Below are 54,562 nucleotides of genomic sequence, written 5' to 3' on the forward strand. Positions count from 1 at the left end.
GGGCTGAACTTCTGGTGGGAAGCTTGCCGTACCAGTTATCTCAAAGAGGTTTCTCGCTGGCTCATGCGCTCAAGTTCCGCGCAGACGTCGGCCATGCGGCCGGATATCACCATGCGGCCAGCGCACGCTGGGCCGACATTGGAGTCAAACTCACGGACAACTCGCAGCCGGCTGGGTCGGGACGCCTTGACAGAGCGTTGGACGGCAAGAGTACCAGTGGCGCGGGCAGACGGGCCGCGCATTGCCGCGAAATCGCCGGAAGCAAAGGGTAGCGCAAGCTGGTGAGATCTGGGCTGCGCGCCGGCTGGCGCGGAAAAACGGCTTGCCCCAGCCATACCCTGCGCCGGCAAAAACAATGACACCAATGCCTGCACGGGTGCCAGCAGGACTGACGACATTGGTGTATGTGAAAAACTGATGATTCCCATGATGAACTCCTGTATGAGAGAGGTTTACACAGGCAGGATTGCAAACTGGCAAATTGCCAGGAAGGCCCCGGCACCAGGGTGTTGGCCATCACAACGGCCAAACGCCCGCCACCTGGTGCGTGGCCAGGTGAACTGCCTACATCAGCATCGTGTTGCGAATGAGGCCGACGGCCAGGCCTTCCAGTTCGAAAGGCTCGCCGGGCTCGACCACAATGGTTTTAAAGTCCGGGTTTTCGGGCAGAAGTTCGATCAGGTGCTTGTTGCGGCGAAAGCGCTTGACGGTCACTTCATCACCCAGCCGGGCCACGACAATTTGACCATTCTTGGCTTCCTTTGATTGCTTGACGGCCAGCAGGTCGCCATCCATGATGCCTGCGTCCCGCATGCTCATGCCGCGAACCTTGAGCAGGTAGTCGGGCTGGCGCTGAAACAGGCTGCTTTCAAAATAATAGGTTTGCTCGACATGTTCCTGCGCGAGAATCGGGCTGCCAGCAGCAACCCGCCCCACCAGAGGTAGGGCGAGTTGGGCCAGGCTTTGCAACGGCAGGGAAAACTGTTTGATTCTGGATTCGTTCAGGCTGCGAAGGGCGTCATTGCGCAAACGTATGCCGCGTGAAGTCCCGCTGACCAGCTCGATGACGCCTTTGCGGGCCAGTGCCTGCAAGTGCTCCTCGGCGGCGTTGGCAGAGCGAAAGCCAAGCTCAGCGGCGATTTCAGCACGGGTGGGCGGGGCGCCCGTGCGCGCGATGGCGCTCTGGATCAATTCCAGAATTTGCTGCTGGCGCGCAGTGAGCTTGGGAGCCTCAGAGGGAAAATGCGGAAAGTTATCGAGTGTGCTCATCACTGTTGCTCCTTGAATCACAACTTCAGCCCGCTTGCGTATTGCCTGTTGCCTGTTGCCTGTTGCCTGTTGCCTGTTGCCTGTTGCCTGTTGCCTGTTGCCTGTTGCCTGTTGGCTTTGGGTACGCACGTTGCTGTAGCTGTTTTAATATCCAGTAACTGTATTTTCATCCAGTTTTTAAAAGATTGCAAGTTTACGTTTTATGTATCCTCAAAATATTGTGATTCTGGGCACTGGCGGCACGATTGCCGGGCAGGCTGCGAGTGCGTCGGACAACATCGGCTATACCGCCGCCCAGGTGGGCGTTGAGCAGCTGGTCGTGGCGGTCCCGTCCTTGGCAAGGTACGGCCCCTTGATGACCGAGCAGGTCGCGCAGGTCGACAGTAAGGACATGAGCTTCGAGGTATGGATGCAGCTGGCCAGTCGGGTCAATTACTTTCTGGCCCAGCCGGACGTGCAGGGCATTGTTATCACGCACGGAACGGACACGCTGGAAGAGACGGCATATTTCCTTCATGCGGTGTGCCGCCCCGATAAACCTGTGGTGCTGACCTGCGCCATGCGGCCCGCGACGGCGCTGGTGCCTGACGGCCCCCAGAACATGCTGGATGCCATGGCGGCGGCGCGTCATGCGGGGGCGAGGGGTGTGGTTGCGGTGTGCGCCGGAACCATCCACAGCGCGCTGGACGTGCAGAAAGTGCATACCTACAAGGTTGACGCCTTTGACTCTGGTGATGCGGGGCCGATTGGCTATGTGGAGGAAGGATTCCTCAGGTTAATGCGAAATTGGCCTGAAACCCATGTAGAACGAGCGCAAGCAGCTATTAAAATAATAGCGAACTCCGTGGTTCCGGTCCAGTGGCCGCACGTTGAGATCGTCATGAACCATGCCGGCGCCAGTGGTGCGGTCGTGGACGCGTTGCTGGCGCAGGGTGTTCAGGGGCTTGTAGTTGCCGCCACGGGTAATGGCACCTTGCACCATGCGCTGGAGGCGGCCTTGCTTCGCGCGCGGTCTGCGGGGGTGCGGGTCGTCCGGTCGACAAGGTGCCTCAATGGTCGTGTCTTGCCCACACCCGGGGATCTGTTTTCTGATTCGCAGGGGCTGAGCCCCGTGAAGGCGAGAATAGCGATGATGCTCGAGCTGTTGGCGCAAAGCTGAACCCTGCCTTCCGATTTCAGTCTGCCGGGAACTGGAATGAAAAAAGCCGTCAGACTGACGGCTTTGGGGTGCAGATGGACTCGCTGGAGGCTCGATTCAGCCCGCCAGCGCTTTGAACGCGCGGGCGGTGATCTCGTCAACACCGCCCATGCCGCTGATGGCACGGTATTTTGGGGCCAGTTCAGGCTCTGACTTTGCCCAGCTGGAGTAGTACTCAACCAGCGGACGGGTCTGCGCGCTGTAAACCTCCAGGCGCTTGCGGACGGTTTCTTCCTTGTCGTCATCGCGCTGGATCAGCGGCTCGCCGGTCACATCGTCTTTGCCTTCGACCTTGGGCGGATTGAACTTGACGTGATAGGTGCGGCCTGAGGCGGGGTGCGAACGGCGTCCGCTCATGCGCTCGATGATGGCGTCGAATGGTACGTCGATTTCAAGAACGTAATCCAGCTTGACGCCGGCAGACTTCATGGCGTCGGCCTGCGGAATGGTGCGGGGAAAGCCGTCAAACAGAAAGCCCTTGGCGCAGTCGGGCTGGGCAATGCGCTCTTTGACTAAATTGATGATCAGGTCGTCGCTGACCAGTGCACCCGAGTCCATGATTTTTTTGGCTTCAATGCCCAGCTGCGTGCCGGCTTTGACGGCCGCACGAAGCATGTCGCCGGTGGAAATCTGGGGAATGCCGTACTTCTGGCAGATGAAGGTCGCTTGCGTCCCTTTGCCCGCGCCAGGCGCGCCCAACAAAATCAGTCTCATGGATGTCCTCGGATTTTATGAATTCTTGAAGTCAGCCCGAACCGCCGGCCGGTTTCCGCAGGGGCTGCTTGACAGGTATGGAGGGCTGCCGGCACGCCCTGCAGGCCTCACACTTGTGTTTTTCCCAAGGATAGCATGCACCCCTGACAGCAACTTACGAGCCCGCGTCATGCCGGGGAGGGCAGGTCAGGAAAACAGCTTGCGGGCGAGGTCCAGGTCTTCCGGCGTGTCAACGCCCGGCCCAGGCACGTCGCCGGTGATGTGCACGGCGATGCGATGGCCGTGCCACAGCGCCCGGAGTTGCTCAAGGCACTCCAGTTGCTCGAGTGGCGACTGGGGAAGGCGCGGGAACTCCCGCAGAAATCCCACCCGATAGCCGTAAATGCCTACGTGCCGGAGTGGCCGGGGCAGGCTGCTGCCGGCCTCCCACCACGCCTTGCCGGTAAAGTCGCGCGCGGCCGGAATGGGTGAGCGGCTGAAGTAAAGGGCCGTATGGCGCGCATCAAGCACAACCTTGACCACATTGGGGTTGTTCAGGTCGGCCAGCTGCTGGATGGCATGCGCCGCCGTGCTCATGGCGCAGTCCGGGCGCTCGATGAGCAGGCGTGCGACCGCGTCGATCAAGGCCGGGTCAATCAGCGGCTCGTCACCTTGCACGTTCACCACAATGTCGTCGTCCGCGAGTCCCAGCACGCTGCAGGCTTCCGCGAGCCGGTCGCTGCCGCTGGGATGGTCTTCCCGGGTGAGCACGGCGGCGATGCCGAAAGACGCGCATTTTTCGATGATTTCGTTGCTGTCGGTTGCGACGACGGTGCGCAGGGCAGTGCTCTGCATCGCGCGCTGCGCCACACGCACGACCATGGGTGCGCCGCCGATGTCGGCGAGCGGCTTGTTGGGCAGGCGTGTAGAGGCCAGCCTGGCCGGAATGAGGACGGTGAAGCTCATGCTTTCGGGGTCTTGCCTGTGTTTTTCAAGGACCCGTTCACAGGCCGAGCTCTTCGTCGGTCAAGGTCCGCGCTTCGCTTTCCAGCAGCACGGGAAGCCCGTCGCGCACCGGGTACGCGAGGCGGGCGCTGCGGGAAACAAGTTCCTGTTTTTCCCGGTCGTAGTCGAGCGGGCCTTTGGTCACAGGGCAGACCAGCAGTTCAAGCAGTTTGGTGTCCATGGCCTGATGGTAAGGGAGAAATCAAAGGGGCCAGCCGGGCATCGAGTGCGGCAAAGAACGCTGGTTCGGGCGTAAACACCAAAGGCACGGCCAGAACCTCCCTTTGTGACGTGCCCTGCAGGGCAAAAAGCTTGACAGCGTCTTTTTCAGTGCACAGCACCACACGCCCTTTGAGCGCCTCCGCCTCCAGGTCTTGATCGGTGAAGTCATGGTGGTCGGGCAGGGCCGTTGTGGCCTGCAGCGTCAGGCCGGTTTCCCTCAGCATTCCGAAAAATGCTTCAGGGTTGGCTATGCCCGCAAGTGCCGCCAGAGGCCGGCCCCGCAGGCTCGTTAGCGCGACCGGTTCGCCCCGGCCGGAGTAAGCTTCGTTGCCCAGTTTGCGACTGGAAACAAACCCTCCAAATGCCGGTTTTTGCCCGGTGTGCAGCACAAAATTCAAGCCAACCCGTTCGCGTGCGGGCCAGGGCTCACGCAACGGGCCTGCCGGTAGCAGCCAACCGTTCCCCACACCTCGGTCGTCGAACACGGCAATCTCGATATCGCGTTGCAGGGCGTAGTGTTGCAGCCCGTCGTCACACACGACTACAGCCGTGCCCGGATATGCGGCAAGCAATGCACGCACGGCGTCTACACGCTTGCCGGCAACAAAAACAGGCGCACCCGTTGCACGCTTGATAAGGGCCGGCTCGTCGCCTGTGAGACGAGGGGATGCGCCGGGGATCACCTCCAGGCAGTCGGTGCCGTGCCTTCCGTAACCCCGGGACACCACCCCTACCAGTACCTGTTGCGCCTGCAGATGTTTCACCAGGGCAATCACCAGCGGTGTTTTTCCGGCGCCGCCGGCGATGACGTTTCCGACCACGACCACCGGAACGCCAAAATGTTCGGACCGGAGAATGTGACGGCGATACAGCACCCACCGCAGCCGCACGACCAGGCCATAGACCTGGGCAAGCGGCCAGAGCAGGCATGCCAGCCAACCCCGTCTGTGCCAGGCATTCTGCAAAATCTGTTTCACGTGATGACTGCCATTTCGCCGCGAAGGCTGCATGGAATGGGCAACCGGCCCCGGCCTATCTGGCCCCGGCCGTTGCGGCGCTTTGCGTTGCAAATGTGATTTGCGTCAGCCCCTGGCGGCGTGCGGCCTCCATGACGGTGATGACGGCTTGATGTGTGGCGTTGGCATCGGCGCTGATGATGATGACGCTTTCCTTGCCGGCTTTCGCTGCTTCGGCAAGCGCGGCTCCCAGCACTTCGATGCCACGGCCTTCCACCAAAGTCTTGTTGACCATGTAGCGACCGTCGCTGCTCACGGCGACGATGACTTCCTTGGGATAGTCGCGCTGTTGTTCGGCGTTGGCGATCGGCAGCTTGACCTGAAGTTCGGTGAACTTGCTATAGGTGGTGGACAGCATCAGGAAGATCAGCACCACGAGCAGCACATCGATGAAGGGGATCAGGTTGATCTCCGGCTCGTCATGAGGATGGGGGCGAAAGTTCATTTTCTGAGGGTATTGAGGTGGCGTACAAAACGCTCGGCCGCCAGCTCCATCGTCAGCAGATATCCGTCCACTCGCGCCCGGAAATAGCGCCAGAAAATCAGCGAGGGAATGGCCACCATCAGGCCGAAAGCCGTGTTGTAGAGCGCAATCGAGATGCCTTGCGCCAACTGGGCAGGGTTGCCGCCGGCGGCATTGCTCACACCTCCGCCACCTGCCTGCGAGCCGAAAATCTCGATCATGCCGATGACGGTACCCAGCAGACCGAGTAAGGGCGCGGCAGAGGCGATGGTTGCCAGGGCTGCCAGGTAGCGCTCCAGCTTGTGGGCCGCCTTGCGTCCCGCGCCTTCCAGCGTGGAACGCAGGTCATCTTCGCTGATCCGTGGATTGGTGTTCAGCGCACGAAAACCGCTGGCAAGCACTTCGCCGAGCAGCGAATTCTGTTCAAGTTGCGCCACCACATCGGGGGAGGGGACGGAGGCGCGGGAGACGGTGATGGCTTCGTCAAGCAGCTTGGCGGGGGCGATTTTTCGGATTTTTAGGCTGGTAAAACGCTCGATAACCAGAGCAAGGGCCAAGACAGAGCAGGCAACCAGGGGCCAAATCGGCCAACCTGCGGCTTGTATGATCGAAAACAATGCACATCTCCAGGCAGTAAGTTGTGGTGGATTATGGCTTACAGAAACTGCCATCTCGTTGCAGCCGAGCCTGATCTGTTAAATGTTCGCAACGTCATCGCGTGTCGGACGTAGCCCACAGAAGCTGTGGATAACTTTGTTAGCAAGTGGAGGCACAGCGGCCTCCAAGCCGCGCCAAATCGTGCATGTGACAGAACGATGAAATTTTGAGCAGAATTAAGTTATTCAAAATCAATGAGTTACACGAATTTATCTCGATATCCGCGGGAAACCAGGGGGTTGAGCCTTGAAGGGCGGCTCTCTGTGGAGTATTACACCCGGATTGCCAAGGGGTTTAGGCGTGTTTGATGCATCGACTCCTTCGGGGAAGCCGCAAGCGGGAGCGCGCGACGCGGGCATTCGGGTATGGCCCGTCGGGTCTTTGCTGAGGGCTATTTCAGACAGCCTTGAAGCCCGGTTTAACCCCGTCGCGGTGCAGGGTGAGATCAGCGGTTTTTCGCGTGCGGCCAGCGGCCACTGCTATTTTTCACTCAAGGATGAACAGGGGCAGGTTCGCTGCGCCATGTTTCGCCGCGCTGCCACGATGCTCGATTTTTCCCCGCGCGACGGCCAATTGGTGGAGTTGCGGGGACGGCTGGGTGTTTATGAGCCGCGCGGTGAGTTGCAACTGGTGGTGGAGTCCATGCGCCAGGCGGGCCAGGGCAACCTTTTTGAACAGTTCCTGCTGCTCAAGGCCAGACTTGAAGCTGAGGGTCTTTTCGACCCAGGCCGTAAAAGGCCTTTGCCTTTGCTGCCCCGCGCCATTGGTGTGGTGACTTCGTTGGGTGCCGCCGCCTTGCACGATGTCATGAGTGCTTTGCAGCGCCGTGTGCCACATATTCCCGTGGTTATCTATCCTGGCAGCGTACAGGGCAGCCAGGCAGCCGGCGAATTGCGCGCCGCTTTGCTCAAAGCCTATCAGCGGCGATCCCAGGACCGCGTGGATGTCTTGCTGTTGGTACGCGGCGGCGGTGCCATGGAAGACCTGTGGGCTTTTAATGATGAGCAACTCGCCCGAACCCTGGTGGAATCGCCCATGCCAGTGATCAGCGGGGTGGGACATGAAACCGACTTCACGATCGCTGATTTTTGCGCTGACGTGCGTGCGCCCACGCCGACCGCCGCGGCAGAACTCTGCGCGCAGCCCCAGGCTGTCTGGCTGGGTGCGCTGGACCTGGCTCTGTCGCGGCTGCAAAACGGTGTAGACCGCCAGCTGGAGTCGCACAACCAGCGCCTGGACTGGGCGGCTTCGCGAATCACCCGGCCGTCGCATCTGGTTACCAGGCAGCATGCCCGTCTGGCCGGGCTCGGCCAGAGCCTGAGCCATGCGGCGCGTTCGGCACTGCAGCACGAACGGCGCAGGCTGCAGGTCTTGGGCAGCGATTTTCCGCACGAAGTGCAAGGCAGCCTGCAACGAGGTCGGCAGCGCGTCGAGCGCGCACAGTTGCGGCTTGAATTACTGGATCCCAAACTGGTCCTGAAGCGCGGTTATGCCTGGCTTGCCGACCTTCATGGGCAGCCCATTACCAGCCAGGAAAATACACACATAGGGCAACCCGTACGCGCTACCCTTGCCGACGGCGAGGTCGATTTGACGGTTTCTGCGCGCAGGCTGATTTAGTTTTTACAATGACATCGTTAAAAGCAGTTTATTCATCACCACGAGGAAAAAATCATGGAACACAAACTCCCCCCGCTACCGTACCCGATCGACGCCCTGGCGCCGCATTACAGCCAGGAAGCCTTTGAATACCACCATGGTAAGCACCACAATGCTTACGTGGTGAACCTCAACAACCTGCAAAAAGGCACTGAGTTTGAAGCCATGACGCTCGAAGAGATCGTCAAGAAATCCAGTGGCGGTGTGTACAACAATGCGGCCCAGATCTGGAACCACACCTTCTTCTGGAGCTGCATGAAACCGGCCGGCGGCGGCGAACCTGGCGGCGCGCTGGCTGCAGCCATCAACGCCAAGTTTGGCTCTTACGCTGCGTTCAAAGAGGCTTTCGTCAAGTCAGCCGTTGGCAATTTCGGTTCCGGCTGGACGTGGCTTGTCAAAAAAGCCGACGGTACGGTTGATATTGTCAACACCGGCCCGGCAGGTACCCCTCTCACCACCGCCGACAAGGCCCTGCTGACGGTGGATGTCTGGGAGCATGCCTACTACATCGACTACCGCAACCTGCGTCCGAAATTTGTCGAAACCTTCCTCTCCAATCTGGTGAACTGGAGTTTTGCCGAGGCCAACTTCGCCTGAGGCGAGAAGCCTTCGCCCACAAAAAAGCCGACAGGAGTCGGCTTTTTTTGTTTTAAAAGCGAGAAATCAGCGCTTCGCCTCGAAAATCGGGCCGCCCAGTTTGCTGCCGGCCTTGATGCGTTTTCGCGCAAACCAGCCCTTGTTCATTTCCAGGACAAAGCGCACGGGTTGGGCAGAGCAGTGTGGGTCTGTGGTTTGAGGTTTCATGTCGGCGAGGTTCACGATGGTGCCGTCATCCGCCACAAAGGCGGCGGTCAGTGGCAGCAAGGTGTTTTTCATCCAGAAGCACTGCTGGGCTGGCTGCTCGAAGATAAAAATCATGCCTTCCTGTTGCGGCATTTCCTTGCGGAACATCAGGCCGATTTGCCGCTGTTCCGGCGTGAGGGCCACCTGTGCCTCAATCAGGTGCATGCCGGCCGACAGCTTGACGCGCTGTAAATTCATCTGGGGGCCGTCCTGCGCCGAAGCACCCAGGGGCACGAACAAGGCGGCAACAGCCAGCATCTGGGTGAGGCCCTTGAACGCCCCACGAAAAAAGACAGTACCGGGTTCGAAAAACATAGAGTCACCACGCATGAAGTTGATCGGCCAGCATAAACGACGCGCATAAAAAATGCCCGCACGCGGCGGGCATTTTGACCGAAGTCACCAGGAATTACTTCTTGGCTTCAGCTTTTGCTTTTTTGGCGGCAGCAGCTTCGGCTTTCTTGGCTGCAGCGGCTTCAGCTTTTGCTTTCTTGTCAGCAGCAGCTTTTTCTTTCTTTGCGGCCTTGGCAGCAGCTTTTTCTTCTTTGGTCATTTTGGCTGGCTTTGCTTCAGCTTTGGCTTCTGCTTTTGCAGCAGGAGCGGCTGGCGTTGCGGCAACAGCTGGCTTGGCTGGGGTAGCCGCAGGAGCGGAAGCTTGTGCGAAAGCACCAGCAGCGAAGAGGCCAGCGATCAAAGCAGCGAGGATTTTGTTCATTTGGAATTTCCTTTGATAACGTTATTGGAAAAAATACCCCGAACTTCTCGGAGGCCCTACCGTAACGAGGCCGGTTCCAAAGCCGTTGACACGATGCCCCCAAATTCTTTTGCTGTACGGTTTTACGGCTAGAATTTAGGGGTTTTTACCTAACTGTTGCGTGGCGTGCCCTTGGACGCCTTGCGCTTACCGGAGACTTTTGTTCATGTATCAGCACATCAAGGTGCCTTCCCAAGGCCAAAAAATCACTGTCAATGCCGACAACTCGTTGAACGTACCTGACGAACCCATCATTCCGTTCATTGAAGGCGACGGCACCGGCGCAGACATTACGCCGGTGATGCTGAAAGTGGTTGATGCTGCTGTTGCCAAAGCCTACGGCGGCAAGAAAAAGATCCACTGGATGGAAGTGTTTGCCGGTGAAAAGTCCACCAAGGTCTATGGCCCGGACGTCTGGCTGCCAGAAGAAACCCTGCACGCTGTTCGTGACTACGTCGTGTCGATCAAGGGTCCGCTGACGACCCCTGTGGGCGGCGGCATCCGCAGCCTGAACGTGGCGTTGCGCCAGGAGCTGGATCTTTACGTCTGCCTGCGCCCCATCCAGTATTTCAAGGGCGTTCCTTCGCCCGTCAAAGAGCCTGAAAAGACCCACATGGTCATCTTCCGCGAAAACTCGGAAGACATCTACGCCGGTATCGAGTTCGAGTCCGGCAGCGACAAGGCCAAAAAACTCATCAAGTTCCTGCAGGACGAGATGGGCGTCAAGAAGATTCGCTTCCCGAACACCTCCGGCATCGGCATCAAGCCGGTTTCCAGCGAAGGCACCGAGCGCCTGGTGCGCAAGGCCATCCAGTACGCCATCGACAACGACAAGCCCAGCGTGACCATCGTGCACAAGGGCAACATCATGAAGTTCACCGAAGGCGGCTTCCGTGACTGGGCTTATGCCCTGGCCAAGAAGGAATTCGGCGCCGTGGAAATTGACGGCGGCCCATGGATGAAGTTCAAGAACCCCAAGACCGGCAAGGAAATCACCGTCAAGGACAGCATCGCCGATGCTTTCCTGCAGCAGATCCTGCTGCGTCCCGCTGAATACAGCGTGATCGCCACCCTGAACCTGAACGGCGACTACGTGTCCGACGCGCTGGCTGCCCAGGTCGGCGGCATCGGCATCGCCCCCGGCGCCAACCTGAGCGACACCGTCGCCATGTTTGAAGCCACCCACGGTACTGCGCCCAAGTATGCTGGCAAAGACTACGTGAACCCCGGCTCCGAGATCCTCTCGGCCGAAATGATGCTGCGCCACATGGGTTGGACCAAGGCTGCCGACCTGATCATCAGCTCGATGGAAAAATCCATCGACTCCAAGAAGGTCACTTATGACTTCGCCCGCCTCATGGAAGGCGCAACCCAGGTCAGCTGCTCCGGCTTTGGCCAGGTCATGATCGACCACATGTAAAGCTGGCTCAGCCGGTTTTTCCGAGAACCGCCCGGGAGCAATCCCGCGGCGGTTTTTTTCTTGGCCACGGAAAAGGAAAAAAATCACGCTTGAATGTCGCGTTCCCGCCACCAATTTCCCTATCAGGCGCACTGGACTACATCGGTGGCTAGAATGAATTCCATGGCAACCAAGTCTCCAAAATCCCCTAACTCTCCGGTGCAGCCCCCAGTCCCGGCTATCAAGCCCGATAACGGCAATGGGGGAGAGTCGGTCGTATTGGAGCGCCGGCCGCAAAAGACCAAGCCCCCGCAGATGTACCAGGTGGTCCTGCTCAACGACGACTACACCCCCATGGAGTTCGTGGTGGTGGTGATCCAGGAGTTTTTCAACAAGGACCATGACACCGCCACGCAGATCATGCTGAAGATCCATCTGGACGGCAAAGGTGTCTGTGGCGTGTTTTCCAGGGACGTAGCGGCGACCAAGGTGGACCAGGTCACCGAAGCTGCCCGGAAAAACGGCCATCCGCTGCAGTGTGTCAGTGAGCCCATTGAATAATCGTAAATCCGGCCAATATTCCCTTCATAAGTCAGTAGAGTTAACCCAAGCAAGCCGAAAGGAAGATCAATGATTGCCCAGGAACTAGAAGTCAGCTTGCACATGGCGTTTGTCGAGGCGCGTCAGCAGCGCCACGAGTTCATCACCGTTGAGCATCTCTTGCTTGCCTTGCTGGACAACCCCAGTGCAGCCGAGGTATTGCGCGCCTGCTCAGCCAATGTGGACGACTTGCGCAAGTCGTTGGCCAATTTCATCAAGGACAACACCCCGCAGGTCGCCGGCACCGACGATGTCGACACGCAGCCCACGCTGGGCTTCCAGCGCGTGATCCAGCGCGCCATCATGCACGTGCAGTCCACCGGCAATGGCAAGAAGGAAGTCACCGGCGCCAATGTGCTGGTCGCCATTTTTGGTGAAAAAGACTCCCACGCCGTGTATTACCTCCACCAGCAGGGCGTAACCCGCCTGGACGTGGTGAATTTCATCGCGCACGGCATCAAGAAGAGCGATCCACCCGAGCCAGCCAAGGCCGGCGAGAGCGCCGCCGAGAACGAAGAGGGCGGCGAGAAGAACGAAAAAGCCTCACCGCTTGAACAATTCACCGTCAACCTGAACCAGCTCGCCAAGGACGGCAAGATCGATCCGCTGATCGGCCGCCAGTATGAAGTCGAGCGCGTCATTCAGATTCTCTGCCGCCGCCGCAAGAACAACCCGCTGCTGGTCGGTGAGGCCGGTGTGGGTAAAACCGCGATTGCCGAGGGCCTGGCCTGGCGCATCACGCAAAAAGACGTACCCGAGATCCTGGCCGAAGCCAATGTGTACTCGCTCGATATGGGCGCATTGCTGGCCGGCACCAAGTACCGCGGTGACTTCGAACAACGCCTGAAGGGCGTGCTCAAGGCATTGAAGGACAAGCCCAACGGCATCCTGTTCATCGACGAAATCCACACCCTGATCGGTGCCGGTGCGGCCTCGGGCGGTACGCTGGATGCGTCCAACCTGCTCAAGCCGGCGCTGTCCAGCGGCCAGCTCAAGTGCATCGGCGCGACCACCTTCACCGAATACCGCGGTATCTTCGAAAAAGATGCGGCCCTGTCGCGCCGCTTCCAGAAGGTCGATGTGGTCGAGCCGACCGTGCAGGAAACGGTCGACATCCTCAAGGGCCTGAAGTCGCGCTTTGAAGAGCACCACAGCGTCAAGTACGCCGTGGCTGCCCTGCAGGCTGCCGCCGAGCTCAGCGCCAAGTACATCAACGATCGCCATCTGCCCGACAAAGCCATTGACGTGATCGATGAAGCCGGCGCTGCCCAGCGCATCCTGCCCGCGTCCAAACGCAAGAAGATCATCACCAAGGCCGAGGTCGAAGAGATCGTGGCCAAGATCGCCCGCATCCCGCCCGCCAATGTCTCCAACGACGACCGCGGCAAGCTGCAGACGCTCGAGCGGGACCTGAAAAGCGTGGTCTTCGGCCAGGACAAGGCCCTTGAAGTGCTGGCCTCTGCCGTCAAGATGGCGCGCTCCGGCCTGGGCAAGGACGACAAGCCGATCGGCTCCTTCCTGTTCTCCGGCCCCACTGGCGTCGGCAAGACGGAAGCTGCCAAGCAACTGGCCTACATCATGGGCATCGAGTTGATCCGCTTCGACATGTCCGAGTACATGGAACGCCATGCCGTGAGCCGCCTGATTGGCGCGCCTCCGGGTTACGTCGGTTTTGACCAGGGTGGCTTGCTGACTGAGGCCATCACGAAGAAGCCGCACGCCGTGCTGCTGCTTGACGAGATCGAAAAGGCGCACCCGGACATCTTCAACGTGTTGCTGCAGGTCATGGACCACGGCACGCTGACGGACAACAACGGGCGCAAGGCCGATTTCCGCAACGTCATCATCGTCATGACCACCAACGCCGGTGCCGAGACGATGAACAAGGCGACCATTGGCTTTACCAACCCGCGCGAGTCCGGCGACGAGATGGCCGACATCAAGCGCCTGTTTACGCCCGAGTTCCGCAACCGCCTGGACGCGACTGTCAGCTTCAAGGCGCTGGACGAAACCGTCATCCTGCGCGTGGTCGACAAATTCCTGCTGCAGCTCGAAACGCAACTGGCCGAGAAGAAGGTGGAAGTCACCTTCACCGATACGCTGCGCAAGTACCTCGGCAAGAAGGGCTTTGATCCGCTGATGGGCGCCCGCCCGATGCAGCGCCTGATCCAGGACACGATCCGCCGTGCGCTGGCCGACGAGCTGCTATTTGGCCGGCTGACCGACGGTGGCCGCCTGACGGTGGACATGAAGGTCACGACGGACGAGAAGGGAGTTGAGACCGGAGAAATCCAGCTCGACATCCAGCCGCTGCCGAAGAAGGAAGGTAAAGCCAAGCCGGAAGCCGAAGCGGCAGAAACCAACTGACCATTCGCTGATCGAGCCGATCCAGCGGCGCGGATAGTTTCCGCGCACCCAAAAAAGGCCGCTAGCATCACGCTATCGGCCTTTTTTCATTTCGCCCGCGCCCCAACCCCAGAGACACCCCGCTTTGACCCTTCCCGAACTCAGCTCAGAATGGAAAACCGGCCTCTCCCTGGTCTGGAGTGCCTACATTGCAGTGCTGTCGGTCTGGATCGTGATGCAAAAGCGCGCGCCGGTCTCCACCATGAGCTGGATCCTGTCGCTGGCCCTGCTGCCGTTTGCCGGCTTCGTGATTTACTACTTCCTCGGTCCCCAGCGCCTCAAAAAGCAGCGCCTCAAGCGGCTGCGCAGCCGCGCCGGTGCGCGTGGCGATGCCGATCTGGCCCAGTTGCAGGGCGTGGCCGAAAGAGCACCTCCGGCGCTGCGGCAGATGACCGCCCTGGGAACCGCCGCCTGCGGCCTTCCGGTGTCCAGTGCCACAGGCGTCCAGCTGCTTTCAGGCGGGGCGCATACCTTCGACAGCATCTTCCAGGCGATCCGCGACGCCCGCCATCATGTGCACCTCGAGTACTATATTTTTGAACCCGACCGCATCGGCACTGCCCTGCGCGACTTGCTGGCCGAAAGGGCCGAGCAGGGCGTCAAGGTGCGGCTGCTGGTCGATGCGCTCGGCTCCAAGCGGCTTGGGAGCCGGTTTCTGGCACCGCTGGAGACCGCGGGCGTCGAGGTTGCATTCTTTCACGATACCCGCATAGGCCGCCGCCTGCGCCCGGTGACCAACTACCGCACCCACCGCAAGATTGTCGTCTGCGACGGCCGTGTCGGCTTCACGGGCGGCGTCAACATCACCGATGAAGAAGACCGGCGCACCCGCGCCGATGCCTACCATGATGTGCACCTGCGCATTGAAGGCAGCGCGGTGCGATGGCTGCAGACCACCTTCCTGGAAGACTGGACCTATGCCACCGGCGAATCGATAGCCGACACGGACGGGACCCTTCCGCACCTGCTGCCCCTCCTGGTGCCTGACGAAGAAGCCGGCGACATTCCGGTGCAGTTTGTGACCAGCGGGCCCGACAACATGCTGGAGCCGATTCACCGCATGCACCTGGCCGCCATCAATGCCTCCACCCAGCGCGCCTGGTTGACCACGCCTTACTTTGTGCCGGGAGAACCCGCGCTGATGGCGCTGACCAGCGCTGCGCTGCGCGGCGTCGACGTGCGCCTGCTGGTGCCGCGCCGCAGCGACAGCTTTGTCGTCAGCGCCGCGGCGCGCTCCTACTTCGACGAACTGATCGCCGCTGGCGTCAAGGTCTGGGAGTACAAGGCCCGCATGCTGCACTCCAAAACACTGGTCGTCGACGACAGCTGTGCCATGGTCGGCACCGCCAATTTCGACAACCGCAGCTTTCGCCTCAACTTCGAAGTGATGGCCGTGGTCTACGGCCCCGCGCTGGCAGGGCCGCTCGCTGCGCAGTTTGAAACCGACCTGCTCAGCGCCGCGCCCGTGCGCGCACATCGCCCCCAGAACTTTTTGATGCGCCTGCTCGACGCCACGGCGCGGCTGTTTTCACCCTTGCTCTAATTACCTACTTCGAGTTCTTCATGCCCCACACCTTCCTCTGGCACGACTACGAAACCTTCGGCATCAACCCGCGCCGCGACCGGCCCGCGCAGTTCGCCGGCATTCGCACCGACGCCGAGCTCAACGAAATCGGCGAGCCGCTGATGATTTATTGCAAGCCGGCCAACGACTACCTGCCCAATCCAGAGTCCTGCCTGCTCACCGGCATTACCCCCCAGTTGTGCATGGAGCGTGGCGTGGCCGAGCACGAATTCGCCGCGCAGATCGAAGCCGTTCTGGCCGAGCCGGGCACGATCGGCGTGGGCTACAACACCATCCGCTTCGACGACGAAGTCACGCGCTACATGTTCTGGCGCAACCTCATTGACCCGTATGCGCGCGAATGGCAAAACGACTGCGGCCGCTGGGATCTGCTCGATGTCGTGCGCATGGCCTATGCGCTGCGGCCCGAAGGCATCGCCTGGCCGCTCAAGCCCGATGAACGCAGGCCGGACGACGCCAGCGCCGTACGCCCCAGCTTCAAGCTCGAAGACCTGGCGCGTGCCAACGGCCTCATGCACGAGTCGGCGCACGACGCCCTGTCTGACGTGCGCGCCACCATCGCGCTGGCCCGCCTGATCCGCAAGGCGCAACCCAAGCTTTTCGACTTTTGCCTGGGCCTGCACAAGAAGGACCGCGTGGCCGCGGAGCTCGGCCTGCCCACCAGCCCGCAAACGGCCCAGCCGTTTTTGCATGTCTCGGGCATGTTCCCGCCAGAGCGCGGCTGCCTGGCCGTCATGTGGCCGCTGGCAACGCATCCGACGAACAAGAACGAGCTGCTGGCCTGGGACCTGTCGCAAGACCCAAGTGAGCTGCCTTTGCTCGACGTTGCCACGCTGCGGCAACGCCTCTTCAGTAAATCAGCCGAGCTGCCCGAAGGCGTGCTGCGCCTGCCCATCAAATCGGTTCACCTGAACAAGTCACCCATGGTCGTGCGCAAGCTCGCCACGCTGTCGCCGGAGATGGCGGCCAAATGGAATGTAGATATCCCCGCTGCGCTGGCCAACGCCAAAAAAGCCGCCGGCCTGCCCGACATGAGCGCCCTCTGGCCCGAAGTCTTCCAGCGGCCCAAAGAGCCCACGCCGGATGTCGATGAAGACCTGTACGGTGGTTTCATCAACAACATCGACCGGCGCAGGCTCAACCAGCTGCGCGCCTTGTCCCCTGCCGAGTTGGCCCATGCCCGCATCGGCTTCGACGATGAACGCCTCGGGGAACTGGTGTTTCGCTACCGGGCGCGCAACTTTGCCGAAACCCTGTCGCCCGAAGACGCCGAACGCTGGGAAGCGCATCGCGCTGCGCGCCTGCTGGAGGGTGAGGGCGGGGCACGCAATGTGGATGCGCTGTTTGCCGAGATTGATGTGTTGGCGGAGACGGCAGATGAGAAGGGGCAGGCGGTGCTTGAGGCGCTTTATGAGTATGCGGAGATGATTGCGCCTGAGGACTGAGGCGCACAACCGGGCTCAAGGCGCGTCTTTTCTCCAGCCGGGATAGGGAAAAGGTGGCAATACCTGTTGTGAAGTCTTCTTGCCAGTATCGCGGTACACAAACTCGATTCTGACAACTCGCCATTTTTGCTGGATGAGTTTGAGATAAACCGTATAGGCATTGGGATCTCGCCCGAAATCTCCGACCTCACCGACGACCGCCACAGCATTTTCGGTATCGACCGGGCTTACGCTGGTGACAAAGTGGCCAGCGCCGGTGCCGAGGTAATAGGACTTGGCGAACAGTTCCACATTGGCTTCAAGGTTTTTTTGAGAAACCTCAGACAGCATTGACTGGGCATAGCACCCTGCAGACAAAGCCGTTATTGCTGCCGAAAAGAAAATCCGGCAGACGGTGTGTGAAATATTCATGGCGTGTGGAATTGATGTTCAACCACGGTGGCGTGTTTCACGCAGATCATAGATGCTGAGGGCGGCTGGCCGGGGGTTGCCCGGCGGCAAGTAACTTTCTTTTGCTTCGCCAAAAGAAAGTCACCAAAGAAAAGGCGACCCTGCTGTCTGCGACCCCTTCGCTTCGCTACGGGGCAACCTGCGGTGCTCGGTTCAGGCGGGGTCTCGCTCGAACTCGCTTCGCTCAGACAATCGCGATCCCTGATCCGCCTGAACCTGCGCTCCTCGGCGCAGACAGAAGGGAAGGGGCAATCGGGTGCGGGAACCGAAGACAAATGCCAGCTCCAATACCGACAAGGACTCGCCATGGCGAGTCCTTGTTTCTTCCGGTATTCGGCTGTTAGGTATTCCTTCCCCAACCCCTTGTGGATGCGCCGAGGAGCACAGGGCCAGACGGATCAGGGCAAAAACTTGTTTGAGCGAAGCGAGTTGTTTTTGACCCCGGCTGGACCGAGCACCGCAGGTTGCCCGCAGCGAAGCGAAGGGACGCAGGAACCAGGGTCGCCTTTTCTTTGCTTACTTTCTTTTGGCGATGCAAAAGAAAGTGAGTTGCATGCCGGGCAACCCCCGGCCAACCGCCCTCAGCAAAGACCGCCCCCATCAAACCAACAACAACCCAAAAAGAAGCCGCTATCAATTCAATAGCTGCTACCGCTCGCCCCCATTAACCGCAACGCCTGGTTTTCAAAAAATCAACCCTCAAGCCGCAGCCCGCTCCACCAAAGGCGCATAAGCCCCACCAAACCGGTTCCCCAAAAAATCCCCCAAAGCAATATCCTCCTGCCGTACAAACCCCTTCGCAGGCAAACGCCCGTTAGCCAGCAAATCCAGCACCGTGCAAATACCGGCCGCCGTGGTGATCTGGATCGCGCTGCGCAGCACGCCGCCAACAACATGGCTGTAAACCTTGTGGGCGTAGGTCTCCTGCATCAGCCGGCCTTCGCGCTGGCCGCTCACGGTGACGAACACAATGACCACGTCCTGCATCGTCGTGGGCAGGGCGTTTTCCAGTATGTCTTTCAGTACACCGCGGCGGTCGCGCAGGCGCAGGTCGTTGAGCAGTGCCTTCATGATCGCCGCGTGGCCGGGATAGCGGATGGTCTTGTAGTTGAGGTTGGTGACCTTGCCCTGCAGCGTCTCGCACAGGGTGCCCAGGCCGCCTGAGGTATTGAAGGCCTCGTACGTCACGCCGTCGAGCGAAAACTCCTCATGCTCAGCCAGCGGCGGCACCTGGCGCAGCACGCCTTCCACAATGGCTTCGCAGGGTTCGCAGTACTCGTTGATGACGCCGTCGGTGCTCCAGGTCAGGTTGTAGTTCAGCGCGTTCGACGGGAACTGGGGCAGGGCGCCTACGCGCATGCGCACGCTGTGCAGGCTGTCAAAACGCCGGCACAGGTCGGCCGCCACGATAGACACAAAACCCGGCGCCAAGCCGCATTGCGGGATCAGCGCTGAGCGCGCGGTGCCGGCCAGCTCCCGCACGCGCCGCGTGCTGGCCACGTCTTCGGTCAGGTCCAGGTAGTGCACACCGGCTGCCACGGCAGCTTCGGCAATCGATGTGGTGAGGTGGAACGGCGCCGCGCTGAGCACCGCAAACTGCCCTTCAAGCGCTGCGCGCAGGGCAACGGGGTCGGTGACATCCAGCACTTTCACTTGAACTCCGGCGCCGGCCTTGATGCCTGCCAGTGCGGCCTGCGATGCGTCCACTACCGTCACCGCATAGTCCTGGCTGGCGCCCAGCAGGGCGGCAATGGTTGAGCCGATTTTGCCTGCGCCTACGACCATGATCTTTTTCATATCCGCTCCTTGATGGGCCCCTCCAGGTGAAGGGCGTTGACTGATTGTGGAGCGCAGAACCGGCGGTTGGTAGTATCAATTTATACAAATAGAAGTCATAATTTAGTGAAATAGAAGGCATCTACCATCTATTTGCCTACCCTGCTTTAACCATAGTCACGCCCGGCACATGAATCTCGACGCCATAGACCAGATACTGCTCAGCGAATTGCGTGAAAACGCGCGCTGCCCGGTGGCTTTGCTCGCCCGCAAGGTGGGTTTGTCGCGCACCGCGGTGCAGGCCCGCATGGAGCGGCTGGAGCGCGACAAGGTCATCACCGGCTACGGCGTGCGCACCGGCGACGCGTATGAGCAGTCGCAGGTAGCCGCCCACGTGATGCTCACCGTCGGCCCCAAGCTGTCGGGCCCGGTGGAGGCGGCGCTACGCAAGATTCCCGAGGTCCGCTCACTGCTCTCCGTCAGCGGCACCTTCGACATGATCGCCATCGTGCAGGCCGGCTCGATTGAGCGGCTCGATGCGCTGATCGACGGCATCGGCCTGCTCGACGGGGTCGAGCGCACCAATACATCAGTGGTGCTGTCTACGCGCATTCAGCGCTGAGGTCTTCCGGTTTCCTCCTAAGAGAGAAGATAAGAGCGGGCGTAGAGCATCGCGTGTGGTGAGCGCCGCCGCCTGCCAGCCGGTCGGTTGCTATATATTTCATAGCTGCTTGCGCCCGGTACTATTGGCCTGCAGGTCTTTTTCTTATTGAAAAACGGTACTTTTTGGCTCGCAGAATGCTGGTTAGCGGCTGAAAAGATGCTCAAAACAGCCTGCAGACCTATTTTCAAGCATCAAATTGACTCTTGGCCCAATAAAGACGGGCGCAAGCAGCTATTTATTTGATAGCGGCTGCAGCTTACGCCGTACCCGCCCGCCACGGCACATGCTTGTCTATCACGCCGGCGTACAGCGCAAGCCGCGAAGTCATATTTCATGCAACTGAAATGAGCCCCGAAAATCCATCGTGACATTAGCAATTGGGCCGTCCAAGCGACAATGATGTATGCCCAAGAATTTTGAAACTATCGCTTGTACCAGTGCCGTTCAAATGCTTGAGCTGTTGTCGCCTTTGACCACGGGCAGGTACCAAGGTGAACATTACATATTTCGCGGCCAGCCTGATGCAAATTTCGAATTGGAGCCTAGTGCTCACAGGATTGACGGAGACCTGACGGCTCCCAACGTCAATGGGACGAAAGATATTACTGCTGCGCAGCAAGTTGAATTTGAAGCCAGAGTATTGGCTTTGTTTCTTAAGGGCTGTGACTATTCAGGACTTTCAGTCCCAGGTGATCGCCCAGATGTGCGCGAAACATTGAAGGATCCGACCTATTACCTCATGAAGCCAGAATCTTGGCCGCCCAACTATATGTATGAAGTGCAGGCGGTCGCCCAACATCACGCCGTTCCTACCAGCTTGTTAGATTGGACTCGGCGTTCATTTGTAGCTGCCTACTTTGCTGCTTCTGCAGCGCTCCGGATGAAAACCGACGAAGGTAACTTGGCGGTGTGGGCGCTCAATACTGAGGGGCATCAAGAATGGAGAGGGCTAAAACTAGTAGACCTCCCAGGTGGAAACAGTAGCAATCTCGCAGCTCAAGCTGGATTGTTTACTGTGTCGCCGACGGCCAAAGGTTTAAATGAGCTTTTCCTCCCGACATCGATAGGGTATCGGGGTGGGCTGATCTTGGACTGTTTTACCCTGCCGAGGCGAGAGGCGGGAGAGCTAATAGCGGCCTGCGAAAAACTAGGTGTTAGTGGAGCCACGATGTTTCCTGGCTATGGTGGCGTGGCTCAGCAGGTTCGGGATTGGGCGCGGATTAACTTCAAAGCATATGCACCCGACGAGATTGCAATGAGGGAGTTGCTGTAAGGCCAAACTTGCACCCGTCTTGGTCTATCACAGGTGTGGTTGCTGTTGATACCTTAAATCAGTCAATGACTGCCAAGTTGGTCGTTTTTCCATCACGCCCGCATACAGCGCACTGGCTTCAAAGCGCGCCAGCCAGGCCTGTAATTGCGGCCAAGGTTGTGCGGAAAACCAGGCTGCATCGGTGTGTGCAAACTGCCGTACAAACGGCAGAAGTGCCATGTCAGCCAGGCTGGTGCGTGCGCCGAACAGCCAGCCGCCTGCCAGCATGCCGTCCAGCTTGAGCAGCCATGCCGCGCCCAAGCCGCGCTGCAGCTGCGCGAAGGCGCTGGCTTCACCTGCCGATTCCTCAGCGTAGCGATTCGGGTATTTGTAGCGGTCCAGGCTGCGCTTGAAGGCACCGTCGTTGCCGGCAACCAGCGCGAGCATGTCATCAAGAGAGCCCTGCGGTGATGTGAGCCAACCCTCGGGATCATTGCGCCGCAGCGCCCACAGCATCACGTCCAGGCTTTCATCAATGACTTCGCCGCCGGGCAGCACCAGCACCGGCACGGTGCCTTTGGGCGAGGCAGCCAGCATCTCGGCGGGTTTGTTGCGCAACACGACTTCGCGCAGTTCATGCGGCTCGCCACTCACGGCCATCGCCAGCCGCGCGCGCATGGCATACGGGCAGCGGCGAAAGGAATACAGGACGGGCAGGGAGCTGTTCATGGCCTGAGACACCAGGTGCTTCAGGTGCCGGATTGCCGCACGCCGATGTGCGCGGCATTGCGCGCTTCGGCCAGCTCAACCTGGCGCTGGCGCTCGCGGTAGCCGGCTTTCTGTTCTTCCGTCGTTTTTGCATGGCAGTGCGCGCAGCTCACGCCCAACTCGTACAGCGGCGACTGGCGGTCTTCCTCGCTCAGCGGATCGCGGCAGGATCGGCACAGCGTGAAGGCACCGGGCTTGAGGCCGTGGCCGACGGACACACGCTCGTCAAACACAAAACATTCGCCTTCCCAGGTGCTTTGCGCCTCGGGCACGGTTTCCAGGTACTTGAGAATGCCGCCTTCGAGGTGGTAGACCTCCTCGAAGCCTTTGGAGCGCAGCAGCGCGGTGGATTTCTCGCAGCGAATGCCCCCGGTGCAGAACATGGCTACCTTCGGCTTTTTGCCGTCATGCGCCGCCAGCTTGCCGCCTTCAGCCATTTCGCGCTCTACCCAGCCGGGCAGCTCTGAAAAGCTGCTGGTGTGCGGGTTGATGGCGCCGTGGAAGGTGCCGATGGACACCTCGTAATCGTTGCGTGTATCGACCAGCACCACGCCCGGTTCGTTGATCAGCTGATTCCATTCCTGCGGCTTGACGTATTCGCCGGCCATCAGCGCGGGGTGGACTTCCGGCACACCCATGGTGACTATCTCGCGCTTGAGGCGCACCTTCATCCGGTAAAACGGCATGGACTCAGCCCACGCTTCCTTGTGCTCCAGCTTCGCCAGGCGCGGGTCACTGCGCAGATAGGCCAGCACCGCGCGCACGCCGCCTTCCGGCCCGGCAATCGTGCCGTTGATGCCTTCTGCCGCAAGCAGCAGCGTGCCCTTGACACCGTGGGCTTCGCAATGCGCCAGCAGCGGCGCCTGCAGCTCGGCGAAATGGGGCAGCTCAACGAACTGGTAAAGGGCGGCGGTCAGGAATTCGGGCATGAGGCAAACGAGGTGAAACCGATGGAGGTGTCAAGCGGCTGAAGTACAGGCAGTGATTCAACGGGATGCCATGCAAATCCATCAACTTGCTGGGCACCTCCATTTTCGAAGAAATTTCAGCCACGTGGCTTTATCGCCCCACGTTACCGTGCCTTCCTTCGCCAAATTGCGCTTGAAGTTGATGCGAATCAAATCCTGGTCGTGGGCTTGATCCTCGCGAACATCAAGCTCGGCCCTGCGGCTTCACCCAGTTGGGGCCGGGCTTCCCAATTCTCCAGACGCGCTTCCAGCTTGAGCCCTGCTTTCACGAGGACGCGTTCCGAAGCGGTGTTCTCCGGGTGGCATGTGGCCCAGATCCGGTAAATCTCGGGCCGTCTAACGGCCCAGTCGATGACGGGCTCAATAGCCTCTGTCGCAAAGCCGTGGCCCCAGAAGCGCTCGCAAAAGATGTAGCCGAAATCCACTTGCGGTGGATTGACCCGTACCTCGACGACGCCCACGAACTCTTCCGATTGTTTTGACACAACGGCCCAGGGGTAAGCGGACTCGTCTTTCCAGCATCGAACGCATCGCTCGGTGAAAGCTACCGCTTCATCAAACGCCGCATGACGTGAAAAATTCATGAAACGGGTTGCGACCTCACTGCTGGAATATCCGAGAAAAATGGCTTCTGCGTCGGCAAGTGTGATGGGCCTCAGCGCGACGCGCGGAGTGTCCAGGAATTCAGGAGGTTTTGGTTTTGCCATTGCCAGTTTTGCGAGGAATGCAGATGCGAAGCCGGAAAGCACAAAAAGACTCTAAATGGTGCGTGTACGCCCTGAAATGGCGCTGATACCGCGCCGAAATGGCACACGCGCTCACGGCCTCCATCGTAGCGGCTCGGTTTTAGCATTTTGTAACCCCGATTTTGTGACGGAAAGCGCCGAATTCAATGTTTTATGGCCATGCTGGTAGACATTTTGTTGCAATGCAGCAAAATGACCGTGTACTTATTGATCTGGCGCAAATACCTTCCTGGAAATCAAAGTAGACGCAGACCTCGAACCGACCCCAGATGGCCCCACCACTTTTTGTCAAACCATGTCCAGAAGCATAAGCAGTCTTTGGCTTAAAAGCATGCGCCGCATGGGCAAGGCCCAGCAGGCGCAGGGCTTGCGGCTGTTTGAAAGCCTGCTTCCCAAGGTCACGCCGGCGTTGCCTGCCACCACAACGCCGCGCCGGCGCAGGCCCGGGGTCAAGCTGTTGAAACCGGTGGTTGTCCGGCCCGCCAAAAAAGCCCGCCGGCCCACGGCTGCACAGGCCCGCGCCGCAGCCGGGTTGCCCGGCACCTGGCGCAAGGCCTGGTTTACCTTGCCCGGGGACGGCTTGCTGACGGATTCCCGGCGCATGCTGTACTGGCTGTATCTACCCGCCGCGGCCGCTACGGCCGCTACGGCCGCTACGGCCGCTACTGCCGGGGTTCCCGATGCCCCTGCGACACCGCGCCCGCTGGTGGTCATGCTGCACGGCTGCCAGCAGACGGCGGCTGACTTTGCAGCGGGCAGCCGCATGAACGAACTGGCCGAGCGCAAGGGTTTTGCGGTGCTGTACCCCCAGCAATCCAGTGCGGCCGACGCCCACCGCTGCTGGCACTGGTACAAGCGGGCCACACAAAACGGGGAGGGCGATGTGGGCGTGATCGCCGCCATGATTTCCCAGGTGCAGCAAAAACACGGGCTTGACGCTTCACGAACTTACGTGGCGGGCCTGTCGGCCGGCGCCGCGCTGGCGGCCATCGTGGCACTGCGCCACCCGGAGTTGATCGCGGCCGTGGGCATGCATTCCGCACCCGTGTTCGGCACCACCCACTCGCCCTTCAGCGCCTACCGGGCCATGCAACACGGCTCGGGCTCGTCTTACGATGCGGTGGCGCGCTTGTTTGCCAGCGACCAGCCGGCGTTCCCGGGCATGCCGGCCATCCTGATCCATGGCGACAACGATGCCGTGGTGCGGCGGGTGAACGCCGAGCAACTGGCCGAGCAGTTCGAAATCATCAACAACCCGGTCATTACCCAAAATGCGGCCCGCCTCGAGCCGGTGGTTCGCCGTTACCCCGAGCGCCGCAGCGGCAGGCGGCCACGCCATGCCTACCAGACCACGACCTGGTACGCCGGCCGCAAGCCGCAGCTGGTGAAGTGCGACGTAGACGCCCTGGGCCACGCCTGGAGCGGCGGAGACGCCAGCATGGAATACAGCGAGCCTGAAGGCCCCGACGCCACGCTGATGATGTGGACGTTTTTCACCTACCACCGCCGCAATGCCGCTCCGGCCGCGGCAGGGCCTGGTGCGGCGAAGTAGCTGAGCCTGAATCTGCTATTAAATCAATAGCTGCTTGCGCTTATTCCTTGCGGGCTGCAGCCTGTTTTTTCTTAAAACCGTCAGCGCGGCAGCAGCCCCGCCATAAAACTGTCAACCGCATCGGTATACCCGCCGGGCAGGCCCAGCGTGGTGTTGACCTGTTCGTGCGTCAGGTCTTGCGGCAGCACGCTGGCCCGCACGCCTTTGGCCGTCACTTTCGCAGCAAAGTCACGCGACTGTGCGCAGGGGTCATCCGCCCGTTGTGTCGAGCAGACCAGCAGCATCGGCGTGGCGTCAGCCGCCAGCACGCTGGTGGGCGACACAGTGCGCCAGTAGGCCGGGTCAGTGCCAAATACGCGGTCATAAAACCGCATGTGCCGCGCTTTCATGATGCGCTCAAGGTCCAGCGCGGCGCTGTCAAGTGCCACAGTGCCTAGCCACGGCCTGGCGCCTGACGTATAGGCCAATGCCGGCGAGGCACCCAGCAGTGCCACCAGGTGTGCGCCCGCCGAATGCCCCATAAGAATGACCTTGGCCGGATCGCCACCCCACGAGGCGGCCATGGCCTGCGTCTTGGCCAGGGCACTGGCCACATCGCGCGCCTGCACCAGCGGGTCAACCTGCGGCGACAGGCGATAGCCCACCGACACCAGGATGTAGCCCTTCTGCTTGACCCACCAAGCCACCTTGTTGTCGGTCACGTTGGCCATCGCCTTGTTGCCCACCATCCAGGCACCGCCGTGCACCATGACGATGACCGGTGCGTTGGCTGCCGGCTGCTGCGGCAGGTAGGCATCCATGCGCTGGCGCGGATCTGCGCCGTAGGCGATGTCGGGGATTTGGCGCACACCGGCCGGTACGGTGGACCTGGCGGTTTTTCTCGCCAGGCGGCCGCTGTCCTGCTGGGCAGGTGCCGGCCCGGCGTAGAGAACCGCGGTGAGCACCAGCGCAAGCGTCGGCCAGTGTGTGAGGAGGCGAGGGGCAAGGGACATGTCATGGCTCCAGTGGTATTGCGGCGGGCAGGCCGGACAGCATATCCGGCCCGCCTCTGACCTTGTGCGTCAACGATGGGTCAGGCATTCGGGCTGCGCGATGCGTAGTCGTCAGCCGGCCGGTTTGCGCGAGCCTTTTTTCGATGCCACAAAGGTCTCGATGTCGGCCAGCGAGATAGTGCCTGCATGGCTGGCGTCGATGGCGTCAAAGTTTTTGTACACCTTGGGCATTTTTGCCTGCGCCTCCTCGCGGGTCAGCTTGCCGTCCTTGTTGGTGTCGGCCGCCTCAAAGCGCTTTTGCAGTTCGGTACGGGCTTTTTCCAGGCGGGCGGCATTGGGTGCCTGGGCATGGGCTGCGGTACCTAGTGTCAGCAGACCAATGATTGAAAGTGCGCGGAGATTGAACGAGGGGGTCATGAGAGTGCTCCAAAAAAATGAAAGTGAAGGTCGAAATTTTGAAAACCGGATTTGATGAAAGGCCCAGGCGCGCTCAACGCGACGGGCAGCTCATCGCCGCGCCGGCAGCGTCATAGCAAGTTGTGCTGCGGGTAACGCCGGTGGCCTGGTTGTAGGACGCCGTGCTTTGCACGCTGTTGCCGGTGGCAGCGCTGGTGGCCGTGGTGTTGCGGCTGGCGTTGACGGCGCCGTCAGCGGTTTTGCTGCTGCTGCCGCTGCTTTCCACGCTGCCTTTGGCCCCGGTGGCGGCAAAATTGCCACTGCGCTGTGCCGAACCGTCCGCGCTGCGGCTGGCCTGGCCGGTGCGCACGGCGGTGGCGCCGTTGGGGCCTGTGGTGGAGGCGCTGCCCGCTGTGCTGGCATTGCCCTGCCCGTCGGCGGTGGTGCTGCGGTTGCGCACCCGTGTGCCGCCTTGCGGGCCCTGGCGGGTGACTGCCCTGGTGGCGGTGGCGCTGCCATCGGCATGGGTCCGCACCACGTGGCGGCTGGCCGCTTCGGCGGGGGTGGCAAAACCTGCGGCCAGCAGGGTGCATGTCAGGGCGGTGGTCAGGGCAGTGGCGGAAAGCATGGTTTTCATGGTGAACTCCTTGAAGGTTGACGTTGAACGGTGAAGGGTCTTGAGATTCCGGCCGCATTGCAGCGCCGTGATGTCACTGTGGCCGCCAGATGTGAGCCAGGCATGGCTGCAGGCGGCCTCTTGATGACAAGGCATGAGCAAATCCCGGCTTTGTCATCGTTTGTCATGATTCGCCGGGCGGGCGGCCAGACGCGGGCCGCTACCATGGGGCATCTTTCTTGCGACGGGTGTTTTCTTATGGTTGTTTCCAGCGCGCTTTTGCAGACAGGCCTTTCACGATGAGCGAGCCACTGGCCCGGGTCCTGGTGGTCGACGACGAGGCCGACCTGCGCAGCCTGCTGCAGCGTTACCTGAGCGATCAGGGTTACGCCGTGCGCACACTGGAAGACGCCAAAACCCTGGACACTCTGCTGGCGCGTGAGCGCTTCGACGTGCTGGTGCTCGACGTCATGATGCCGGGCGAAGACGGCCTGGCGGTGTGCCGCCGCCTGCGCGCGCAGGGTGAAACCATTCCCATCGTGATGCTCACCGCCCGCGGCGACCCGGTGGACCGCATCGTCGGGCTGGAAATGGGCGCTGACGACTACCTGCCCAAGCCCTTCAATCCCCGCGAGCTGCTGGCCCGCATCCAGGCGCTGGTGCGCCGGCAGCGCATGCTGGGCGCGCACAGCGGCCCGCTGCCCGGCCAGGGCACGGTGCAGTTTGGCGCCTTCACCTTGAAGCTGGAAGCACGCCGGCTGGAAAAAAACGGTGAAGACGTGCCGCTCACCACCGGTGAGTTCAGCCTGCTGCAGGCGTTGGCCCTGCACCCCAACCGGCCGCTGGGCCGCGACAGGCTGATCGAGCTGGCCTACGGCCGCGACCACGAAGCCACCGACCGCAGCATCGACGTGCAGGTCATGCGCCTGCGCAAGCTGATTGAGTCGGACCCTTCCCAGCCGGTGCACATCCAGACCGTGTGGGGCGTGGGGTATGTGTTTGTGCCGGAAGGCGGTGCGGCAAAAAACGGCAAGGCGGGCAAGCCGTGAGGCTATTTCCATGAAGCTGTTTCCACGCAGCCTGTTCGGCCGCAATGTGCTGCTGATCGTGGTGCTCATTGTGGTCGGCCAGCTGGCCAGCGCGCTGCTGGTGCGCCAGCTGATCATCAAGCCGCGGCTGGCGCAGCTGTCGGTGGCGGTGGCGCGCAATGTCAGCTCCATCCGTGCCGGCCTGGCCGCCATGCCGCCCGCGCAGCGCGAGGCCTTTGTGGCGCAGTTCAACCGCCGTGCCATGCAGGGCATTGCCGATGACGACGAGGGTGACGGCCGTGGCGAACGCCGGCTGCTGAGCCGGCTTGAGCGGCGCTTCGTCAATGAAGCCTCGCGCGGCATTGCGCTGGAAGGCGAGGGCTCCGAGATCATCTGGCGCCGCGAAGCCGGCGGCAGCCTGGCGGTGCGGCTGCGCCTGGATGGCGCCGACCATTGGGTCAACCTGCCCGGCGTGCTGCCGGCGCGTGAATTCACCGGCGCCTGGGTCGTGACATCATTCGCCAGTGCCTTGCTGGCCTTGCTGGGTGCGCTGTTGATTCACCGTTACCTGAACCAGCCCTTGCGCCGCGTGATGGCTTCGGCGCACACACTGGCGGGCGGCACCAGCCCGCAGCCGCTGCCCGAAGACGGCCCGACGGAAATCGCCGACCTGAGCCGCAGCTTTAACCAGATGGTGCGCAGCCTGGCCCAGGCCGACGACGAGCGCACGCTGATGCTGGCCGGGGTGTCGCACGACCTGCGCACACCCCTGACCAAACTTCGCCTGGGCATCGAGATCCTGCGCGACAAAAGTGATCAAGGCGACGATGAGCTGATGGCCCGCATGACGCGCGGCGTGGAAGAAATGGACGCCATCATCAGCCAGTTCCTGGACTTTGCCCGCAGCACCGAAAGCGAAGCGCCGGCGCCGGTGGCGCTGGATGTGCTGGCGGCTGAGGTGGCGGCCGCCTCGGCTGGCCACGGCATGCCGGTGGCGCTGCAGGGCGGCAACCCGCCGCCCGTGCCCTTGCGCCCGCGTGCGATGCGCCGCGTGCTCACCAACCTGGTCGAAAACGCCTGGCGCCATGGCCTGCCGCCGGTCACGATGGTCACCGGCGTACAAGGCGACTCGGTCTGGATAGCGGTGACAGACCACGGCGCCGGCATCGACGCGGCGCAGGCCGAGGCTTTGAAACAACCGTTTCGCCGCGCTGAAAGTACGCGTACCGGCCCGCCCGGCGCAGGGCTGGGCCTGGCCATCGTGGACCGCATCGTGCGCACGCATGACGGCAAGTTTGAACTGCTGCCTGCCGACGGTGGGGGCCTCTGCGCCCGGATCACGCTGCCGCGGGCCTGAAAATACCCAAAAAAAGGCCTCAAAAGGCCTTTTCAAGCATCAAAACGGGCTGCAGGCCAATAGAGACGAGCGCAAGCAGCTATTGATTTGATAGCGATTGCTGCGGCTTCAGCCGAACTGCACCAAGTTGAGAATGGGCAGCGGGCCGCCGGGGAACTGCGCCAGGCGTCCACCCACGGCCAAAGCGCCGAGGTCGATTCCCGAGAACCCGAGCTGGCTGATCAGTGCCGCCACGGTCGCCTTTGCCTTGGCGTCGTCGCCTGAGAAAAACAGCACGCGTTTGCCGCCCTGGTCGGCGGGGTCAGTGGCCAGCAGCCGGGCGACCAGGTGGTTAAAGGCCTTTACCACGCGCGCGCCGGGCACCAGCTCGGCAAACACTTCGCTGGAGGCGCGGCCGTTCAGCTCAACGGGCCGGAGAGGAGGGCCTTCGACAGCGTTGTTGGCGTCAATAACGACACGGCCGCCAAAGTTGGGCAAACCGGCCAGCGCCTCAGGCAGGCGCCCCCAGTTGACGGCCACCAGCACGATGTCTTTTGTGGCGGCCTCCTTGACGGTGCCGGCGTGGATGGTGGGGCCCAGTTCGCGCACGATGTCTTTGAGCGAGTCCGGGCCGCGGCTGTTGGACAGCGTGGCATGGATGCCCTGGCGGGCCAGGGTTTTGGCAAATGCCGTGCCGATGGCGCCGGCGCCGATGATCCCGATGCTGGGGGTGCTGGATGGGGTTGAGGGGGTAGACATAAATTCACTCCTTGGTTGTTGATGGGTGAATGATGGGTTTTTGATTGCCTTTTGATAAGCCGGTAATTGATTGAATTATTTTCAATCATTACTTTAAAATGGCGAAGTGGAAACCCTGGCCAACCTCGAATCGTTTATTCGCAGCGCCGAAGGCCGCAGCTTTTCGGAAGCGGCGCGGCGCCTGGCGCTGACGCCAGCTGCCGTCAGCCGCAATGTGGCCATGCTGGAGCGAAACCTGGGCGTGCGGCTGTTTCAGCGCTCAACCCGCAAACTCACGCTGACCGAAGCCGGTGAACGCTTCCTGGGATCGATCGGCGGCAACCTCGACGCGCTGCAGTCCGCCATCGCGGCCGTTTCCAGCGACAGCGGCACTCCCGCGGGCCCGCTCAAGGTCAGCATGTCACCCACCTTCGGCACCGAGTACATCGTGCCTTTGCTGCCGGCCTTCCTGGACCGTTATCCGCTCATACGTCCTGACTGGTACTTTGAAAACCGACCGGTCGACCTGATTGCCGAGGGGTATGACGCGGCCATCGGCGGCGGCTTTGAGCTGTCACCGGGCGTGGTGTCTCGCGCGCTGGCCCCGATTCACCTGGTCGCCGTGGCGTCGCCCGCCTATATGGCAGGCCAGCAGGCTCCAGCCAACCCCACGGGTCTGGCCGGGCTCAAAGGTATCGCTCTGCGTTCCAGCGGAACGGGCCGGGTTCGCCAGTGGGTCATGCGCGACGCGGCCGGTGCTGAGGTTCCGGCAGTTTTTATGGAGTCAATGGTCATGAACGATCCGACGGCCATGCGCGCCGCGGCGCTGCTGGGTCTGGGGGTAGCGCTCGTGGCTTTGCCCGATGTGCTGCCTTTGCTGGAGCGCGGCGAGCTCGTCAGGGTGCTGCCGCAGTGGTATGTCGATGCCGGCGCGATCTCGATCTACTACGCCACGCGCAGCCAGATGCCCGCCAAGACGCGGATGTTTATCGACTTCGTCGTCGAGGCCTTCGAGCGCGACCAGCTGGCCCGGCGCTTTGCCGGCGGCCCCGTGTAGACCGCGAACAGGTTTCCAAGAGGCCCGGCCGCCTGCAGGGGCGGCAGACTTCACCCACAATTCCTTTTTCCGTTTCCGTATCTGCATCTCACCGAAGGCAAAGACCCCCATGACCCAATCCCTCAAAGTCGCCGTGATGGGCGCAGGCGCCGTTGGTTGTTATTACGGCGGTATGCTGGCCCGTGCCGGGCTTGACGTGGTGCTGATCGCCCGGCCCCGGCATGCTGACGCCATCCAGAGTGACGGCCTGCACATGGAAACCCGCACTTTCGACGAACACGTGCGCCTGGCCGCCAGCAGCGAACCCACCGCCGTGCAGGGCGCCGACCTGGTGCTGTTCTGCGTGAAATCCACCGACACCGAAGCGGCCGGTGCATTGATCCGGCCGCACCTGGCACCGGATGCGCTGGTGCTGTGCCTGCAAAACGGCGTGGACAACGCCGACCGCCTGCGCACCGTGCTGCCGCAGCACGCCGTGGCGGCCGCCGTGGTGTACGTGGCCACCGAAATGGCCGGCCCCGGCCACGTCAGGCACCACGGCCGCGGCGAGCTGGTGATTGAGCCGGCCAGCCGGAGCGAGGCCGTGGCCCAGGCCTTCATCGCAGCCGGTGTGCCGGTTGAAATCTCCAGCAACGTGCGCGGCGCGTTGTGGGCCAAGCTCATCCTCAACTGCGCCTACAACGCCGTCTCGGCCATCGCGCAGCTGCCGTACGGCAAAACCGTGCAAGGCGAGGGCGTGAAAGACGTCATGCGCGACGTGGTGGCCGAATGCCTGGCCGTGGCAGAGGCCGAAGGCGTGCAGGTGCAGGGCGACATGCACCTGGCCGTGGACAAACTGGCCGGCAGCATGCCCAACCAGTTGTCATCCACCGCACAAGACCTGGCGCGCGGCAAACCCACTGAGATCGACTACCTCAACGGGCTGGTCGTCAGGCGCGGTGAAGCGCTGGGTGTGGCCACGCCGGCGAACCGGGTGCTGTGGGCTCTGGTGAAGTTGATGGAGTCCAGGCAGGCCCTCACCTGAATCGCCGGGCTCTCAAGCTCTTAACCCCGCCGCCCGGTATCGGCTCGGGTTGGCGCCCGCCGCCTTGTGCATCATGCGCCGGAGCGCCGTGGCATCTTCGTAGCCCACTTGCTCGGCCACGCGTTCGATGGTCATCCGGCTGGACTCAATCAGCATCCGCGCGCGATTGAGCCGAACGCTTTGCACCAGCGCCATCGTGCTCTTGCCCGTGGCTTCACGCACATGGCGTGACAGCGTTCGCTGCGACATCGCGAATTCGTTTGCCAGTGCCTCCACGCTCGGTGGGCTGGGCAGGGCGGATTCGATGCGCGCCACCAGGCGGGCCACCAGTGCGTTGCCGCTGGAGAGCATGGCCGGCACCACAAAAGGCGCTTGCGCCTGCCGCCCGTCGATCAAGAGGATGCGTCCTACAGCCTCGGCCAGGGCTACCCCGAACTGCTCGCGTAGCAAATGCAGCATCAGGTCGGTTTGCGCAAAGGCGGCACCTGCGGTGCTCACCGGGCCGTCGGCGCACACCATCCGGTCGGCATTGACGGTACAGGCCGGCTCCCGCCTTCGAAGCTCCTGCGCCAGCCACCAGGAGGTGGTGACCCGGCGCCCGGCCAGCACACCGGCCGCCTGAAGCAAAAAAACCGCCGAGCACGACGCCGCAACACGGCCACCGTGCGCAGCATGCGCGGCGACGGCCTGAATCACGCGTTGCGCGTCTGCGGTGGCCAAGCCGGTGTTGAGGGCCTGCGGGTTGTCCAGGCCCAGGCCCGGCACGATCCAGGTGGCAGCATCGGGCCGGTAGCGCCGGGGCAGGGCCGCGGTGTCTATGTGAAGGCCCGAGCTCAGCGGCACCGGGCCGCCGGTGGCTGACAACACGCGCCAGGTGGGGCGCGCCAGCTTCATGCGCGGCGCGAGGGCAGACGCGGCCTGCAGGATATCGAGCGTGGCCGCCACGCCGGTGGCAAAGGTGCCCGGCAGCAGCAGGAGGGTGAAATCTCGCATTGGCTGAAAAGGCCTTAAACATGTCGAAATAGACACTGGGAGTTTACGCGCGTGCGGTGCCAAATTCATCTGTTCCATGAATTCCACGGACGCCATTGCTCCCACCGTTCGCAAAGCAAGGACACCGATGACAACGCGCAAGCTGACCGAAGACGACTCCCTCGAGGATTTCACCCAGCGCGAGATCACGCTCGACGGCATCACCAGGAAGGTCTACCTCATGGGTACAGGCCCGGCCGTGATCGTCATGACCGAGATGCCCGGCATCAGCCCGCACGTGGCGCGCTTCAGCCGTTGGGTGCGCGACGCAGGTTTTACCGTCTACATGCCGTCGCTCTTTGGCCGCGACGGCGCCGTGCCGCGTGCCGATGAAGGCGCGGCCATCTTTCAGCGCGCCTGTGTCAGCGCCGAGTTCCGCGCGTTCGCGTCCAACCAGGCCAGCCCGGCCACGCAGTGGCTGCGGGCACTGGCAAGGCTGGCGCATGACGAGTGCGGCGGCCCCGGCGTGGGCGCCATCGGCATGTGCTGGACGGGTAATTTCGCCCTCACGATGATGCTGGAGCCTGCCATGCTGGCGCCGGTGCTGTGCCAGCCGTCGCTGCCGCTCAATGATCCGGCCGGCATCGAAATTTCGCCTGCGGACATCAAGGCCGTCCGCCAGCGGCTGGACCGCGAGAACCTCACGGTGCTGGCCTATCGGTTTGAAGGCGACAGCTTTTGCAGGGCCCAGCGCTTTGCGGCCTATGCCGAGGCGCTGGGCGACCGCTTTGTGGGCCGCGTGCTGCCCGACAGCGCCGCCAACCCCGACGTGCCGCCGTTCTTTGCGGCGCACGTGAAGACACCGCACAGCGTGGTCACCGCCCACCTGATCGACGAGGCGGGCCAGCCCACACTGGCGGCGCGTGACGAGATCCTGGCGTTCTTTGCGCAGCGGCTTGCGCCTTAGCGCCTGTATCCGGCAGTGGCCCAGCTGGCACCAAAATATTTAAAGATGGACACCTCGATGCACAAATTTGGGGCAGTCACTCCCTTCGCAGTGCCAAAACGACGGGTAAAAGCGTCGCTAAAGCGTCGGCAAGCCCGGATTCGCGGTGTTTTGTTAGCGGCACGGTATGTGCTTGCATCCATCAGGTCAGGCTAACGAAGGCCTGCGCAGGGTACGGCGGGCTTCGCCGGTGCCCATCGATCTGAATGGATAACGACGTCCACTTCGGTCTTCAATCTTTTGAAGATCTCGAAGTGGATTTTTTTTTGGCTTTTTTCAGGATTTAGAGGGATCGTATGGCTTATTTAGTGCCTTCGGAATTTGTGACCAAGATGGTGGATGCGGGTGAATCCAAAATCTTCATGTCCACCCGCGACACCGTTATCCGGGCCTACATGGCCGGCGCCATTCTGGCTCTGGCAGCCTGGTTCGCCGTCACCATCAACGTGCAGACCGGCCAGCCCCTGCTGGGCGCCGTGCTGTTCCCGGTGGGTTTTGTCATGCTGTACCTGTTCGGCTTCGACTTGCTGACCGGCGTGTTTGTGTTGTGCCCGCTGGCGCTGATCGACAAGCGCCCGGGCGTCACGCTCAAGGGTGTGCTGCGTAACTGGGGCCTGGTGTTCGTCGGCAACTTCGCGGGCGCCTTCACGGTGGCGGTGATGATGGCCATCTACGTCACCAACGGCTTCTCGACCGAGCCCAGCGCCGTGGGCAAGGCTATCGGCATCGTGGGCGAGAGCCGCACGCTGGGCTACCAGAAATACGGTGCGAACGGCATGCTCACGCTCTTCGTGCGCGGCATGTTGTGCAACTGGATGGTGTCGGCCGGCGTGGTGGGTGCGATGATCTCCACCCAGGTCAGCGGCAAGGTGATCGCGATGTGGATGCCCATCATGCTGTTCTTTTACATGGTGTTTGAGCACTCCATCGTGAACATGTTCCTGTTCCCATCCGGCCTGCTGCTGGGCGCGCATTTCACCATCATGGACTACCTGATCTGGAACGAAATTCCGACGGTGCTGGGCAACCTGGTGGGCGGCCTGGCCTTCACCGGCTTGACGCTGTATGCCACACACATTAAAACCGGACCGACACGTTCTTTCAAATAATCCGCCTCCAAAACAAAGGCCCTCGCGCATCTTGCATGCGCGGGGGCTTTGCCGGTACCCCACATGTCCAGTGAACTGAAGATATCGGCAGGTCAGTATTCGGACAAGGGCCGCAAGGAAACCAACCAGGATTTCCACGGTATCTATGTACCTAAAGAGCCGCAACTGAGCGCCAAGGGCATCGCCGTTGCGCTGGCCGACGGCATCAGCAGCAGCGCCGTCAGCGACGTGGCCAGCCAGTACGCCGTCACTGGTTTTCTTGAAGACTATTACTGCACCTCGGAGGCCTGGTCGGTCAAGACATCGGCCGAGCGGATCTTGAGCGCCACCAACTCCTGGCTGCATGCCCAGACGCAGAAAAGCCAATACCGCTACGACAAGGATAAAGGTTATGTGTGCACGCTGAGCGCCATGGTCATCAAGTCGACCACCGCGCATATTTTTCATGTCGGTGACTCGCGCATTTACCGCCTGCGCGGCAAGGCGCTGGAACAACTGACCAACGACCACCGTGTGTGGATTTCCCAGGGCCAAAGCTACCTTGGCCGTGCGCTGGGCTTCAAGCCGCAGCTTGAGATCGACTACCAGACCCAGCAGGTGGAGCAGGGCGACATCTTTCTTCTGGCCACCGACGGCGTGTACGAACACGTCAGCGAATACGACATGGCCGGCCTCATCCACATCTGTGCCGACGAGCCCGGTGGGCTTGATATGGCGGCCAAATCCATCGTTGAAAAAGCCCTGGAGCGGGGCAGCGGCGACAACCTCACGGCACAGATTGTCCGCGTCGATGAGCTGCCCAACGGGCAGGCCGGCGAGTTGCTCCAGCAGCTGTCGGGCCTGCCGCTTCCGCCCATCCTGGAGGCCAGGACGCAGTTTGACGGCTACACCATCGTCCGCGAAGTGCACGGCAGCAGCCGCAGCCATATTTACCTCGCCACAGACAACGAAACGGGCGTGCTCGTCATCCTGAAAACACCGTCAATAGACCTGGGCGGTGACCCGGCCTACCTTGAAAGGTTTTTGACGGAAGAGTGGATCGCCCGGCGCATCAACAGCGCGCATGTGCTGAAGCCTTATGTGCCGACCCGAAAGCGCCACTATGTGTATGTGGCCACCGAATACATCGACGGGCAAACGCTGAGCCAGTGGATGATCGACAATCCCCGGCCCGGCCTGGAAGCCGTGCGCGGGCTGGTGGAGCAGATCGCCAAAGGCCTGCGCGCGTTTCACCGGCTGGAGATGCTGCACCAGGACCTGCGGCCCGAGAACGTCATGATCGACAAGACCGGCACGGCGAAGATCATTGACTTTGGCTCAACCCGCGTGGCCAGCCTCATGGAAGCAGATGCGCCCGGCGGGCACGAAGACATCCTGGGCACGGCCCAGTATTCGGCGCCGGAGTATTTTGTGGGCGAGGGCGGTACCACGCGCTCAGACCTGTTCTCGCTCGGCGTCATCACCTACCAGATGCTGACCGGCAAGCTGCCCTACGGCGCCGAAGTGGCCAAATGCCGGACCCGGGCCGCACAAAGCAAGCTGCGCTATGACTCCGTGCTGTACGAAGACCGTGACATACCCGCATGGATGGACGGCGTGCTCCGCAAGGCCGTTCACCCCGATCCCGCCAAGCGTTATGGCGAGCTGTCGGAGTTCTTGTACGACCTGCGCCACCCCAACCAGGCGTTTCTGGACAAGGCTCGCCCGGCTTTGCTGGAGCGCAACCCGGTGGCGTTCTGGAAGGGCCTGTCGCTGCTGCTGGCCGCCTGCCTGTTCATTTGCCTGGTGATCATCGGCAGACATTGAGCCAGGGCGCCGGCGCTGCCTTCTCGCCATCTTTGTGACTCTGTAGCAAAAGCTACAGAACGCTTTTCCCGGCGCGGCTATCTTCGCGTTCGTGCCCGCATTGCGGCATGTCACGAAGAAGGAAAAACCCATCATGTCCAAGGAAATCTACTGGCTGGCATTGACCCTGGCCGCTGCGGCGTTGTTCGCCTTGCCTTACGTTCTCAACCGCATTGCCGTGCGTGGCCTGGGCGGCACGCTGGCCAACCCGTCAGCCACAGAAAAACCCCTTGCCGAGTGGGCCCAGCGCGCACAGCGGGCCCAGGCCAATGCCACCGAAAATCTGGTGATTTTTGCGCCAGCTGTGCTGGCGGTGCAGGCTAGCGGCCGAGCCGATTCGGTGACGGCCGCCGCCTGCGCCGTCTACTTTTTTGCGCGGCTCATTCACTACGTGGTTTACACGCTCGGTGTTCCCGGCGCACGCACGCTTGCCTGGGCAGCGGGCTGGGCGGCCACGCTGGTGCTGATCGGGCGCCTGCTGGGGGTGCTGTGAGCCGGCCCTTCGCACTCATCGCGGGTAGCGGTGGTGTGCTCGGCGAATGGCTTGCGCGGCAGTTCAACGAGGCGGGGTACGAAGTGGCGGGCCTGCGGCGTGCAGATTGCGATCTGGTCGACGGTGAGGCAGTGACGCAGGCCATCGCGGCCCTGATCGAGCGCCACGGCCCCGTCGACACGCTGCTGTACAACGCGGGTCATCTGGCAATTGCTCCTTTTCTTGAACTGGAGGCGAGTGCGCTGCGCAAGTGCCTTGAAGCCGGCCCTGTCGGGGCAGCGCACTGCGCCCGGGCCGTGCTGCCGGGCATGCTGGCCGTGGGGCGCGGCAACCTGCTTTTCACCGGCGCCACGGCTTCGCTGCGCGGGTCGGCCCGTTTCGCGGCCATGGCCGCGGGCAAATTTGCCCTTCGCGGGCTTGTGCAGTCACTGGCAAGAGAGTTCCAGCCGCAGGGCATCCACGTGGCCCACGTCGTGCTGGACGGCTTGCTTCGCGGCTCCGCTGCCGCATCCCGCCACGCGGCAGTAGAAGCCCCGGTGATGGCGCCCGACGGCGTGGCTGCCAATTTCCTGTGGCTTGCGCAACAGGCGCGCACCGCATGGACACAGGAGCTGGACCTGCGGACCGCGTCGGAGAAGTTCTGATGGAGCTGATGCACGTGAACGTCGACCGCACGGCGCCGGTCCTGGTACGGGCCGGGTCGCTGCCGTGGCTGCCGTCGCCGCAGCCCGGGGTTGAGCGGCGCATGCTCGAGCGTACCGGTGCAGAGGTGGCTGTGGCAACGTCGCTCGTCCGCTATGCCGCTGGCAGCCGGTTTGACGCGCATTCGCATGCGCTGGGCGAAGAATTCCTTGTGCTCTGCGGCGTGTTTGCCGACGAGCACGGCTCGTACGGCCCCGGTACCTATGTGCGCAATCCGCCGGGCTCCAGCCACAGGCCCTTCAGCGACGAGGGCTGCACCATCTTCGTCAAACTGCGGCAGATGGACCTGCTCGAACAGCGCCGCGTTGTCATCAGTGCTGCAGACAGGCCCTGGGTGGATGCCGGAATCGCCCGGCATAGGCGCGCATTGCTGTACGAGGGCCCCAGGGAAACCGTATTCCTCGTACGGCTGGAACCGGGGTGTACCATGGCCGCGCAGTACGTGCGTGGCGGCCAGGAAATGCTGGTCGTCGAGGGTTCGGTCCGTGTCGAAGCCGGCGACGACGCGAGCGCGCGCGCTGCGGGTGCGCAAGACCTCGGCCCTCTGTGCTGGCTGCGAAATCCACACACCAGGCAGCCCGCCCTGGCCAGTTCTGAAGGTGCCTTGTTGTGGATCAAGCGTGGCCACGTGGCACCGCTGGTTTGACGGTGCGGCAGGTCGCCGCGAATGGAGCAATATGCAGGTCTTACGTGAACTTGCCCTTTTCGAGCCTTTCAGCCGCCTGAGTGCGGACGGCCGTAACCTGTTGACCCAGGGTGCTGTTCCGATGAGTGCGCTGGCAGGAACCGGCATCATTCACAAGGGCCAGCCTGCCTCTGGCGCCTATGTCGTGCTGTCGGGCCGGCTGCGCGTCTACACCATCACGCCTGCGGGCACCGAGGCCACGCTGTATCTGGTGGAGCCCGGGGAGACCTGCGTACTCTCGCTCAACTGCCTGTTCAACGATCTTCTTTATCCTGCCTGGGTTCAGGCCGACAAGGCGACGCGTGTCGCTGTCATCCCCGGTCCGTTGTACCGGCAGCTCTTCAAGCAGGAAACGTGCATCCAGGACCTGACGCTGCACGCGCTCTCGACACTTGTTTTCAGGTTGATGGCAGAACTCGATGCCGTTCATTCCTTCAACCACCGGCAGCGCCTTGTGCATTTTGTGTTGCTGCACGCCTCGTCCGATGGAGTATTGAAAACGACGCAGCAGCAGCTGGCCGGGCATCTGGGCACGTCGCGTGAAGTGGTGGCGCGGCTGATGCAGGGGCTGGTCGCCGAAGGTTTCCTGAAAAGCCAGCGCGGCCAGATCATCATCAAGGACCTGTTCGGGTTGCGCCGCCTGCAAAGCCTGCCGCAGTCCGGCGCCTGACAGGCCTTTCACTTTTTGCCGGTGATGGCTTTCCAGTGCTGCGGCTCGACGGGCGTGATGGAAAGGCGGTTGCCCTTGCGCAGCACCTGCAGGTCTGCCAGTTCTGGCCGTGCACGCAAGGCGGGCAGGGTGACGTTGGGTATTTTGCGCAACACCTGCACATCCACCAGCATCCATCGCGGTTCTTCAGGTTTTGACTTGGGGTCGTAGTAGGGCGACTTCGGATCAAACTGCGTGGGATCAGGGTAGGCCGTAGACGCCACCCGGCCGATGCCGACAATGCCCGGCTCGGCACAGCTCGAGTGGTAGAACAGCACGCCATCGCCGACTTGCATCCCGTCACGCATGAAGTTGCGCGCCTGGTAGTTGCGTACGCCGACCCAGGGGACTGTCGAATTTTCGGCTGCGAGCGCGTCGTCGACCGAGCATTCTTCGGGTTCGGATTTCATGAGCCAGTAGCTTGTCATGGGAGAGGCCTTGATGCCTGAGGTTGGGACGGAGCAAAGCTTAGCGGATCGACGGGGCAAAGAAAAGCGCCGACCTCAAACCAGAAGCCCAGAAGCCGCTTGACAGTACGGAATATTTTGAATAAAGTTATTAACAAATAAGTTAATACATCAATGCCTGCATCCCTTGACAAAATATTTGAAGCGCTCGCCTCGGGCCCCAGGCGCCAAATTCTGGCGTACCTCACCGAGAAAGAACTCAGCACCACCGAGCTGGCCGAGCGCTTTGCCATGAGCACGCCGGCCGTTTCTCGCCACCTGTCGGTGCTTGAAAACGCCGGCCTGGTGACCAGCGAGCGCAGCGGCCAGTTTGTGCTCTACAAGCTCAACGGTGACAGCCTCGTCAACAGCCTCACGGGTTATGCATTTGAACTATGCCCGGTGGCGCGTCCCCTGAAACGGGAACGTGCCCCGGCCAGAACACAAAAAGCAAGGTAGAAAGAAGGAGGGACTCATGCTGAATCTCACACAAGTGATTGAAACGTTTCCATCGGTTCGTATTCCATCGGAATCGGGCGGCCTGGCCGTCGAGGTGTCTTTGATTGCCCAGATCGGCCATGGTGCGGGCAATCATCTGTTTGCCAGCGTGGCATCCAGGCAGCGCCAGCACGGTGCGTTTGTCGATGAACTGGACGAGCCCTCGGCCAAGCTGGGTGGGACCAACTTTCCCAAAGGTGATGCAACGTCGCTGTATTCATTCGTCGTGGGGCCTAAAGGCCATCCGTTTCATCGCCATGCGGGGCACCGCATATTTACGGCAGTGTCGGGCAGCGGTGGAGCCCAGTTGCGATTTTCCAGTGCGTCGGAGCAGCAAATCCAGGAAGACCCGCAAAACTTCATCCGCGCCCTGCGTTTTGTGAACATACCGCCTGACTGCATGTTCACTGTGCGTTTTGGCGGTGAAACCTGGCACCAGTTTTCTCCGCTCTCGCGCAATTCTTTGCACCCTGTATTTTTTGCGTTGTCTTGCCATACCAATGAACTGGGCGGCAATTTGTCGGAGTCCTTGAAACAGGAGGTGCTGACCAATAAGGCGAGCATCCCATCATTGACGGAGTTGCTGCCGGACGAGGTGAAAGCGTTGCTTCAGGCCAAGGGCTTCAAGGCTGATACCGTGCCGACCACGACTTTGTCGCTGGATGCTCCGCCCGGAACATTCCACCGGGTGGTATGCAACACTGTGCGTAGCGGCGCAGGTGTGATGCGAGGTTTGTGGGGTTCGTGGAAAGGGGCGTCGGGCTTTCTGTCACATGGCGGATCCGCCCGAAGCGTGAAGGAGCTCAGCAGCCCGCCACTGGATTCGCTGCTGCTTCAGCAACTGACCGAACTGCGCGTCCATCATGAAGACACTTTTCGCTTGCGCGTGACCGGTACCAACTTTGGGCACACCAGCGCCACAAATCTGCTCGCCACGGTCCTGGAGGGCTTTTTGCTTAACGCGCCCAGCGGTGTGTCCAATCTGATGGCGCTGCGCAATGTTCTGGTTAAACCCCTGGGCCTGCGTACATCGCCATTGGGCTGCCCGGTGTCTTCGCTGTTGTCGCCGGACACCAGCAACCTGTTTGCCAACCGCTACCCGGTGCTTGACCAAAGCATTAATGCAACCGATACCAAGGCGCAGGTCATTCTGGGCGCCAATGACAAACATCTGCTGTTCAGGTCCTGTGTCAGCGTGGAAATCGTCGACAAGCATCATGTGGATGTGATGCTGGGTACGCGGGTTCATTGCAAGAATGCCTTTGGCCGCTTTTACATGGCGGCCATTGACTATGTGCATCGCCACTACGTCACACCCACGATGCTGCGGCTGGCTGTGGAATATGCGGTGGTTCAGGAAAAAGAGTCGGTTGTACCCGCCAAACTGGTAACGGCCTGAGAGATCAAGTCGGGAACGTTGTTTTGGCCGTCGCAACTTTGTCACCACCTCGCAGCAACTCACGCCAGCATAAGCAACAGCAGGCATATCAGCATCACCCCCATCTCGAGCCATTCCTGACTCGTCATGCTGAGCATGCGGCGGACCGTCAGCGTCACCACGGGAACCAGCAAGACGAGGCCTATCCAGCGGTCTAGCGGCATGAGGCAGACGCGCGCCAGCGCCCAAAGCCAGGCAGCATGCGCCAGGAAACCCCAGAACTCAGCCCGGCTTGTTTTTGCGGTGACATTCAGCGTAAGGCGCCAGCCGGTGGCCACGGCCTGCCACCATTCCATCTCCTCGTCGTCCAGCACCTTGTGCAGGGCATGCAGGGCCACCACGCCCAGCACCACCGGCCCGACGAAGCCCGCCCCCAAGGCAAGGCCGAGATACAGGGGATGGTCGTAACCCGTGCCGCCACCGCCCAGTTTCACAGTGGCCAGCACCCACGCGCCGCCTACCAGCAGCACCGAGACAACGGCAACCACGCCCTCCGGCACGCCCGCGCTACGCGCCGCGCGGCCGCCGGCAAACAGGCCGAGCGCCAACACGGTGGCGCCGAGGAAGGTAGCCAGCAATGTGGCGGTTGCCTTCCATCCGTGATGCGGCGCAGCCGTCAAACTGCCCGACTCGGGTGGCTCCAGTGCGGTTTTGGCAGGGGACCACTGGCGGTACGGCTCGTGCCGGGCCTTCAGCAGGCGCTGGCTCCAGCTGACAGCTTGCGGCGCCGCATGCGAGAACGCCAATTCCATGTGGTACAGCCGCTGGTTGCTGTCCAGCTCGTGCGGCACGACCACGGTTTGCAGACCCGCCTTGCCGTTGGCGGCTAGCAGCGCGGGCACCTGCTCGCGCCAATACCCGGGCACTGGAGGTGCTTCGCACGCCAGGGGATCTGATTCGGCGCCGGGTTGCAACAGGGTTACCTCATTGGCCTGCATTTCGCTCTGCCTTATCCGTGTCCTGTCCCAGTTACAGGTAAAGCGCAGCGTGCCTTGCAGGACGATGTCGGGGCGGTACAGGGGCAGTGTCACCGAACTGGTGTTGGCCAGACGCAGCGACAGCATCAGGCGCACCTGACCCTCGGCAGAGGGTGCAGCCCAGATGCCGGGCGCGATAGGCTGCATGTCGCGCAGCTCCAGCGTGAAAACCGGCGCGCCTGAGGTGCCGGGTCCCCAACGCGGGGTCATCGCCTGGTTGATTGCCGTCTGCCAGGTGGCGCGGAACGCGGGGCTCATCACGTCGCCGTGCTGCCGGCCGCGCGCGATGACTGCGGCCACATTGTCTGTTGGCGGTTTCGCCCGGCCCGGCAACCGCCGCATGAGTGACTCCCAAAGGCCTGGCGCGGGTTTGGGCGCGGCGGTCGGTGGCGCTGCGCTGGTCATCTGGGCTACATAGCCATGCAGCAGTTCGGCGCGGAAGGCTTCAAGGTCCGCCTTGGGAGCTTCAGCCCGGCGCAATACGTTCACCAGGAAGTAGGCCTGCGCGGGATTGCTGCCCACACTCGTTTCGTAAAGCGCGGTGGTGTAGGCGGTCGGGACGGACGAAGGATTGGCTGCGAAGGCCCAGCTTTGGAACAGCAGCACGCCGCAGAGAATTTGGCGCAGGGTTCGTGCCATGGTTTTATGCTGCCGCGCGGTACGAGTGAACATGGTTCTCGTCGGCAGCAAGGCCAGGGCACAAAAAACCAGAACCCACCCGTCTGGTTTTTAAGGCCACGCTCTCTTTTGCGTGGGTATTTGCTGTTTTCACGTATCGGTCTCCCTCCGATGAAAGGTGGCTTGCGCAGCAAGCTTGTTTTTTGGTGATCACGCCGATCTTATATTCAAGCCAACTATCGGCAGAAATAGGTGGCAATGCAGGATTTATACCCGCGAAATCCTGACGCACTCGGCCTCGATAACAACAAACATCTGTTGCTCAGGTCTTGCGTGGGTGTTGAGATCGTGAAGGAGCTGCCTGCCCTGCGGCGGTTTGCGGTTAGGTGCGCGACTGTTCAGGAAGGCAGGGGTGAAGGCGCTTGCCAGGCTGGCAAGTGCATAGCGCGTCAGCATGAGCCGGCACGTCATCGGCCGGGTTGCTCACGGCCTGGCGTCGCGCCAGACAAGATAAGGATTCAGCGGGGCGCCGCGCCACCACTGGCGCTCCGGCCCCAGCTTGAAGATCGCGAAGTGCAGGTGCGGTGCGTCGGGTGATGCATTGCCGGTGCTGCCGACATAGCCGATGACCTGGCCTTTGCGCAGGCTGGCGCCTTCGGTGAGGCCTTCGGCATAGCGGTCCAGGTGGGCGTAGTAGTACGCGTACTGGCTGGCCGGGTCGAACTGGTAAATCGTGATGCCACCGGGTTTGCTCAGGAACAGCTTGGCCACTTTGCCGTCCTCGACGGCGAGCACTGGCGTGCCGCGTGCGCTCATGATGTCTATGGCTTCATGCGGGGCGCCTGCTGCGCGCGCCTGGGTGTAGGTGTCGCTGAGCTGGGCGGGCATGACGCCTTGCACCGGAAGTGTCAGGACGCGTAGTCGTAACTGCGAAATGTCCGGGTCATCGGCGACAGATGCGGGTGGGGGCGGCAGGGCCGGTGAGGGCGCGGCTGCCTCTATGGTCTGAACCACAAGGGGTGGCTTGTCGGCCTCTCTTGCCGGGACGGCGGGCGCCAGCGCCTGGCTGGCTGGCGGCGTGGCGGGCTGTATGACTTGTGTAACTGCCTCTTCCTTGCGCGTGCCCAGCATCACGCCTGCCGCCACGGCCAGCAGCGCGCAGATTGCAAACGCCGTTCTCTTGAGGCGGGCGGGTGTGGATGCCATCAAGCCTTGACGCTCACTTTGAAGCCGGCTTTCGCCAGGGTCGAGAGGCGCTCTGCGTCCCAGTTGGTCATGTGAATGCAGCCATTGGTTTCGGAATGGCCCACATTGGAAGGGTTGGGTGTGCCGTGAATGCCCCAGTGCGGTTTGGTCAGGCCCAGCCAGATGGTGCCGACGGGGTTGTTGGGACCGGCTGCGATGTCGACCTTTTGCGCATCCTTGGGTGCGTTTTTCAGCAACGCAGGGTTGTAGGTGAAGCCGGGATTTTTGACCTCGTTCTTGATGGCCATCATGCCCAGCGGCAGCGGGTCGTTCTTTTCATTGCCTATGCTGATGGGAAAACCCGCCACCAGGCGCTTGGCGGTGTCCAGCACGTAGAGCACACGCTCGGACTTGTCGATTTCGATGGAAGCCGCGTTGACCGGCGTGGCGCTGACCGCGATATATGGTACGGTGATCTGCTTGCCGGCCTCGATGTTGATGCCGCCGTTGAGCTGCTTGAGGTAGCCGGTGCTGGTGTGGAATTTTTCCGCCAGCGCTTCTTCCACCGATTCATACACCAGCGCTTTCATCTTCGCGCGCTCGTCCATCGCCACAGGCGTCTTTTCAAAAGGGCCGGCGGCGTCCTTCTCTGTCACGGTATAGCTTGTCAGCAGCGGAGCGCCGTCCTTGCGCAGCGAAACCCAGGTTTCCGCAGTGACGGTACCCGTGGGTTTGAGGTCGTGTGCGCTCTGGTAGGCCTTGACCATGCGCTGCATGTTGGTGGCAAAGCGCCCATCGATCTCCCCGCAGGAGAACCAGGCCCGGTCCAGCATGATCTGTGCGCGCGCTACCGCTGCGCCTTTGCTGCCACTGCGCAGCAAGGGACTGTCGGTGGCGGTGTTGAAGGCTTCTGTATCAAGGGGCTGGTTGCCCGCCGCCGTGTTTTTGGGCTTGGCCGCCCATGCGCCGTTGCCGGCCAGGCCCAACCCCGTCAGGCACAAGGCGAGGACGAGGGTGCGGCGGGAGAGCCGGGAAAGCTGTGGGGTTACAAGGCGAAGAGAGGAAGGGGTATCGAGCGGCATGACGGGCTTTCGTAGTCAGGCCAGTCTGGGGGCCGTTGGGCGCATCACCTGTCAGCAGCCATGCCTAGCGGTGGTCAGGTTTAAGCGGGTATTTGTCCTGGCTCACACGCCATACAGTGTGCCAAGCGGCTCTCCTGGTACATCAGGGAACTGACGTTCACGCTGCACGCTGGTGCTTCGTCATCCACGCGGCCATGGTGTCCAGCAATTCCTCGCGCACCTGCGCATCGGTGCGGCCTGAACGCACCAGCACGTGAAAGGCGTGGTCGGCGCCATCCACGATGTGCAGGCTTGCCTTTTTACCGAGGCCCGCCGTGGTCTGGGTGATCAAGTCCAGATCAGCGAGGCCGTCGCGCGTGCCTTGCAGAAAAAGCATCGGCAGCTTGACGCCGCCTAGGTGCGCGGCGCGTTCGGTTGAGGGCTTGCCGGCTGGGTGCAGTGGAAAGCCCACCAGCACAATGCCCTTCAGTCCGGGCAATGGCTCAGCCGCCTGCGCCTGCGTGGTCATGCGCCCACCGTAGCTTGCCACCGGCAAACAATGGCACATCAGGCATTTGCCGCGCCGCTTCAGCAACTGCCGCCCGGATTGCCGCATGCGCAACGGCTGGGGAGTCTGGTCGTTTCGAGCCTTGTTGCATGAACGGAAAATTGAAGCGCAAGCTGGCAATGTCGCGTTCCGCGAGACCTTGGGCAATCGCCTCCATGAAGGTGTGGTTCATGCCCGCGCCCGCGCCGTGGGCGAACACATAACACGCCTTGGCGCTGGCAGGTTTTTGCAGCAGGCCGGAGATGGTACCGCCCGAAGGGAGCGGAACGGTCAGTGAAACGGGGCGTGTGGGCATCAATAGAAGGGCGAGCTGAAATGGCGAACTGGCTTGGGATGCCCATTACAGCATCGCCGGTGCTCAGGCCGAACGCTTCGGCGCAGGATCGGCGATCCCGGGCGGCAGGCGGTTGAGGAGCCACCGGATCGCCAGCGGAACCAGCACCAGATCGTCAGCAATCCCGATGACGGGCAGGAAGTCGGGGATGAAATCAATGGGGGAGAGCAGGTAGAGGGCAATTGCTGCGGTGCCCCACTTCAGCCAGGCGGGCGCTTCGGGATGGCGCAGGGCAGTCCATAGCCGCCGGGCATCGCCGCGTATCACAACCCAAAGCAGGGTCAGACGTTTGAACATGAAAGCTCCTTGGGTGAAGGTGCAAGCCCGAAGGGCCGCTGGCATCCAGATGGCGTCACTTGCCTGGGCTGCAAGAGCACTAACGGGCCGTTACGTTTGCGCGCCAGGAGGGGGCGCCGGGTCTTCCGTCAATGCGCCAGATTGGCAACCAGCTTGTCTGCCGCCTCAACGGCCTCAGCGCGCGTGGGCCAGGTCCTGTCGCCGTCGTGCAGGGGCGGCAGCGATTCGACATGTACAACATCGATATACCAGGGGCCGTCAGGCAGGTGGCACAGCCTGGCCATGTAATGCCGGCCGTTGGCGACGCCGGGGACGTATTCCTCGATCGGCTCCGGTTCGTCGTCGGGTGCTTCGTCCAGTGCGTCTTCTGGTGCGTCTGTTTGCATCGGGTTTCTCTCCAAATCCCGATTATCCGCAACCTATGCCTGTCTTTCGGGGAGGAAGGTACTGAGCGCAGCTCAGTCCTTGAGCTCCACCCCTAGCGCCGCGAGCTTTTTGGCATACGCGTCCCTGCGTTTTGCCGCCTTGTCTGCTGTCTCGACGGCCATCTGGATCGCCTTGGGGCCTTTGGCTGCAGCCGCCTTGATTAATCCGGACTTGTGCGCAGCCTCTGCCTCCGCCCTCCTGTAAGTGGCAATAAGTTCGGCATGGGCTACGGGTGATTTCACAAGGTCCCTTTTCGGTAGATCGTCATTTTTCGGGTCTTTTTTTGCTCGTGCAGCGGTCGGGCATGTTTTCCCGTTAACGCGAAACGCCATCGCAGAGCTTGTCAGTCGCTGGTGCATCCGCGTTGACCTTGCATGTGATCTTGTTTTCGTAAAAACGGTAGTTCTTGTCTTGTCCGTTTTGAGACGCCGGCGCGACAAAGCTTTCCGGATCAGCGATATCCATGCGTTCGTCGTTGTAATACACACCGTTCTTGTCTTTGGTGTACGGAGGCTGCAAAACGGTAAACGTTGCCAGATCTCGGTCGATCTTTTTATACATCTTGAAAACTGAGCGGTCGTCAGAGGTGTATTCAGAAAAAGGAGGGTAGCGTCGTACGGTGGTTGGATCCAGTCCCACGATTTCTCTACCCTCCAGATAAACGGCCCGCCTGTCTTTCCACAGAGATTCTTTGATTTGCTCGATAGTGGCGGAGTCCGCTTCCGGAATGGCCACGAATCTGTAGTAAACACGGTTCTTGTCGCGCGCCATGGAGACCGATGGGTTCAATCCTTCAAAAGATTTGACATCGACATCTAAAAGCTGTCCGCGGTAATACACGTTTGTGCTGGTCCGGACGGTATCGTATGTTTTGGGTACGAACTCAAAGCCTTCACCGGCCAGAACCGTGTCTTTGTAGAAGTAGCGCTGACCGTCTGTCGCATACGCCACGTAAGCCGCAGATTGAGAGTCTCCAAGAATGCGAAAGTCCGCGATGCGGGTTGTAATGCGCCGATCGAGCCCGTACACCGCGGTGTTGTCTTTCGCGAAATACCTGTTGATGAATTCGAAGGTGTTCGGATCAGCGCTGGCTATCGGCTTTCCCCTGTGATAAACGCGGCTCTTGTCGCGTACATAGTCAGTCACCCCTCCGCTGCACGGCCCCGTTCCCTTGAATGGATCAACAACCGACTTCATGCTGTGCGGATCGACCTCCGTGGGGATTATTTGCTCACCGCGACCGTCTCCCGAACTAAAGATGAAGACTATTTTTCCGTCTTTCATTTGATAGTCAGATCGATCAGCAGGGCAACTCAGCGCATGTGCGCTTGAGGTCCATGCCGAAACAGTCAGTAGTGCTACCAGTATGTGGCGGTTCATTTAAGAAAGTCCACAGAGCTAGGGCGCTCGGTGAGGCCTAACTGCGTCACCTGCTTCGGTGTCTCGGCCAGCACTTTTCCTTTTCTCCACACCTTCAACCGGTTCGCGCGCAACCGGATCGCCTCCACCGGGTCCCGCGCCTGCAGCAGCACAAAACTCGCGTCGCAGCCCACCTCCAGGCCATAGCCCTTGAGGTGCATCACCTTGGCGGCATTCGCCGTCACCGCATCAAAGCACTGGCGAATGCCTTTCTGGCTCGTCATCTGCGCCACGTGCAGGCCCATGTGCGCCACTTCCAGCATGTCGCCGCTGCCCATGCCGTACCAGGGGTCCATTACGCAGTCGTGGCCGAAAGCGACGTTGACGCCTGCCGCCATGAGTTCGGGCACGCGGGTCATGCCGCGGCGTTTGGGGTAGGTGTCGTGGCGGCCTTGCAGGGTGATGTTGATGAGCGGGTTGGCGATGACGCTGACGCCACTCTCGGCGATCAGGGGCAGCAGCTTGCTGACGTAGTAGTTGTCCATGCTGTGCATGGAGGTGCAGTGGCTACCGTTGACGCGGCCCTGCAGGCCCAGGCGCTGGGCCTCGTAAGCCAGGGTTTCGATGTGGCGTGAAAGCGGGTCGTCGGACTCGTCGCAATGCATGTCGACCAGCAGGCCGCGTTCGGCCGCAATTTCGCAGAGCCGCTTCACGCTGGCGGTGCCGTCGGCCATGGTGCGTTCAAAGTGCGGGATGCCGCCGACCACGTCTACGCCCTTGTCGAGTGCGCGCTCAAGGTTGTTGATGCCACCTTTTGTTCGCAACACGCCGTCTTGCGGGAAGGCGACCAGCTGCAGGTCGATGTAGGGGGCGACCTGCTTTTTGACTTCAAGCAACGCGTCTACCGCCAGCAGGCTGGGGTCGCTGGTATCTACATGGCTGCGAATAGCGAGCAGGCCTTTGGCCACGGCCCAGTCGCAGTAGGTGAGGGCGCGTTCGATAAGCGCTTCGGCTGTGAGCAGCGGCTTCAGCTCGCCCCACAGTGCGATGCCTTCGAGCAGTGTGCCGCTTTCATTGACGCGCGGCAGGCCGTAGCTCAGCGTGGCGTCCATGTGGAAGTGGGGGTCGACGAAGGGCGGGCTGAGCAGGTAGCCCTCGGCGTCTACCGTCTCGCGGGCTTGCGCGCCAGTGATGGGGCCTTCGCTGACCTCGGTGATCTTCCCGTTTTGCACGGCAATGGAGATGTTGTTGCGGCCATCGGGCAGGCTGGCGTGGGTGATGAGGAGGTCGAGCATGGCAGTGAAGATGTATTGGGTTTCAGTGTGCGCGTTGCGCGCGGTAGCGGTACTGGCCATTGGCCGGACCGACCTCGATAGTGACGCGGCGCAACTTGTCGTCATGGCCTGAGGCGGCGCGCGCCGTGAGCGTGATGCCGCGCGGCGTTATGCGGCATGTTAGGCCGCTGAGCATGATCTCCGAGTGGTCGTTGTTCAGTTCGGCGATCCCCACGGTGTGCCCGGCATGCAGGCTGCCGTTGGCGTCGCGTGTCATCCACTGGATGTAGAGGAATGATTGTGCGTACTGGTCGGCGTGCACGACGCGGTAGGTGCCCTGGTGGTCCTTGCCCCATGTGCCGCACATCTGCACCCAGCTTACAGCGTCAGGTGTCTTGAAGCTGTCGTAGCTGTAGTCACTGCCCAGCGCCTGCGCGTTGGCGCAGCCCAGTACCAGCAAGGCGGCCAGCAGCGTGCCGCGTGGGGCAAGGGGTGTCGTCGTCATCAGCGCTCGCCTTTTCGATAAGGTTTCATCAACGCCTGAGGATACGCCGCCTTGCGCGCCACCAGCACCAGCGCCAGGATGGAGAGGGCGTAGGGCAGCATCAAGTACACCTGATAGGGCACATTCACGATGCCCGAGGTTTGCAGGCGCAGCTGCAGTGCGTCGAAGAAGGCGAACAGCAGCGCGCCCAGCAGTGCCTTGCCGGGCCGCCACGAGGCAAACACCACCAGTGCCACGCACACCCAGCCGCGGCCATTGACCATGTTGAAGAAAAAGGCGTTAAACGCCGACAGCGTGAGGAAGGAGCCTGCCACGCCCATGAGTGCCGAGCCGGCCACGATGGCGGCGGTGCGGGTAGCGGCGACGGAGACACCCTGGCCTTCGGCGGCCTGGGGGTTCTCGCCGACCATGCGGATGGCCAGGCCGGCCGGTGTGCGGTAGAGCAGCCAGGCGATCAGCGGCACCAGCAGCAGCGCCAGCAGCGTGAGCGAGGTTTGCGCGGCCAGCACATTCAGCCCGCCGCCGGGAAAGCCGTCTAGCCAATGCATGGGGGCAAAGGGTGTGATGGTGGGTGGCGTGTCGACCTTGGGAAAGCTGACGCGGTAGCCGTAGTAGCTGAGCGAGGTGGCCAGCAAGGTGACGCCGAGCCCGGACACGTGCTGCGACAGCGCCAGGCCGACCGTCAGAAAAGCGTGCAGCAGGCCGAACACCGCACCGGCAAGCGCCGCCACACCGACGCCTACCCACAGGGGGGCGCCGCCGTACACGGCCAGCCAGCCGCTGAAGGCGCCGGCAACCATGATGCCCTCGATGCCCAGGTTGAGCACGCCGGCACGCTCACACAGCAGTACACCCAGGGTGCCCAGGATGAGCGGCGTGGCGATGCGCAGGACGGCGATCCAGAAGGGCGCGGCGGCGAGGATGTCGAGCATTTCAGCCATGCAGGAAGCCTCTTCCCATTGGCATGCAGGCTGCAGGCGCTATGAATTTAATAGCTGGTCGCGCTTGTCTGTATTGGCTTGTGGCTATTATTTTCTTAAGAACTGTGCGCGCGGCTTCAGCCCGGGTGGCAGTGGCTGCATGGGTTGGCAGGGCGCGGGTGCTGAAGAATTTCATGCGGCCCGGCCTTTTTCTTTGACTACCAGCCGGTATTGCGTCATCAACGTGGCCACCAGCACCGAGATCAGCGACGCCGCCACGATGACGTCAGCAATATAGGTCGGCACGCCCACGGCCCGGCTCATGGTGTCGGCGCCGACCAGCACGCCTGCCACAAACACGGCTGCCGCCAGAACGCCCATGGGGTTGAGCGCGGCCAGCATGGCGATCACGATCCCGGTGTAGCCGTAGCCGGGCGACATGTCGAGCGTGACGTAGCTGGTGCGGCCGGCCACCTCGATGGCGCCGGCCAGTCCGGCCAGCGCGCCCGAGAGCAGCGCAACCAGCACCACCGTGCGGGTAACGGGCACGCCGGCGAACGCCGCGGCTTTGGCGTTGGCGCCTACAGCGCGTATGTCAAAGCCCAGCACGGTGTACTTCAGCAAGGCCCACAGCGCCACAGCCAGCGCAGCGGCCCACAGCAGGCCGGTGTGGATGCGTGTCTGCGCGACGAGCCTGGAAAGCTCCAGATCGCCCTGCAGCGCCACGCTTTGCGGCCAGCCCATGGCGGTGGGGTCTTTCATGGGGCCGTCGAGCATGGCCGACACAAACAGCAGCATGATGAAGTTGAGCAGCAGGGTGGTGACGACTTCATCGACGCCCAGCCGGGCCTTCAGCAGGGCCGGGCCCAGCAACAGCAGCGCACCGGCAACGGCGGCGGCCAGCATCATCAGCCCGAACAGCAGCCAGGTGGGGAGCTCAAAACCGGTACCCCCATGCATGCCGCCCACAGCCACGGCGGCCAGCGCGCCGGCATAAAGCTGGCCTTCGGCGCCAATGTTGAAAAGCCTCGCCTTGAAGGCCACCGTGGCGGCCAGGCCGGTCAGGATAAGGGGCACCGCACGGGTGAAGGTTTCGCTGAGGGCAAAGACGGAGCCAAAGCCGCCCTTGAACAGCAGCACGTAGGTTTGGCCCAACGGTGCACCGGCCCACAGCACCAGCAGTGCGCTGATCAGCAAGGTGAAGACGATGGCGCCTATGGGCGCGAGCACCAGGGCCAGCTTTGAGGTTTGTGTTCTTTTCTCCAGCCTCATAACTGGTTGGCCCCCACGCTTTTCACTTCGTGTACTGCGCTGCCCCCCGAGGGGGCCCTCGCTCCTTGGGGCGGCCCGGCGGCGCTCGAGTCACCCCCATTGGCTCCAGCCATGGCCAGCCCAATGGCCTCGCGTGTCCAGGCTTCGGCGGGCAGAGCCTCCGTCAGCTGGCCCGCGTGCATCACCGCCACGCGGTCGCCGAGCGCCACCACTTCGTCCAGGTCATCAGAAATGACCAGCACGGCCGCGCCGGCGTCTCGTGCTGCGATCAGTTGCTGCTGCACATAGGCAACGGCGCCGATGTCCAGGCCCCAGGTGGGCTGGTGGGCGATGATCAGTTTGGCCGGCTGGGGTGCGGTTTCGGAAGAGGGGAAACATTTTTCCGACGGGCCGCCCCTAGGAAAAATAGCCCCCTCGGGGGGCAGCGCAGTACGCGAAGCGACAAGCGTGGGGGCCACGAGCGCCCGCCCGAGGATGAGCTTTTGCATATTGCCGCCCGACAGCGAGCGCGCCGCGGTGTCCGGTCCGCCGCCGCGCACGTCAAACTCGCGCATGATGCGGGCTGCATGGGCCTGCGCGGCCTTGCGCTTGACCCACAGCACTTTGGAAAACACCGGGCTGCGCAAGCGCTCTGACACGGCGTTTTCCCAGACGCTGAGGTCGCCAGCCACGCCCACGCCATGCCGGTCTTCGGGGATGCGCGCCACGCCCTGGGTGACCAGCCAGGCTGGCGAGGCCTTCATGGGTTGGCCCAGAAATGTCACGGAGCCCTGGCTGGCGGCGCGGGTGCCACACAGCAGGTCGGCCAGGGCGAGCTGGCCGTTGCCTGAGACCCCCGCAATGGCGACGATTTCACCGGCCTTGAGCTGAAGCGAAACGCCATCCAGGCGGTCTTGCCCCGCATCGGCCGTGCTGACGCCTTCCAGCGTGCAGACCGGCAGGCCGGTTGACGGCGCGGGGCGGCGTTGTGTGGTGGTGACGGCGTGGCCGACCATCCATTGCGCCAACTGCGCCTGGCTGGTACCGGCGGCAGGTGCTTCGGCCACCAGCTTGCCACCGCGCAGCACAGCCACCCGGTTCGACACGCGCAGCACCTCGCCGAGCTTGTGGCTGATGAAAATGATGGACAGGCCTTGCGCCACCATCTGGCCCAGCGTATCGAAAAGCGCCTCGCTTTCCTGCGGCGTCAGCACGGCGGTGGGTTCGTCCAGGATCAGGATGCGTGCACCGCGGTACAGCGCTTTCAGGATCTCGACACGCTGGCGTTCACCGACCGAGAGGCTGCC

The 54,562-nt window shown here is 61.9% G+C and carries 57 protein-coding genes and 1 pseudogene (1 of these 58 only partly in view); 24 read left to right on the forward strand and 34 right to left on the reverse strand.

Annotated features, from left to right (window positions below; translation table 11 throughout):
- Positions 1-35 precede the first annotated feature (35 nt).
- Both AC1D13_RS19390 and lexA read right to left on the reverse strand, forming a co-directional pair.
- Complete coding sequence (locus AC1D13_RS19390; protein WP_457280755.1) at positions 36-428, reverse strand: hypothetical protein; 393 nt, start codon at positions 426-428, stop codon at positions 36-38.
- Between the two features lie 136 nt (positions 429-564).
- The gene (gene lexA / locus AC1D13_RS19395) at positions 565-1,269 is read right to left on the reverse strand and encodes a transcriptional repressor LexA (protein ID WP_457280989.1); all 705 of its coding nucleotides are present in this window, start codon (positions 1,267-1,269) and stop codon (positions 565-567) included.
- 202 nt (positions 1,270-1,471) lie between these two features.
- Here lexA and AC1D13_RS19400 point away from each other — a divergent pair, with 202 nt between their 5' ends.
- Complete coding sequence (locus AC1D13_RS19400; RefSeq protein ID WP_477665947.1) at positions 1,472-2,428, forward strand: asparaginase; 957 nt, start codon at positions 1,472-1,474, stop codon at positions 2,426-2,428.
- Positions 2,429-2,524: 96 nt separating this feature from the next.
- Here the strand turns inward: AC1D13_RS19400 and adk are convergent, their stop codons facing one another.
- From adk to AC1D13_RS19430, 6 genes are all read right to left on the reverse strand, one after another.
- Positions 2,525-3,181: an adenylate kinase gene (gene adk / locus AC1D13_RS19405; protein WP_477648743.1), complete on the reverse strand. Its 657-nt coding sequence runs from the start codon at positions 3,179-3,181 to the stop codon at positions 2,525-2,527.
- 186 nt (positions 3,182-3,367) lie between these two features.
- A complete protein-coding gene (gene kdsB, locus AC1D13_RS19410; protein ID WP_477690128.1) occupies positions 3,368-4,126 on the reverse strand; it encodes a 3-deoxy-manno-octulosonate cytidylyltransferase in 759 nt (252 codons plus the stop codon).
- 37 nt (positions 4,127-4,163) lie between these two features.
- Positions 4,164-4,346 carry a Trm112 family protein gene (locus AC1D13_RS19415; protein ID WP_122956562.1) on the reverse strand — a complete coding sequence of 61 codons (183 nt, stop codon included), beginning with the start codon at positions 4,344-4,346 and terminating at the stop codon, positions 4,164-4,166.
- Positions 4,327-5,397 (reverse strand): tetraacyldisaccharide 4'-kinase, encoded by a 1,071-nt coding sequence (gene lpxK / locus AC1D13_RS19420; protein WP_477690129.1) that lies wholly within the window; start codon positions 5,395-5,397, stop codon positions 4,327-4,329. Before lpxK ends, AC1D13_RS19415 begins: the two co-directional genes overlap by 20 nt.
- 22 nt (positions 5,398-5,419) lie before the next feature.
- Positions 5,420-5,848 carry an ExbD/TolR family protein gene (locus AC1D13_RS19425; RefSeq protein WP_457280760.1) on the reverse strand — a complete coding sequence of 143 codons (429 nt, stop codon included), beginning with the start codon at positions 5,846-5,848 and terminating at the stop codon, positions 5,420-5,422.
- Positions 5,845-6,483 (reverse strand): MotA/TolQ/ExbB proton channel family protein, encoded by a 639-nt coding sequence (locus AC1D13_RS19430; RefSeq protein WP_457280990.1) that lies wholly within the window; start codon positions 6,481-6,483, stop codon positions 5,845-5,847. Before AC1D13_RS19430 ends, AC1D13_RS19425 begins: the two co-directional genes overlap by 4 nt.
- Positions 6,484-6,823: 340 nt before the next feature.
- Between AC1D13_RS19430 and xseA the strand changes: the two genes are divergently transcribed.
- Positions 6,824-8,143: an exodeoxyribonuclease VII large subunit gene (gene xseA / locus AC1D13_RS19435; protein ID WP_477690130.1), complete on the forward strand. Its 1,320-nt coding sequence runs from the start codon at positions 6,824-6,826 to the stop codon at positions 8,141-8,143.
- 54 nt (positions 8,144-8,197) lie between these two features.
- Positions 8,198-8,779 (forward strand): Fe-Mn family superoxide dismutase, encoded by a 582-nt coding sequence (locus AC1D13_RS19440; protein WP_431096247.1) that lies wholly within the window; start codon positions 8,198-8,200, stop codon positions 8,777-8,779.
- Positions 8,780-8,845: 66 nt separating this feature from the next.
- Here the strand turns inward: AC1D13_RS19440 and AC1D13_RS19445 are convergent, their stop codons facing one another.
- Together AC1D13_RS19445 and AC1D13_RS19450 are read right to left on the reverse strand one after the other, a co-directional pair.
- The gene (locus AC1D13_RS19445) at positions 8,846-9,283 is read right to left on the reverse strand and encodes a DUF192 domain-containing protein (RefSeq protein ID WP_477666040.1); all 438 of its coding nucleotides are present in this window, start codon (positions 9,281-9,283) and stop codon (positions 8,846-8,848) included.
- 151 nt (positions 9,284-9,434) lie between these two features.
- A complete protein-coding gene (locus tag AC1D13_RS19450; protein ID WP_457280763.1) occupies positions 9,435-9,740 on the reverse strand; it encodes a hypothetical protein in 306 nt (101 codons plus the stop codon).
- A 199-nt stretch (positions 9,741-9,939) separates the two neighbouring features.
- Between AC1D13_RS19450 and icd the strand changes: the two genes are divergently transcribed.
- The 5 genes from icd to sbcB all read left to right on the forward strand — a co-directional run bounded on the left by icd (position 9,940) and on the right by sbcB (position 17,214).
- Positions 9,940-11,199: an NADP-dependent isocitrate dehydrogenase gene (gene icd / locus AC1D13_RS19455; protein ID WP_457280764.1), complete on the forward strand. Its 1,260-nt coding sequence runs from the start codon at positions 9,940-9,942 to the stop codon at positions 11,197-11,199.
- A 162-nt stretch (positions 11,200-11,361) separates the two neighbouring features.
- A complete protein-coding gene (gene clpS, locus AC1D13_RS19460; RefSeq protein ID WP_457280765.1) occupies positions 11,362-11,739 on the forward strand; it encodes an ATP-dependent Clp protease adapter ClpS in 378 nt (125 codons plus the stop codon).
- A 69-nt stretch (positions 11,740-11,808) separates the two neighbouring features.
- Positions 11,809-14,145, forward strand: a complete 2,337-nt coding sequence (gene clpA / locus AC1D13_RS19465; protein WP_477690131.1) for an ATP-dependent Clp protease ATP-binding subunit ClpA — start codon at positions 11,809-11,811, stop codon at positions 14,143-14,145.
- A 124-nt stretch (positions 14,146-14,269) separates the two neighbouring features.
- Entirely contained in the window at positions 14,270-15,727 is a 1,458-nt protein-coding gene (gene cls, locus AC1D13_RS19470) for a cardiolipin synthase (protein WP_477665951.1), read from the forward strand.
- 20 nt (positions 15,728-15,747) lie between these two features.
- On the forward strand, positions 15,748-17,214 hold the full coding sequence (gene sbcB, locus AC1D13_RS19475; RefSeq protein ID WP_477665952.1) for an exodeoxyribonuclease I: 1,467 nt from the start codon (positions 15,748-15,750) through the stop codon (positions 17,212-17,214).
- Between the two features lie 15 nt (positions 17,215-17,229).
- On the opposite strand, the gene AC1D13_RS19480 is transcribed toward sbcB, so the two are convergent.
- Together AC1D13_RS19480 and AC1D13_RS19485 are read right to left on the reverse strand one after the other, a co-directional pair.
- Entirely contained in the window at positions 17,230-17,625 is a 396-nt protein-coding gene (locus tag AC1D13_RS19480; protein ID WP_457280769.1) for a hypothetical protein, read from the reverse strand.
- Between the two features lie 738 nt (positions 17,626-18,363).
- Positions 18,364-19,461, reverse strand: coding sequence for a saccharopine dehydrogenase family protein (locus tag AC1D13_RS19485; RefSeq protein WP_477690132.1), 1,098 nt, complete (start codon positions 19,459-19,461; stop codon positions 18,364-18,366).
- A 169-nt stretch (positions 19,462-19,630) separates the two neighbouring features.
- Here AC1D13_RS19485 and AC1D13_RS19490 point away from each other — a divergent pair, with 169 nt between their 5' ends.
- Entirely contained in the window at positions 19,631-20,062 is a 432-nt protein-coding gene (locus tag AC1D13_RS19490) for an Lrp/AsnC family transcriptional regulator (protein WP_457280771.1), read from the forward strand.
- Positions 20,063-20,507: 445 nt separating this feature from the next.
- Complete coding sequence (locus tag AC1D13_RS19495) at positions 20,508-21,377, forward strand: FRG domain-containing protein (protein ID WP_477690133.1); 870 nt, start codon at positions 20,508-20,510, stop codon at positions 21,375-21,377.
- A gap of 27 nt (positions 21,378-21,404) precedes the next feature.
- Here the strand turns inward: AC1D13_RS19495 and AC1D13_RS19500 are convergent, their stop codons facing one another.
- The 3 genes from AC1D13_RS19500 to AC1D13_RS19510 form a co-directional block, all read right to left on the reverse strand.
- A complete protein-coding gene (locus AC1D13_RS19500) occupies positions 21,405-22,085 on the reverse strand; it encodes a glutathione S-transferase (protein ID WP_477690134.1) in 681 nt (226 codons plus the stop codon).
- 20 nt (positions 22,086-22,105) lie between these two features.
- The gene (gene trhO / locus AC1D13_RS19505; RefSeq protein ID WP_477690135.1) at positions 22,106-23,053 is read right to left on the reverse strand and encodes an oxygen-dependent tRNA uridine(34) hydroxylase TrhO; all 948 of its coding nucleotides are present in this window, start codon (positions 23,051-23,053) and stop codon (positions 22,106-22,108) included.
- A 188-nt stretch (positions 23,054-23,241) separates the two neighbouring features.
- Positions 23,242-23,841 (reverse strand): GNAT family N-acetyltransferase, encoded by a 600-nt coding sequence (locus tag AC1D13_RS19510; protein ID WP_477690136.1) that lies wholly within the window; start codon positions 23,839-23,841, stop codon positions 23,242-23,244.
- A gap of 292 nt (positions 23,842-24,133) precedes the next feature.
- On the opposite strand from AC1D13_RS19510, the gene AC1D13_RS19515 reads away from it, so the two are divergent.
- On the forward strand, positions 24,134-25,390 hold the full coding sequence (locus AC1D13_RS19515; protein WP_477665957.1) for an extracellular catalytic domain type 1 short-chain-length polyhydroxyalkanoate depolymerase: 1,257 nt from the start codon (positions 24,134-24,136) through the stop codon (positions 25,388-25,390).
- A gap of 80 nt (positions 25,391-25,470) precedes the next feature.
- Here the strand turns inward: AC1D13_RS19515 and AC1D13_RS19520 are convergent, their stop codons facing one another.
- The 3 genes from AC1D13_RS19520 to AC1D13_RS19530 all read right to left on the reverse strand — a co-directional run bounded on the left by AC1D13_RS19520 (position 25,471) and on the right by AC1D13_RS19530 (position 27,415).
- Positions 25,471-26,382: an alpha/beta hydrolase gene (locus AC1D13_RS19520; protein ID WP_477665958.1), complete on the reverse strand. Its 912-nt coding sequence runs from the start codon at positions 26,380-26,382 to the stop codon at positions 25,471-25,473.
- A gap of 111 nt (positions 26,383-26,493) precedes the next feature.
- The gene (locus AC1D13_RS19525) at positions 26,494-26,799 is read right to left on the reverse strand and encodes an EF-hand domain-containing protein (RefSeq protein WP_457280776.1); all 306 of its coding nucleotides are present in this window, start codon (positions 26,797-26,799) and stop codon (positions 26,494-26,496) included.
- Between the two features lie 73 nt (positions 26,800-26,872).
- Positions 26,873-27,415, reverse strand: a complete 543-nt coding sequence (locus tag AC1D13_RS19530) for a hypothetical protein (RefSeq protein WP_477665959.1) — start codon at positions 27,413-27,415, stop codon at positions 26,873-26,875.
- Positions 27,416-27,693: 278 nt separating this feature from the next.
- On the opposite strand from AC1D13_RS19530, the gene ompR reads away from it, so the two are divergent.
- Both ompR and AC1D13_RS19540 read left to right on the forward strand, forming a co-directional pair.
- A complete protein-coding gene (gene ompR, locus AC1D13_RS19535; protein ID WP_477665960.1) occupies positions 27,694-28,443 on the forward strand; it encodes an osmolarity response regulator transcription factor OmpR in 750 nt (249 codons plus the stop codon).
- Between the two features lie 10 nt (positions 28,444-28,453).
- Positions 28,454-29,779, forward strand: coding sequence for an ATP-binding protein (locus AC1D13_RS19540; protein ID WP_477665961.1), 1,326 nt, complete (start codon positions 28,454-28,456; stop codon positions 29,777-29,779).
- 108 nt (positions 29,780-29,887) lie between these two features.
- Here the strand turns inward: AC1D13_RS19540 and AC1D13_RS19545 are convergent, their stop codons facing one another.
- The gene (locus AC1D13_RS19545) at positions 29,888-30,517 is read right to left on the reverse strand and encodes an NADPH-dependent F420 reductase (RefSeq protein ID WP_477665962.1); all 630 of its coding nucleotides are present in this window, start codon (positions 30,515-30,517) and stop codon (positions 29,888-29,890) included.
- Between the two features lie 106 nt (positions 30,518-30,623).
- Between AC1D13_RS19545 and AC1D13_RS19550 the strand changes: the two genes are divergently transcribed.
- A complete protein-coding gene (locus tag AC1D13_RS19550) occupies positions 30,624-31,553 on the forward strand; it encodes a LysR family transcriptional regulator (protein WP_477690137.1) in 930 nt (309 codons plus the stop codon).
- Positions 31,554-31,662: 109 nt separating this feature from the next.
- Positions 31,663-32,577: a ketopantoate reductase family protein gene (locus tag AC1D13_RS19555; RefSeq protein ID WP_477690138.1), complete on the forward strand. Its 915-nt coding sequence runs from the start codon at positions 31,663-31,665 to the stop codon at positions 32,575-32,577.
- Between the two features lie 12 nt (positions 32,578-32,589).
- Here AC1D13_RS19555 and AC1D13_RS19560 read toward each other — a convergent pair whose 3' ends face one another.
- The gene (locus tag AC1D13_RS19560; protein WP_477690139.1) at positions 32,590-33,570 is read right to left on the reverse strand and encodes a GlxA family transcriptional regulator; all 981 of its coding nucleotides are present in this window, start codon (positions 33,568-33,570) and stop codon (positions 32,590-32,592) included.
- 127 nt (positions 33,571-33,697) lie between these two features.
- On the opposite strand from AC1D13_RS19560, the gene AC1D13_RS19565 reads away from it, so the two are divergent.
- The 7 genes from AC1D13_RS19565 (at position 33,698) to AC1D13_RS19595 (ending at position 40,059) form a co-directional block, all read left to right on the forward strand.
- On the forward strand, positions 33,698-34,516 hold the full coding sequence (locus AC1D13_RS19565) for a dienelactone hydrolase family protein (RefSeq protein WP_477665966.1): 819 nt from the start codon (positions 33,698-33,700) through the stop codon (positions 34,514-34,516).
- 335 nt (positions 34,517-34,851) lie between these two features.
- Positions 34,852-35,664 (forward strand): formate/nitrite transporter family protein, encoded by an 813-nt coding sequence (locus AC1D13_RS19570; RefSeq protein WP_457280785.1) that lies wholly within the window; start codon positions 34,852-34,854, stop codon positions 35,662-35,664.
- A gap of 63 nt (positions 35,665-35,727) precedes the next feature.
- A complete protein-coding gene (locus AC1D13_RS19575) occupies positions 35,728-37,470 on the forward strand; it encodes a bifunctional protein-serine/threonine kinase/phosphatase (RefSeq protein WP_477665967.1) in 1,743 nt (580 codons plus the stop codon).
- A gap of 133 nt (positions 37,471-37,603) precedes the next feature.
- Positions 37,604-38,002 (forward strand): MAPEG family protein, encoded by a 399-nt coding sequence (locus tag AC1D13_RS19580; protein WP_457280787.1) that lies wholly within the window; start codon positions 37,604-37,606, stop codon positions 38,000-38,002.
- Positions 37,999-38,646, forward strand: coding sequence for an SDR family NAD(P)-dependent oxidoreductase (locus AC1D13_RS19585; protein WP_477665968.1), 648 nt, complete (start codon positions 37,999-38,001; stop codon positions 38,644-38,646). The genes AC1D13_RS19580 and AC1D13_RS19585 overlap by 4 nt, the downstream gene beginning before the upstream one ends.
- Entirely contained in the window at positions 38,601-39,350 is a 750-nt protein-coding gene (locus tag AC1D13_RS19590) for a cupin domain-containing protein (RefSeq protein WP_477690140.1), read from the forward strand. The genes AC1D13_RS19585 and AC1D13_RS19590 overlap by 46 nt, the downstream gene beginning before the upstream one ends.
- A complete protein-coding gene (locus tag AC1D13_RS19595; protein ID WP_457280790.1) occupies positions 39,325-40,059 on the forward strand; it encodes a Crp/Fnr family transcriptional regulator in 735 nt (244 codons plus the stop codon). Before AC1D13_RS19590 ends, AC1D13_RS19595 begins: the two co-directional genes overlap by 26 nt.
- A gap of 8 nt (positions 40,060-40,067) precedes the next feature.
- Here the strand turns inward: AC1D13_RS19595 and AC1D13_RS19600 are convergent, their stop codons facing one another.
- The gene (locus AC1D13_RS19600; RefSeq protein WP_457280791.1) at positions 40,068-40,526 is read right to left on the reverse strand and encodes an EVE domain-containing protein; all 459 of its coding nucleotides are present in this window, start codon (positions 40,524-40,526) and stop codon (positions 40,068-40,070) included.
- A 153-nt stretch (positions 40,527-40,679) separates the two neighbouring features.
- Here AC1D13_RS19600 and AC1D13_RS19605 point away from each other — a divergent pair, with 153 nt between their 5' ends.
- Both AC1D13_RS19605 and AC1D13_RS19610 read left to right on the forward strand, forming a co-directional pair.
- Entirely contained in the window at positions 40,680-41,003 is a 324-nt protein-coding gene (locus tag AC1D13_RS19605) for a metalloregulator ArsR/SmtB family transcription factor (RefSeq protein WP_477665970.1), read from the forward strand.
- 16 nt (positions 41,004-41,019) lie between these two features.
- Complete coding sequence (locus tag AC1D13_RS19610) at positions 41,020-42,441, forward strand: DUF2867 domain-containing protein (RefSeq protein ID WP_477690141.1); 1,422 nt, start codon at positions 41,020-41,022, stop codon at positions 42,439-42,441.
- Positions 42,442-42,500: 59 nt separating this feature from the next.
- On the opposite strand, the gene AC1D13_RS19615 is transcribed toward AC1D13_RS19610, so the two are convergent.
- The 13 genes and pseudogenes from AC1D13_RS19615 to AC1D13_RS19675 form a co-directional block, all read right to left on the reverse strand.
- Positions 42,501-44,129: a hypothetical protein gene (locus AC1D13_RS19615; RefSeq protein ID WP_477690142.1), complete on the reverse strand. Its 1,629-nt coding sequence runs from the start codon at positions 44,127-44,129 to the stop codon at positions 42,501-42,503.
- 429 nt (positions 44,130-44,558) lie between these two features.
- Positions 44,559-45,281: a M23 family metallopeptidase gene (locus tag AC1D13_RS19620; RefSeq protein ID WP_477690143.1), complete on the reverse strand. Its 723-nt coding sequence runs from the start codon at positions 45,279-45,281 to the stop codon at positions 44,559-44,561.
- Complete coding sequence (locus AC1D13_RS19625; RefSeq protein WP_477690144.1) at positions 45,281-46,342, reverse strand: L,D-transpeptidase family protein; 1,062 nt, start codon at positions 46,340-46,342, stop codon at positions 45,281-45,283. The genes AC1D13_RS19620 and AC1D13_RS19625 overlap by 1 nt, the downstream gene beginning before the upstream one ends.
- A 157-nt stretch (positions 46,343-46,499) precedes the next feature.
- Positions 46,500-47,184, reverse strand: a pseudogene (locus AC1D13_RS19630) (alpha/beta hydrolase family protein).
- A 63-nt stretch (positions 47,185-47,247) separates the two neighbouring features.
- Positions 47,248-47,520, reverse strand: coding sequence for a YkvA family protein (locus AC1D13_RS19635; protein WP_477690145.1), 273 nt, complete (start codon positions 47,518-47,520; stop codon positions 47,248-47,250).
- 128 nt (positions 47,521-47,648) lie between these two features.
- The gene (locus tag AC1D13_RS19640; protein WP_477690146.1) at positions 47,649-47,906 is read right to left on the reverse strand and encodes a hypothetical protein; all 258 of its coding nucleotides are present in this window, start codon (positions 47,904-47,906) and stop codon (positions 47,649-47,651) included.
- 72 nt (positions 47,907-47,978) lie between these two features.
- The gene (locus AC1D13_RS19645) at positions 47,979-48,188 is read right to left on the reverse strand and encodes a hypothetical protein (protein WP_477690147.1); all 210 of its coding nucleotides are present in this window, start codon (positions 48,186-48,188) and stop codon (positions 47,979-47,981) included.
- 73 nt (positions 48,189-48,261) lie between these two features.
- The gene (locus AC1D13_RS19650) at positions 48,262-49,326 is read right to left on the reverse strand and encodes a DKNYY domain-containing protein (RefSeq protein WP_477690148.1); all 1,065 of its coding nucleotides are present in this window, start codon (positions 49,324-49,326) and stop codon (positions 48,262-48,264) included.
- Positions 49,323-50,600, reverse strand: coding sequence for an amidohydrolase family protein (locus tag AC1D13_RS19655; protein WP_477690149.1), 1,278 nt, complete (start codon positions 50,598-50,600; stop codon positions 49,323-49,325). Before AC1D13_RS19655 ends, AC1D13_RS19650 begins: the two co-directional genes overlap by 4 nt.
- 22 nt (positions 50,601-50,622) lie before the next feature.
- The gene (locus tag AC1D13_RS19660) at positions 50,623-51,084 is read right to left on the reverse strand and encodes a hypothetical protein (RefSeq protein WP_457280802.1); all 462 of its coding nucleotides are present in this window, start codon (positions 51,082-51,084) and stop codon (positions 50,623-50,625) included.
- Positions 51,084-52,025 carry an ABC transporter permease gene (locus AC1D13_RS19665; RefSeq protein WP_477690150.1) on the reverse strand — a complete coding sequence of 314 codons (942 nt, stop codon included), beginning with the start codon at positions 52,023-52,025 and terminating at the stop codon, positions 51,084-51,086. The genes AC1D13_RS19660 and AC1D13_RS19665 overlap by 1 nt, the downstream gene beginning before the upstream one ends.
- Before the next feature lie 171 nt (positions 52,026-52,196).
- Positions 52,197-53,276, reverse strand: coding sequence for an ABC transporter permease (locus AC1D13_RS19670; RefSeq protein ID WP_477690151.1), 1,080 nt, complete (start codon positions 53,274-53,276; stop codon positions 52,197-52,199).
- Positions 53,273-54,562, reverse strand: the 3' portion of a protein-coding gene (locus AC1D13_RS19675; RefSeq protein ID WP_477690152.1) for an ABC transporter ATP-binding protein. Its footprint extends 447 nt past the window's final position; the window shows 1,290 of its 1,737 coding nt (coding positions 448-1,737); its start codon lies beyond the right edge, outside the window; its stop codon occupies positions 53,273-53,275. The genes AC1D13_RS19670 and AC1D13_RS19675 overlap by 4 nt, the downstream gene beginning before the upstream one ends.

Source organism: Polaromonas sp. P1_E12, from assembly GCF_056405975.1.

Excerpts from the sequence above, each read along its gene's own strand:
- AC1D13_RS19390 (WP_457280755.1), bottom strand. The coding sequence starts at position 428 with ATGGGAATCATCAGTTTTTCACATACACCAATGTCGTCAGTCCTGCTG.
- lexA (WP_457280989.1), bottom strand. The coding sequence starts at position 1,269 with ATGAGCACACTCGATAACTTTCCGCATTTTCCCTCTGAGGCTCCCAAG.
- AC1D13_RS19400 (WP_477665947.1), top strand. The coding sequence starts at position 1,472 with ATGTATCCTCAAAATATTGTGATTCTGGGCACTGGCGGCACGATTGCC.
- adk (WP_477648743.1), bottom strand. The coding sequence starts at position 3,181 with ATGAGACTGATTTTGTTGGGCGCGCCTGGCGCGGGCAAAGGGACGCAA.
- kdsB (WP_477690128.1), bottom strand. The coding sequence starts at position 4,126 with ATGAGCTTCACCGTCCTCATTCCGGCCAGGCTGGCCTCTACACGCCTG.
- AC1D13_RS19415 (WP_122956562.1), bottom strand. The coding sequence starts at position 4,346 with ATGGACACCAAACTGCTTGAACTGCTGGTCTGCCCTGTGACCAAAGGC.
- lpxK (WP_477690129.1), bottom strand. The coding sequence starts at position 5,397 with ATGCAGCCTTCGCGGCGAAATGGCAGTCATCACGTGAAACAGATTTTG.
- AC1D13_RS19425 (WP_457280760.1), bottom strand. The coding sequence starts at position 5,848 with ATGAACTTTCGCCCCCATCCTCATGACGAGCCGGAGATCAACCTGATC.
- AC1D13_RS19440 (WP_431096247.1), top strand. The coding sequence starts at position 8,198 with ATGGAACACAAACTCCCCCCGCTACCGTACCCGATCGACGCCCTGGCG.
- AC1D13_RS19445 (WP_477666040.1), bottom strand. The coding sequence starts at position 9,283 with ATGCTGGCTGTTGCCGCCTTGTTCGTGCCCCTGGGTGCTTCGGCGCAG.
- AC1D13_RS19450 (WP_457280763.1), bottom strand. The coding sequence starts at position 9,740 with ATGAACAAAATCCTCGCTGCTTTGATCGCTGGCCTCTTCGCTGCTGGT.
- clpS (WP_457280765.1), top strand. The coding sequence starts at position 11,362 with ATGGCAACCAAGTCTCCAAAATCCCCTAACTCTCCGGTGCAGCCCCCA.
- clpA (WP_477690131.1), top strand. The coding sequence starts at position 11,809 with ATGATTGCCCAGGAACTAGAAGTCAGCTTGCACATGGCGTTTGTCGAG.
- sbcB (WP_477665952.1), top strand. The coding sequence starts at position 15,748 with ATGCCCCACACCTTCCTCTGGCACGACTACGAAACCTTCGGCATCAAC.
- AC1D13_RS19480 (WP_457280769.1), bottom strand. The coding sequence starts at position 17,625 with ATGAATATTTCACACACCGTCTGCCGGATTTTCTTTTCGGCAGCAATA.
- AC1D13_RS19485 (WP_477690132.1), bottom strand. The coding sequence starts at position 19,461 with ATGAAAAAGATCATGGTCGTAGGCGCAGGCAAAATCGGCTCAACCATT.
- AC1D13_RS19490 (WP_457280771.1), top strand. The coding sequence starts at position 19,631 with ATGAATCTCGACGCCATAGACCAGATACTGCTCAGCGAATTGCGTGAA.
- AC1D13_RS19495 (WP_477690133.1), top strand. The coding sequence starts at position 20,508 with ATGCCCAAGAATTTTGAAACTATCGCTTGTACCAGTGCCGTTCAAATG.
- AC1D13_RS19500 (WP_477690134.1), bottom strand. The coding sequence starts at position 22,085 with ATGAACAGCTCCCTGCCCGTCCTGTATTCCTTTCGCCGCTGCCCGTAT.
- trhO (WP_477690135.1), bottom strand. The coding sequence starts at position 23,053 with ATGCCCGAATTCCTGACCGCCGCCCTTTACCAGTTCGTTGAGCTGCCC.
- AC1D13_RS19515 (WP_477665957.1), top strand. The coding sequence starts at position 24,134 with ATGTCCAGAAGCATAAGCAGTCTTTGGCTTAAAAGCATGCGCCGCATG.
- AC1D13_RS19520 (WP_477665958.1), bottom strand. The coding sequence starts at position 26,382 with ATGTCCCTTGCCCCTCGCCTCCTCACACACTGGCCGACGCTTGCGCTG.
- AC1D13_RS19525 (WP_457280776.1), bottom strand. The coding sequence starts at position 26,799 with ATGACCCCCTCGTTCAATCTCCGCGCACTTTCAATCATTGGTCTGCTG.
- AC1D13_RS19530 (WP_477665959.1), bottom strand. The coding sequence starts at position 27,415 with ATGAAAACCATGCTTTCCGCCACTGCCCTGACCACCGCCCTGACATGC.
- ompR (WP_477665960.1), top strand. The coding sequence starts at position 27,694 with ATGAGCGAGCCACTGGCCCGGGTCCTGGTGGTCGACGACGAGGCCGAC.
- AC1D13_RS19540 (WP_477665961.1), top strand. The coding sequence starts at position 28,454 with ATGAAGCTGTTTCCACGCAGCCTGTTCGGCCGCAATGTGCTGCTGATC.
- AC1D13_RS19545 (WP_477665962.1), bottom strand. The coding sequence starts at position 30,517 with ATGTCTACCCCCTCAACCCCATCCAGCACCCCCAGCATCGGGATCATC.
- AC1D13_RS19555 (WP_477690138.1), top strand. The coding sequence starts at position 31,663 with ATGACCCAATCCCTCAAAGTCGCCGTGATGGGCGCAGGCGCCGTTGGT.
- AC1D13_RS19560 (WP_477690139.1), bottom strand. The coding sequence starts at position 33,570 with ATGCGAGATTTCACCCTCCTGCTGCTGCCGGGCACCTTTGCCACCGGC.
- AC1D13_RS19565 (WP_477665966.1), top strand. The coding sequence starts at position 33,698 with ATGACAACGCGCAAGCTGACCGAAGACGACTCCCTCGAGGATTTCACC.
- AC1D13_RS19570 (WP_457280785.1), top strand. The coding sequence starts at position 34,852 with ATGGCTTATTTAGTGCCTTCGGAATTTGTGACCAAGATGGTGGATGCG.
- AC1D13_RS19575 (WP_477665967.1), top strand. The coding sequence starts at position 35,728 with ATGTCCAGTGAACTGAAGATATCGGCAGGTCAGTATTCGGACAAGGGC.
- AC1D13_RS19580 (WP_457280787.1), top strand. The coding sequence starts at position 37,604 with ATGTCCAAGGAAATCTACTGGCTGGCATTGACCCTGGCCGCTGCGGCG.
- AC1D13_RS19590 (WP_477690140.1), top strand. The coding sequence starts at position 38,601 with ATGGACACAGGAGCTGGACCTGCGGACCGCGTCGGAGAAGTTCTGATG.
- AC1D13_RS19600 (WP_457280791.1), bottom strand. The coding sequence starts at position 40,526 with ATGACAAGCTACTGGCTCATGAAATCCGAACCCGAAGAATGCTCGGTC.
- AC1D13_RS19605 (WP_477665970.1), top strand. The coding sequence starts at position 40,680 with ATGCCTGCATCCCTTGACAAAATATTTGAAGCGCTCGCCTCGGGCCCC.
- AC1D13_RS19610 (WP_477690141.1), top strand. The coding sequence starts at position 41,020 with ATGCTGAATCTCACACAAGTGATTGAAACGTTTCCATCGGTTCGTATT.
- AC1D13_RS19615 (WP_477690142.1), bottom strand. The coding sequence starts at position 44,129 with ATGTTCACTCGTACCGCGCGGCAGCATAAAACCATGGCACGAACCCTG.
- AC1D13_RS19620 (WP_477690143.1), bottom strand. The coding sequence starts at position 45,281 with ATGGCATCCACACCCGCCCGCCTCAAGAGAACGGCGTTTGCAATCTGC.
- AC1D13_RS19625 (WP_477690144.1), bottom strand. The coding sequence starts at position 46,342 with ATGCCGCTCGATACCCCTTCCTCTCTTCGCCTTGTAACCCCACAGCTT.
- AC1D13_RS19635 (WP_477690145.1), bottom strand. The coding sequence starts at position 47,520 with ATGTTCAAACGTCTGACCCTGCTTTGGGTTGTGATACGCGGCGATGCC.
- AC1D13_RS19640 (WP_477690146.1), bottom strand. The coding sequence starts at position 47,906 with ATGCAAACAGACGCACCAGAAGACGCACTGGACGAAGCACCCGACGAC.
- AC1D13_RS19650 (WP_477690148.1), bottom strand. The coding sequence starts at position 49,326 with ATGAACCGCCACATACTGGTAGCACTACTGACTGTTTCGGCATGGACC.
- AC1D13_RS19655 (WP_477690149.1), bottom strand. The coding sequence starts at position 50,600 with ATGCTCGACCTCCTCATCACCCACGCCAGCCTGCCCGATGGCCGCAAC.
- AC1D13_RS19660 (WP_457280802.1), bottom strand. The coding sequence starts at position 51,084 with ATGACGACGACACCCCTTGCCCCACGCGGCACGCTGCTGGCCGCCTTG.
- AC1D13_RS19665 (WP_477690150.1), bottom strand. The coding sequence starts at position 52,025 with ATGGCTGAAATGCTCGACATCCTCGCCGCCGCGCCCTTCTGGATCGCC.
- AC1D13_RS19670 (WP_477690151.1), bottom strand. The coding sequence starts at position 53,276 with ATGAGGCTGGAGAAAAGAACACAAACCTCAAAGCTGGCCCTGGTGCTC.